Origin of the sequence: Pseudoalteromonas sp. MMG005, from assembly GCF_018101015.1 — a bacterium.
GTDB classification, from domain to species: Bacteria; Pseudomonadota; Gammaproteobacteria; order Enterobacterales; family Alteromonadaceae; genus Pseudoalteromonas; species Pseudoalteromonas aurantia.
The window spans coordinates 57,672-115,342 of sequence record NZ_JAGJEK010000017.1 but is presented as its reverse complement, the minus strand read 5'-3'; the positions used below and the strand labels follow the sequence as shown (position 1 = coordinate 115,342).

At 38.7% G+C, this 57,671-nt stretch carries 44 protein-coding genes (2 of these 44 cut by a window edge); 20 read left to right on the top strand and 24 right to left on the bottom strand.

Going from position 1 to position 57,671, the window contains the following annotated elements:
- Nucleotides 1–160: the 5' portion of a response regulator gene (locus J8M01_RS14680; protein WP_192509376.1), read on the bottom strand. The gene continues 209 nt to the left of window position 1, outside the view; 160 of the gene's 369 nt are visible here — the first part of the coding sequence; the start codon lies at nt 158–160; its stop codon lies off the left edge, out of view.
- 269 nt (nt 161–429) lie between these two features.
- On the opposite strand from J8M01_RS14680, the gene J8M01_RS14675 reads away from it, so the two are divergent.
- The gene (locus J8M01_RS14675) at nt 430–699 is read left to right on the top strand and encodes a Rho-binding antiterminator (RefSeq protein ID WP_211058492.1); all 270 of its coding nucleotides are present in this window, start codon (nt 430–432) and stop codon (nt 697–699) included.
- Here J8M01_RS14675 and J8M01_RS14670 read toward each other — a convergent pair.
- Together J8M01_RS14670 and J8M01_RS14665 are read right to left on the bottom strand one after the other, a co-directional pair.
- A complete protein-coding gene (locus J8M01_RS14670; RefSeq protein ID WP_192509374.1) occupies nt 688–1,149 on the bottom strand; it encodes a GNAT family N-acetyltransferase in 462 nt (153 codons plus the stop codon). The genes J8M01_RS14675 and J8M01_RS14670 overlap by 12 nt on opposite strands.
- Nucleotides 1,150–1,306: 157 nt before the next feature.
- Nucleotides 1,307–2,356, bottom strand: coding sequence for a hypothetical protein (locus tag J8M01_RS14665; RefSeq protein WP_192509373.1), 1,050 nt, complete (start codon nt 2,354–2,356; stop codon nt 1,307–1,309).
- Between the two features lie 475 nt (nt 2,357–2,831).
- Here J8M01_RS14665 and J8M01_RS14660 point away from each other — a divergent pair, with 475 nt between their 5' ends.
- Nucleotides 2,832–5,615, top strand: coding sequence for a methyl-accepting chemotaxis protein (locus J8M01_RS14660; protein WP_211058491.1), 2,784 nt, complete (start codon nt 2,832–2,834; stop codon nt 5,613–5,615).
- Nucleotides 5,616–5,801: 186 nt separating this feature from the next.
- Complete coding sequence (locus J8M01_RS14655; RefSeq protein ID WP_211058490.1) at nt 5,802–6,722, top strand: diguanylate cyclase; 921 nt, start codon at nt 5,802–5,804, stop codon at nt 6,720–6,722.
- Nucleotides 6,723–7,002: 280 nt separating this feature from the next.
- Here the strand turns inward: J8M01_RS14655 and J8M01_RS14650 are convergent, their stop codons facing one another.
- Complete coding sequence (locus tag J8M01_RS14650) at nt 7,003–9,159, bottom strand: M3 family metallopeptidase (protein ID WP_211058489.1); 2,157 nt, start codon at nt 9,157–9,159, stop codon at nt 7,003–7,005.
- Between the two features lie 177 nt (nt 9,160–9,336).
- On the opposite strand from J8M01_RS14650, the gene J8M01_RS14645 reads away from it, so the two are divergent.
- The gene (locus J8M01_RS14645; RefSeq protein WP_211058488.1) at nt 9,337–9,909 is read left to right on the top strand and encodes a DJ-1/PfpI family protein; all 573 of its coding nucleotides are present in this window, start codon (nt 9,337–9,339) and stop codon (nt 9,907–9,909) included.
- Nucleotides 9,910–9,945: 36 nt separating this feature from the next.
- On the opposite strand, the gene J8M01_RS14640 is transcribed toward J8M01_RS14645, so the two are convergent.
- Nucleotides 9,946–13,359 (bottom strand): ATP-binding protein, encoded by a 3,414-nt coding sequence (locus tag J8M01_RS14640; RefSeq protein WP_211058487.1) that lies wholly within the window; start codon nt 13,357–13,359, stop codon nt 9,946–9,948.
- A gap of 797 nt (nt 13,360–14,156) precedes the next feature.
- On the opposite strand from J8M01_RS14640, the gene J8M01_RS14635 reads away from it, so the two are divergent.
- A complete protein-coding gene (locus tag J8M01_RS14635) occupies nt 14,157–14,639 on the top strand; it encodes a YbaK/EbsC family protein (protein WP_211058486.1) in 483 nt (160 codons plus the stop codon).
- 3 nt (nt 14,640–14,642) lie between these two features.
- Here J8M01_RS14635 and J8M01_RS14630 read toward each other — a convergent pair whose 3' ends face one another.
- Entirely contained in the window at nt 14,643–15,581 is a 939-nt protein-coding gene (locus tag J8M01_RS14630) for a class I SAM-dependent methyltransferase (protein ID WP_211058485.1), read from the bottom strand.
- Nucleotides 15,582–15,822: 241 nt separating this feature from the next.
- On the bottom strand, nt 15,823–17,550 hold the full coding sequence (locus tag J8M01_RS14625; protein ID WP_211058484.1) for an amidohydrolase: 1,728 nt from the start codon (nt 17,548–17,550) through the stop codon (nt 15,823–15,825).
- Nucleotides 17,551–17,621: 71 nt separating this feature from the next.
- On the opposite strand from J8M01_RS14625, the gene J8M01_RS14620 reads away from it, so the two are divergent.
- Nucleotides 17,622–18,293, top strand: coding sequence for a response regulator transcription factor (locus J8M01_RS14620; protein WP_211049040.1), 672 nt, complete (start codon nt 17,622–17,624; stop codon nt 18,291–18,293).
- Complete coding sequence (locus J8M01_RS14615; RefSeq protein WP_211058483.1) at nt 18,283–19,464, top strand: HAMP domain-containing histidine kinase; 1,182 nt, start codon at nt 18,283–18,285, stop codon at nt 19,462–19,464. Before J8M01_RS14620 ends, J8M01_RS14615 begins: the two co-directional genes overlap by 11 nt.
- 103 nt (nt 19,465–19,567) lie before the next feature.
- Here the strand turns inward: J8M01_RS14615 and J8M01_RS14610 are convergent, their stop codons facing one another.
- Nucleotides 19,568–20,032 (bottom strand): OsmC family protein, encoded by a 465-nt coding sequence (locus tag J8M01_RS14610; protein ID WP_211058482.1) that lies wholly within the window; start codon nt 20,030–20,032, stop codon nt 19,568–19,570.
- Between the two features lie 204 nt (nt 20,033–20,236).
- Between J8M01_RS14610 and J8M01_RS14605 the strand changes: the two genes are divergently transcribed.
- Nucleotides 20,237–21,160, top strand: a complete 924-nt coding sequence (locus J8M01_RS14605; RefSeq protein ID WP_211058481.1) for a LysR family transcriptional regulator — start codon at nt 20,237–20,239, stop codon at nt 21,158–21,160.
- On the opposite strand, the gene nhaR is transcribed toward J8M01_RS14605, so the two are convergent.
- Complete coding sequence (nhaR, locus tag J8M01_RS14600; protein WP_192509360.1) at nt 21,157–22,056, bottom strand: transcriptional activator NhaR; 900 nt, start codon at nt 22,054–22,056, stop codon at nt 21,157–21,159. The two genes, J8M01_RS14605 and nhaR, sit on opposite strands and share 4 nt — an antisense overlap.
- Before the next feature lie 125 nt (nt 22,057–22,181).
- Here nhaR and J8M01_RS14595 point away from each other — a divergent pair, with 125 nt between their 5' ends.
- Both J8M01_RS14595 and J8M01_RS14590 read left to right on the top strand, forming a co-directional pair.
- Complete coding sequence (locus J8M01_RS14595) at nt 22,182–22,481, top strand: hypothetical protein (protein WP_225738519.1); 300 nt, start codon at nt 22,182–22,184, stop codon at nt 22,479–22,481.
- Between the two features lie 201 nt (nt 22,482–22,682).
- Nucleotides 22,683–23,135: a hypothetical protein gene (locus J8M01_RS14590; protein WP_211058480.1), complete on the top strand. Its 453-nt coding sequence runs from the start codon at nt 22,683–22,685 to the stop codon at nt 23,133–23,135.
- 33 nt (nt 23,136–23,168) lie between these two features.
- Here the strand turns inward: J8M01_RS14590 and J8M01_RS14585 are convergent, their stop codons facing one another.
- The gene (locus tag J8M01_RS14585; protein WP_211058479.1) at nt 23,169–24,062 is read right to left on the bottom strand and encodes a response regulator; all 894 of its coding nucleotides are present in this window, start codon (nt 24,060–24,062) and stop codon (nt 23,169–23,171) included.
- A gap of 104 nt (nt 24,063–24,166) precedes the next feature.
- Between J8M01_RS14585 and J8M01_RS14580 the strand changes: the two genes are divergently transcribed.
- The 6 genes from J8M01_RS14580 to arfB all read left to right on the top strand — a co-directional run bounded on the left by J8M01_RS14580 (nt 24,167) and on the right by arfB (nt 30,993).
- The gene (locus tag J8M01_RS14580; RefSeq protein ID WP_211058478.1) at nt 24,167–24,988 is read left to right on the top strand and encodes a chromosome partitioning protein ParA; all 822 of its coding nucleotides are present in this window, start codon (nt 24,167–24,169) and stop codon (nt 24,986–24,988) included.
- Between the two features lie 968 nt (nt 24,989–25,956).
- On the top strand, nt 25,957–27,237 hold the full coding sequence (locus J8M01_RS14575; protein ID WP_211058477.1) for an HlyD family efflux transporter periplasmic adaptor subunit: 1,281 nt from the start codon (nt 25,957–25,959) through the stop codon (nt 27,235–27,237).
- Nucleotides 27,238–27,253: 16 nt separating this feature from the next.
- The gene (locus tag J8M01_RS14570; RefSeq protein ID WP_211058476.1) at nt 27,254–27,943 is read left to right on the top strand and encodes an ABC transporter ATP-binding protein; all 690 of its coding nucleotides are present in this window, start codon (nt 27,254–27,256) and stop codon (nt 27,941–27,943) included.
- A 58-nt stretch (nt 27,944–28,001) separates the two neighbouring features.
- Nucleotides 28,002–29,267, top strand: coding sequence for an ABC transporter permease (locus J8M01_RS14565; RefSeq protein WP_247671144.1), 1,266 nt, complete (start codon nt 28,002–28,004; stop codon nt 29,265–29,267).
- Nucleotides 29,268–29,278: 11 nt separating this feature from the next.
- The gene (locus tag J8M01_RS14560) at nt 29,279–30,484 is read left to right on the top strand and encodes an FtsX-like permease family protein (protein WP_211058474.1); all 1,206 of its coding nucleotides are present in this window, start codon (nt 29,279–29,281) and stop codon (nt 30,482–30,484) included.
- Nucleotides 30,485–30,579: 95 nt separating this feature from the next.
- On the top strand, nt 30,580–30,993 hold the full coding sequence (gene arfB, locus J8M01_RS14555; protein WP_192509351.1) for an alternative ribosome rescue aminoacyl-tRNA hydrolase ArfB: 414 nt from the start codon (nt 30,580–30,582) through the stop codon (nt 30,991–30,993).
- Nucleotides 30,994–31,144: 151 nt separating this feature from the next.
- Here arfB and J8M01_RS14550 read toward each other — a convergent pair whose 3' ends face one another.
- From J8M01_RS14550 to J8M01_RS14535, 4 genes are read right to left on the bottom strand one after another with little or no spacing between them, the layout of a single operon-like run.
- Nucleotides 31,145–32,398: an ATP-binding protein gene (locus J8M01_RS14550; protein WP_211058473.1), complete on the bottom strand. Its 1,254-nt coding sequence runs from the start codon at nt 32,396–32,398 to the stop codon at nt 31,145–31,147.
- A 9-nt stretch (nt 32,399–32,407) separates the two neighbouring features.
- Nucleotides 32,408–33,097: a response regulator gene (locus J8M01_RS14545; RefSeq protein WP_192509349.1), complete on the bottom strand. Its 690-nt coding sequence runs from the start codon at nt 33,095–33,097 to the stop codon at nt 32,408–32,410.
- Nucleotides 33,097–33,492, bottom strand: a complete 396-nt coding sequence (locus J8M01_RS14540; RefSeq protein ID WP_211058472.1) for a DUF3019 domain-containing protein — start codon at nt 33,490–33,492, stop codon at nt 33,097–33,099. The genes J8M01_RS14545 and J8M01_RS14540 overlap by 1 nt, the downstream gene beginning before the upstream one ends.
- Entirely contained in the window at nt 33,482–34,390 is a 909-nt protein-coding gene (locus J8M01_RS14535) for a MipA/OmpV family protein (protein ID WP_211058471.1), read from the bottom strand. Before J8M01_RS14535 ends, J8M01_RS14540 begins: the two co-directional genes overlap by 11 nt.
- 157 nt (nt 34,391–34,547) lie before the next feature.
- Here J8M01_RS14535 and J8M01_RS14530 point away from each other — a divergent pair, with 157 nt between their 5' ends.
- Complete coding sequence (locus J8M01_RS14530) at nt 34,548–36,590, top strand: beta-propeller domain-containing protein (RefSeq protein WP_211058470.1); 2,043 nt, start codon at nt 34,548–34,550, stop codon at nt 36,588–36,590.
- Between the two features lie 46 nt (nt 36,591–36,636).
- Here the strand turns inward: J8M01_RS14530 and J8M01_RS14525 are convergent, their stop codons facing one another.
- The 5 genes from J8M01_RS14525 to J8M01_RS14505 form a co-directional block, all read right to left on the bottom strand.
- Nucleotides 36,637–39,927, bottom strand: coding sequence for an ATP-binding protein (locus tag J8M01_RS14525; RefSeq protein WP_211058469.1), 3,291 nt, complete (start codon nt 39,925–39,927; stop codon nt 36,637–36,639).
- A gap of 89 nt (nt 39,928–40,016) precedes the next feature.
- Nucleotides 40,017–40,478: a TlpA disulfide reductase family protein gene (locus J8M01_RS14520; protein WP_211058468.1), complete on the bottom strand. Its 462-nt coding sequence runs from the start codon at nt 40,476–40,478 to the stop codon at nt 40,017–40,019.
- A gap of 44 nt (nt 40,479–40,522) precedes the next feature.
- Complete coding sequence (locus tag J8M01_RS14515; RefSeq protein ID WP_211058467.1) at nt 40,523–41,404, bottom strand: hypothetical protein; 882 nt, start codon at nt 41,402–41,404, stop codon at nt 40,523–40,525.
- A 238-nt stretch (nt 41,405–41,642) separates the two neighbouring features.
- Nucleotides 41,643–43,664 carry a S9 family peptidase gene (locus J8M01_RS14510; RefSeq protein ID WP_211058466.1) on the bottom strand — a complete coding sequence of 674 codons (2,022 nt, stop codon included), beginning with the start codon at nt 43,662–43,664 and terminating at the stop codon, nt 41,643–41,645.
- Nucleotides 43,665–43,924: 260 nt separating this feature from the next.
- Entirely contained in the window at nt 43,925–46,099 is a 2,175-nt protein-coding gene (locus tag J8M01_RS14505) for a malate synthase G (protein ID WP_211058465.1), read from the bottom strand.
- A gap of 223 nt (nt 46,100–46,322) precedes the next feature.
- Here J8M01_RS14505 and J8M01_RS14500 point away from each other — a divergent pair, with 223 nt between their 5' ends.
- From J8M01_RS14500 to J8M01_RS14490, 3 genes are all read left to right on the top strand, one after another.
- The gene (locus J8M01_RS14500; RefSeq protein ID WP_192509340.1) at nt 46,323–47,927 is read left to right on the top strand and encodes an isocitrate lyase; all 1,605 of its coding nucleotides are present in this window, start codon (nt 46,323–46,325) and stop codon (nt 47,925–47,927) included.
- A gap of 442 nt (nt 47,928–48,369) precedes the next feature.
- On the top strand, nt 48,370–50,343 hold the full coding sequence (locus J8M01_RS24375; protein WP_211058464.1) for an ATP-binding protein: 1,974 nt from the start codon (nt 48,370–48,372) through the stop codon (nt 50,341–50,343).
- A gap of 124 nt (nt 50,344–50,467) precedes the next feature.
- Nucleotides 50,468–50,986, top strand: coding sequence for a hypothetical protein (locus J8M01_RS14490; protein WP_210994986.1), 519 nt, complete (start codon nt 50,468–50,470; stop codon nt 50,984–50,986).
- Between the two features lie 62 nt (nt 50,987–51,048).
- Here J8M01_RS14490 and rmuC read toward each other — a convergent pair whose 3' ends face one another.
- The 5 genes from rmuC to J8M01_RS14465 form a co-directional block, all read right to left on the bottom strand.
- Nucleotides 51,049–52,512 (bottom strand): DNA recombination protein RmuC, encoded by a 1,464-nt coding sequence (rmuC, locus tag J8M01_RS14485; RefSeq protein ID WP_192509337.1) that lies wholly within the window; start codon nt 52,510–52,512, stop codon nt 51,049–51,051.
- Nucleotides 52,513–52,568: 56 nt separating this feature from the next.
- Nucleotides 52,569–53,252 (bottom strand): response regulator, encoded by a 684-nt coding sequence (locus J8M01_RS14480; protein WP_210994985.1) that lies wholly within the window; start codon nt 53,250–53,252, stop codon nt 52,569–52,571.
- 13 nt (nt 53,253–53,265) lie between these two features.
- A complete protein-coding gene (locus J8M01_RS14475) occupies nt 53,266–53,469 on the bottom strand; it encodes a hypothetical protein (RefSeq protein ID WP_192509335.1) in 204 nt (67 codons plus the stop codon).
- Nucleotides 53,470–53,753: 284 nt separating this feature from the next.
- Complete coding sequence (locus J8M01_RS14470; protein ID WP_211058463.1) at nt 53,754–56,858, bottom strand: DEAD/DEAH box helicase; 3,105 nt, start codon at nt 56,856–56,858, stop codon at nt 53,754–53,756.
- 178 nt (nt 56,859–57,036) lie between these two features.
- Nucleotides 57,037–57,671: the 3' portion of a ParB N-terminal domain-containing protein gene (locus J8M01_RS14465; protein ID WP_211058462.1), read on the bottom strand. It continues 328 nt past the right edge of the window; 635 of the gene's 963 nt are visible here — the last part of the coding sequence; the start codon falls outside the window, past its right edge; the stop codon is at nt 57,037–57,039.

The following is a 57,671-nucleotide window of genomic DNA, read 5'->3' as shown; positions in this document are numbered from 1 at the left end:
TTAAATCAGAGATAACTAAATCATATGGCCGACTTTTTAGTAAGACCATTGCTTGATAACCATCAACCGCCTCATCAATATCTTTAAACCCAACGTGGCGTAACATATTTATCATCACATGTCGCATAGATGCCATATCATCAACTACGAGTATACGCATTGGGCCTCCTTACCTAGATTAAAAACAAACGATTATGAGCGAGCTAAAACTTAGTAGATAATGAGTGTAGCCTATATCTCCTATCTTGAAAGTAAGCGATAACATTGAATTCAAATATTAATCTCTGCGCTTTAAAAGCAATGCTAAGATAGCAAGTCAATGTATTAAAAAGTTGTGTATCAAATTTTAGTCAAAGCAGATATGAGACAATAATAGAAAGATGTAATGCGTGACATTTGCACGTTTTACGGATTAAATAGCGTAGTACGATGAATAACCACACAAGGGTAAACCAAGTAATGACATGTGATGATCATGATTTTATTGAAATAGCTTGCCTGTATAACTATTCAATCAAAATAACAACTCGCTCGGCGGATAACTACCAAGGTAGGGCCCTTGATACACAATATAATCAGCAACGACAACAGTGCATATGCATAGTATGTGATGAACAACCCATACTCATTGAATTAGACACTATCGCAGAAATACACGTATTGACGCCTAATCCCCACTTCAACTACCTACGAGTTTAATGGCAATTCCATAAACACACTTAACGAATTGTCACGATACAAACCAAACCTTTCACATCGAGAAAACCCGAGACTTTCATACAAGTTGATCGCTTCTGTTTGTTTACTACCGGTTTCTAATCGCATAAGGGGAATTTGTGCTTCGCCAGCATAATGTAAAAGTGTTTGCATTATACGACGAGATAACCCTTTACCACGGTAACTCGGCTTCACATATAACCGTTTAAGCTCTCCGTACAGGGTATTATCAAACTGCTTTACAATTGCACCACACGCAACGATGCCATCATCGTTCATTAAGCCAATGCCATGTACGTTCGGTTGTTTTAATTCTGGTAATTCAAGTGACTGTGCACTTGCCACGGGATATAAGGAATTCATTAATCGATCTATTTCTGAGAATAATTCAATAACATGGCTATCTTCAGGGTTTAAATCAACTAATTGCATATACTCACTCAACTCAGTGTTTAACGAAACATTCCAAATGTGAGGACAAACTATACCGACATAATAGTGAGTAACAAGTAAAATAAGTTTAAATTTGTAACCTTTTACTACGCATCGCTATCGACACTAAAATAGCAAATATAAAACAACAACTTACTTACAAAAAGTGGTTTTCTAAAGCTTTCTTCAAGTATTTTTGCATGTCATCTCGATGAAACTTACGGACGTTATAACTTTGCTCTAAATGTATAAACCGCTTCGACGAGGCCGTAGAGCTTGTCGAACATATATTGGCAGACCCATTGGTGTACCGCGCTTGTACATTCCAAGTTCCGCCCAAGCTTTTTGTATCATTACCATATACGCATGCTGCAATTTTACCATCCTCTTCAACAGCTCGGCGTAATGAGTGCAAAATACTTTGCTCATTCTCGGTTGTGTTGTAATTCACACTTTCACTCAAATTAAGCATGAGATCATTGTTTGTCATACACTGATTTTGCAACTTAGCAAGCGTTGTCTTCCCAAAGCCATGGTACTGAATAAAAACTGAGTTATCGTCAAAGTCACTCATGTATTTGTGTACCACGTTGAAATATGAGTCGGTTTGATGTGCCACATCGCTGGCTTCATAATGCCCATTTGTGCACGAACTTAATGCGTGACTACTGTCTCTACGCGTACCGGCAAGCATCAATAATTTAGTTTCAGTAAATAGAAATGCATCAATGGCTTGCGTACCTGTAAATGAGTCTCTTTTGGGGTGTGGCGCTTGTAAAATAGCGTTTAATCCATTTGGGTTATAAATGTACGTACCACCACCACGGAAATCTGCACTTGGTAATGTGGCACGCTCTTGCAATAAATAATATGTGGTTTGTGTATTGGTATCAAAAAACTGTGCTACGTCATATCCAATTGGCGCGACTAACTCTTGGGCTAGCGGGTAGTTTTGCGAAATAAAAGCTGCAAATCCGGCCTCAAACTGCTGTTGTTCATGAAGACTTGGTTGTACCCATTTATCATCCGATTTAGAGCCGTAATTTATGGCCTTTAAATGCTTAGCCAGCTCTCCCGACATTACTTTATGTGCATAACTTGGAAAGCTCAGTAACGTCACTAATAATAAAACCAGTGTCGTTAAAACAATACTCGGCAACGAACTTCGACCATACGGTGTGAATGAAAAAGACGGATACAAAGCCATTAAGACCTCCAACAGTATAATTAGCTATCAAAAGTGACATATAGCAATTTTCCTGCTCCATGAGGCTTGCCAAAACAATCCTTTGTATTAGTTTTTTATTTTTTAGTATGTCAAAAGTTGCACCATTTGTATCAAAATAAATCCCATTGTTCTAGTTAAAATAATAAAAATGACTTTTTAGTATTAGTTTTTATATACCTAAAATAAAAACAAACACACAACTTCGATAATAAATTCATAACCCTACACACAGGTCTGACCAAAGAGGCCATTATCTATAACCCTCTCTCATTTGTACCTAAAAACAAAGGCAGACTTAGAAAGTATTAAAACTTCTGAGGCGTTTTGTAGGTAAACACTGTTACCCTGTTGGCTGTAACCCAACTATTTAGAAATATACGAATTGCACAGTGGCAGAACCTTTATGTTGAACTATCTTTTTGTATAAATAACTCATTTATATACGTGGTTTTCCATGATATTTACTTCAAGGACTGATCGCTTAAATCAAATAGCGATACAATCAAAGTTAAGTTTAATCGAACATAGTCAATCCATTATTGAAGTCAACAATGCTGGAAATGTCATTCACCTTAGCCAGCATTTCTTATCCCTAACCGGCTATCTTGATACTGACTTAATCGGTTCGCCCATCAAGGCGGTATTGCAAGGTTTCGAGCACACAAGCTCGAATACATCACCCTGTGAATTTAAAGTAGCCACAAAAGCAGGCCGCACTCTTTGGTTTAGCGTCACCTCAACAGAGCCAACTGACAGCTCACTTGGGGATAAAATAATACTCATACTGTTTGATATTTCGTCATACAAAGAACAACAAATTGATAGCAATGGACAAATTACAGCCATAGATAAATCACAAGCTGTAATAGAGTTCGACTTAAACGGAAATATTTTAAAAGCAAACGATAACTTTCTGAGTACCATGGGGTATGAACGTCATCAAGTCATTGGCCAACATCATAGTATGTTTGCCGAGCAAGACTACGCAAAAAGCGAGCAATACCGTGACTTTTGGCGTAACTTAAAACAAGGACAATATTACTCAGGAGAATTTAAGCGACTAGCTAAAGGCAACAAAGAAATATGGATACACGCAACTTACAATCCGATTTTTGATAGCGAAAATAAACCTTTTAAGGTTGTAAAATACGCCTCAGATATAACCGCGAGCAAATTACAAGCGGCCGACTATGAAGGTCAACTTAATGCAATTAGTACATCTCAAGCGGTGATAGAATTTGCGATGGATGGCACAATCATTTCTGCTAATGAAAACTTTTTAGCTACAACGGGGTATACGCTTGATGAAATAGTGGGGCAACATCATAAAATATTTTTAGACCCGCAATATGCCCAAAGCGATGAATACCACACTTTTTGGGCGCAATTAAACGCAGGACAATTTAGCTCTGGAGAATTTAAAAGATTAGACAAGAATGCACGAGAAATATGGATACAAGCTTCCTATAACCCTATTTTTGACTTAAGTGGTAAACCTTTTAAAGTAGTTAAATATGCCGCAGATATTACAGAACAAAAACAATTAACCGCAAACTTTAAAGGTCAACTTGAAGCAATCAATAGATCTCAAGCAGTCATTGAATTTAACATGGATGGCACCATACTGACCGCGAACGACAACTTTTTGTCTGCTATGGGTTACACCCTCGATGAAATACAAGGCCAACATCATAGTATATTTGCCGAGCCAAGTTACGCCAATAGTCAAGAGTATCGTGATTTTTGGTCTTCATTGAAGCAAGGTAAATTTCATTCAGGCGAGTATAAACGCCTCGGAAAAGGTAAAAAAGAAATCTGGATCCAAGCAACATACAATCCAATTTTTAATTCTGATAACCAACCCATAAAAGTCGTAAAGTTCGCCACCGATATCACAGAACAAAAGACCAAAAGCGCAAACTATGAAGGGCAGCTCAGTGCAATAAATAAATCACAAGCTGTTATCGAGTTTAATTTGGACGGCACCATACTTCATGCCAATGACAACTTTTTGAAAACCACCCAATACCGCTTAGAAGAAATTCAAGGAAAGCATCATCGTATATTTGTCGACCCAGACTATGCTGTTAGCAATGAATACAGTTTATTTTGGCAAAAATTAAATCAGGGTCAATTCGATAGCGGAGAATACAAGCGACAGGCTAAAGATGGCACTGATATCTGGATCCAAGCATCGTACAACCCCATCTTGGATACCAACGGTAAACCTTTTAAAATTGTTAAATACGCAACCGATATCACGGCGAGAAAGTTAGCAATAAAGAGTATTAAAGATGCCATCATCTCTCTTTCTGAAGGCCACTTATCTCATCAAATACATGATGATTTAGGGAATGAATTCAATATATTAAAAGACGCGATGAATGGGCTTACACGCAACCTAAACAACATGATTCATGAGATCACCGCAGCATCAAACAATGTATTCCAAGGTGCACAAAACATCGCGACTGACAGCGAAGAGTTAAGTAAACGTATTGAGCGCCAAGCATCTAGTTTAGAAGAAACGGCATCCACCATGGAACAATTAACCGCAACCGTGCAACAAAATGCTAAAAGCACCCAAGATGTCTCTGCACGCACTGAGCTTACGATGGAGAAGGCGTCACAAGGTGGTGAAACCGTGTCAAACGCGGTATCTGCCATGTCTGATATTGAAGCATGTAGTAACAGAATATCCGATATTATCGGAGTAATTAATGAAATCGCTTTTCAAACAAACCTACTTGCACTCAATGCCTCTGTTGAAGCTGCTAGAGCAGGGGAGGCAGGTAGAGGCTTTGCAGTAGTTGCAAGTGAAGTGCGCAATTTAGCACAACGAAGTGCATCAGCAGCCAAAGAAATTAAAAATTTAATTGAAGATAGCAGCTTAGCGGTTTCCAAAGGCAGTGAGTTGGTAGTGACATCCGGTGAACGCTTCAAAGAATTGACCCTCGTCGTTCAGGAAGTTAATAGTATGATTATGGATATCGCTCGTGCAGGTAAAGAACAATCTGATGGTGTTGTAGCCGTTTCATCTACCGTAGCCCAACTTGATAGTTTAACTCAAAAGAACATGCAATTGGTTGAACAATCAACCCAAGCTGGACAAGAAATGCGAGAACAAGCACGATATCTTTTACAACAAATATCAACATTTAATACATCACAAAACCAGGAATTATTGCCTGCTCCTGCGCCACCAAAAATGTTCCAATTGGTCTCTGGTAATTCATAATGAACTGCCATACTTTTGAGCAACAGTGGGGCACTGATGAGGTGCTCAATTTAAGGAGTGTATAAGCGTATTTATTTATCTCGCACCGTATATTAACGTGATTTTATTTTTGTTTTAGTTTAAATTTGGATTAAGTAACGTTAGTAATACGGCTTATGCGCCACAAAAGAAGGGTTTTAAAAGACTATGTTTCAAGGCTTAAATGACATGGATGACTGCTGGGTACTTGTGGTCGATGACTCATCTTTAATGCGCCAACTACTGGTGAGTTGCTTAAGAAGCGTGTGTAAAGTAACAGCCGTTGAATCCGCGGAAGAGGCAATTCGTGTCTGCCAAGATTCTCAACCTGATTTGGTATTAATGGACTGGGTATTAGAAGGAATGTCAGGTATTGAAGCATGCCAAACAATGCAAGATATTTCAGAACTTTCTGAAATTCCAGTTATTTTTGTCACATCGAACACCAGCGAAGCCAACCAAGAACTTTGTTGGTCTTCTGGTGCTGTCGACTTTGTACCAAAACCAATAGTCCCAAAAACATTACAAAACCGAGTAAAAACACACTTAAAGTACAAGCTACAAACTGATTTATTAAAAAAATATTCTTTTGTCGACGGTTTAACAGGTATCTACAATCGCCGCTTCTTCGATATGGAAATAGTACGGTTACTTAAGCAAACAACCCGATTACAGCAGCCGTTTGCCGCAATGATGATTGATATTGATTTTTTTAAGAAATACAATGACGAATACGGCCACTTACAAGGAGATGATGTACTGAAACAAGTTGCCGTTACACTGAAAAACCAAATAAAAAGACCCATAGATACGGTTTTTAGGTACGGAGGGGAAGAGTTCATTGTGCTATTACCCAACACCTCTCAAAACGGCGCCAAAAGTATTGCCAACCAACTTGTCTCAGCAATTAAAAATCTGTCAATAATAAACATCGGTTCGCCTATGGAAGTAGTGACAGTGAGTGTGGGTATGACCTTTTTAGCTGAAAGTCAGCGATGTGATACCAAACAGTTACTAAGTCGCGCCGATGCTGCATTATATAACGCGAAAGAAACAGGTCGAAATAAGTTTTCAATCTTAAATGAATAGTTGTGTGAGTTAATTAGAACCAACAGTAGGAAGCAATTATGCATATTATATATCGGGTTATGATTCTATTTTTGCTGCTTATAGCGGCACTATCAAGCTATAGTGCTGGAATTAAAAGCGGTTTTTTTATTTTTATAATCTGCGGCTTTACTTTTGAAGCCATGTTCTGGTGGAAATTATTTCCAAAAAAACGTTCGTGACAATTCGTCCCCTCGCCAGATATAAGCACATAATTTAAGAGAACCCACTTTTGTGAGCTCTCTTCAAAACTTATTTAATCTTATTGCTTAACAGGGAAGCCTCGGTCACGCATTAGTGCGCTAACATCCGCATCTCGTCCACGAAACAAACGATAAGCTTGAGCTGGATCCATCGCATTTCTGACCGAAAATAGGTGTTTAACCAACTTTTCTGCCAGTGCTTCATCATAAAATCCACCTGGCGCATCAGCAAACGCCTCAGCAGCATCTGAAGTTAAAACCTCAGCCCACAAGTATCCATAATATGCTGCTGCATATCCTTCACTTGAAAAAATATGCCCAAAGTGAGTGCTGCGATGACGCATTACCAACTCCGCAGGCATACCCAACTTTGTCAGTTGCTCTTTTTCAAATTTAGCAGGGTCAATCTTTGTCGGATCCGTACTATGATATAACAAGTCCATTATTGCTGAACCCATATACTCAGTTGTTGAGAAGCCTTGATTAAAGGTTGCTGACTTCTTAATCTTAGCGACCAGCTCTTTGGGTATCGGTTTACCCGTTTCATGATGCACTAAGAATTGATTAATCACTTCATCAGTTGTTAACCAACGCTCAAGTAGCTGTGATTGAAACTCAGTGTAATCACGCACTCCAGAATGTGATTGAGGATAGACAACATCAGCAGATAAAAAATGTAATGCATGACCAAATTCATGGAAGTACGTTTGTGCATCAGACCAAGAAATTAATGTTGCCTTACCTTCTGGCCCTTTTACAAAGTTAGAGTTGTTCGTGCTCAACACATTAGTTTCACCATCCATCGTGGTATAACTTCTAAATGTATTTGCCCAAGCACCTGAACGCTTTCCTTTTCTCGCAAATGGATCTAAATACCATAATCCGACATGTTTACCTGACGCCTTATCTTTTACTTCCCAGACACGTACATCATCGTGATACACAGGCACCGAACCATCTACTACCTCTGAAAACTCAAAATTAAACAGTCGCCCAGCGACATAAAACATTGCCTCTCGGAGTTTATCGAGTTGTAAGTATTGCTTCACTTCATTTGAATCTAAAGCATACTTGTCTTTACGTACTTTTTCTGAGTAAAAGCGATAATCCCAAGGTTCAATTGTTATTTTTACCTCTTCTTTATCCGCTATCGCCTGCATATCTGCAACTTCTTCCTTTACGCGAGCAACAGCCGCAGGCCAAACTTGGTCCATTAATGCCTTAGCATTCTCTGGTGTTTTCGCCATTCTATCTTCTAAACGCCATTGTGCGTAGTTCTCGTACCCCAACAACTGTACTCGTTCATGGCGTAACGTTAAGATTTCTTTAATTATTGCATTATTATCATATTGATCGCCATTCCCACCTCGATTGTAATAATTTTTCCATACCTGCTCTCTAAGTGAGCGCTCTGTTGAGTAGGTTAAAAACGGATCCATAGATGAACGAGAGTTTGTTATTGCATATTGACCAACTTTGCCTCGCTCCGCAGCTGCCGCTGCCGCACCTACCACAAATGACTCCGGTAAACCTGATAATTGAGATGCATTTAAATAAACAACATAGCTTTCCTCATCAGCGAGGACATTACTAGAAAACTTCGTTTGCAAAGAGGCTAATTGCTGATTAATTTCTGCGTAACGTAATTTTGCATTACCTTGCAATGTAGCACCATTTCGAGCAAAGCTATTATAAGTTAGCCAAGTAATACGCTGCTGCTCAGGTGTTAATACTTTATACTCATCACTATTAAAAACCGCTTTAACACGATTAAATAACTTACTATTTTGTATTATTTTTGAGTCATACACCGAAAGCTTAGGCGCTATTTCTTTTTGCAATTCACGCGCTTCAGCCGATGACTTATTATTTCTCCAAATACCATAATACGTAAAAACGCGATCTAAGCTTTTCCCTGCTCGCTCTAATTCTGCAATGGTGTTATCAAATGTTGGTGATGCAAGGTTGTTTGCTATTTTATCTACATCAGCCAAATGTTCAGCCATCCCCATTTCTAATGCAGGCTTCAAATCTACAAGGTTCATCTTGTCGAACTGTGGAACGCCCTGAAATGGGCCTGAGAATTCTTGTAATAGAACATTTGAATAATTCGCTTTTTTCACCATATCAGTCCCTTGTGATTCTGACGTATTGTTACAGCCACTTAAGCCGATAACAACAGCAACACTTAGCGCCGTTATTGTTGATTTAATCATATTGTTCTCTTTCAATTTAGTTATGTCTACAACCTTCAATGGCCGTTAGTCTAATATCACTATCAAAACATGCAATCAATTCGCGGCAAAAGCCAATTTATCGCGTTCAATAAAAATGACTGTTGCAATTGTCCTCATATTGATGCAACTTAGTAAGAAACTGATCTTGGTATAAATATGGAAATCGGTATATTTATATATGACAATGTTGAAGTACTCGATTTTTGTGGGCCTTTTGAGGTGTTTTGCACTGCTAACCGCTTTACTGAACAACACATCAATGTCAGTTTAATCGCACCAACTCATTCCCCTGTAAAAGCAAGGGGAGGACTGAGTGTCAACCCCCATTACAGTATTCATGGTCACCCGAAATTCGAATTACTCATCGCTGCAGGAGGTATACACACAGGTATCATAAAAAACCCCACAGTCCTTCGATGGCTGGCCGAAACAGCGAGGCACACTCCCGCATGCGCATCAGTGTGTACAGGCGTATTTCTTTTTGCCCAAGCAGGTATTATTGATGGAAAAAAGGTTACCACGCACTGGAGTGATACGAGTGAACTCCAACATAGTTACCCAGAACTAGAAGTTATAAAAAACCAACGCTTTGTTATAGATCAAAATTTTACTAGCTCTGCGGGGATAGCTGCGGGGATAGATATGAGCTTATCAATTATTCAATCTAAGTTTGGTAAAGGCATAGCCCATAAAACTGCACGGCAGATGGGCTATGATTGGCTTCCGTAAACATAAATCATATCAACAGCGCGCAAAACAACTACTTCAGCTGGCTTTGACATGACGCATACTATCGATCCTTTTATTGACTCGTATTAACTCTTCTAGCATTTTGTTATACGTCGCCTCATAAATAGCAATCGTTGGTTGTGTACAAGCATCCTCTTCAAGCACTACCGCCAGCGAGAATAGCTTTTCTGCACCTACATCTCCTGATTGACCTCTAATCGCATGTGCTAAATGTTTAATTTCTTCGTGCGCTTCGTTCTTTATTGCCAGTGCTATTTCATCAAACTTGGTAGGGGCGTCAGCCAAAAATAACTCACAAACCATTAAATACAGTGATTTATCACCTTGCATGCGCTCTAATGCATCTTCAATGTTGAGGGTTTGCTCATCTTCAAGCACTTCCAAAAAGGTCGTGGAACTTTCTATTCCACGCTCAATATCATCAGAGATATATAGTATCAATGTACTGAACAAGTTATCGGGATTTACCGGCTTAGTGATGTAATTATTCATGCCGATAGACAAACAGCGCTCTCTTTCACCCGACATAGTACCTGCAGTCATCGCAATGATAGGTATATTTCGGTAATGCTCTGTGCCTTTTCCTGCGCGAACGGCACTCGTCGCTTCATAACCATCCATTAATGGCATGTTACAATCCATCAAAATTGCCATAATCTCCAAAGACTGGGCTGATGCCACATTGAGCTTATCTAATAAATCAATTCCAGAATTTGCCATCAATACATCGATACCTTGTGACACCAACATTCCTTTTGCTACCTCAAGATTAATTTGATTATCATCTACCACCATAACAACCTTTCCTTTCAGCGCTCGGTACTGTTCGGGCTCTTGCGGATGAGGCTGATTGTCTTCTATCAAATCAAACATGATATTCGCTTTATCTTTATTAATTAATACCAATACATCGAGATAACGTATTGGTTTGGCCACACTCGCACGAACATTAGCTGGCACAATACAATTCATCGCATCATAAAATACACAGCAACGTTTACTTGCCAACGGATGTTTAATATGTCGTTCCATAGCACTACTTGGTGCATCAATAAACCAATAATCAGCGTTATCTTGGTGCGTTACTTCGCCTGAAAAACGGGTCGTTAGCTTTTCTAAAAACTGAACGAATTCAGGAGATGGGCTTTCAATGTAAACACGAGTACCTGATAATACAGGCATAACATGAAGTGGTTTGGCACTTTCAATAGGGTAGGGCAACCGCAATATAAACTCACTCCCACAACCTTTCTCTGAAGAAAAAGAGATATCTCCTCCCATCAGTTTACACAGTTGTTTACAAATAGATAATCCAAGGCCAGTACCACCATATTGACTTGTGATTGTTGCAGATTCTTGAGAAAATGCTTGAAACAACTTATTATAATTGTCTTTCGAAATGCCAACGCCCGTATCACGCACATTTATTTCAAGCCAAACATATTCGCTATCTGTCACCGTTTTTGCAACTACATATACGCCACCTTTTTCCGTGAACTTAATTGCATTACTTAACAGATTATATAACACCTGCTTCAATCTACTCGCATCACCAAATAGTCCTAAATACTCAATATCTAGAGCATCTAATTGATAATCTAATTGCTTTTCTTGTGCTTTTACCCCTATAGATGAAGTGACATGTTCCAACAAAGAAATAGGATCAAACAATTCACTATCTAGCTCCAGTTTCCCAGCTTCAATTTTCGATAAATCCAAAATATCATTAATTAAACTCGTTAATGTTTGTGCACTGGTTTTCATCATATCTAAGTAACTCTTTTGTTGTTTAGATACGACATCTCTACACACCAAGTTTAATGTGCCCAGAATGCCATTGAGGGGGGTTCTCATTTCATGGCTAATACTTGAGATGAATGAGCTTTTTATGTTGGACGCTTCCTCAGCTCGTTTTTTCGCACTTTCAAGCTCTGCAGTTCGCTCTGTGACTTGCTGCTCTAGTAATGCATTATTATTCTTAATCTTGTCTTTGGCCTTATTCTGAGCGGTCACATCTGTAATGAATAAAGCAAACCCTTTTATCGTTGTATTGGCATTTCGAATGGGAGAAATAGTAAACTCAAGGTCAATAACCTGCGCTTCTTCACGCTCTAAAGTGACCTCTAAAGGGCGAATTACTTGACTTTTACTGACTTGATTTAATACATGGTGGAAAAAATCCTGTTCCACATACGGCTCTAAGATTTTATACCCAATACCAATATTGCGCGCCAATTCAGGAAAAAACCGCTCCGCGGTGCGATTAAAACTGGTTATTTGTAGCTTCGTATTAAAACCAATAATGCCACCAGAAGCCCCATCAATAATATCTGCAAATTCTGACTGAGTGTCGATAAGTTTTTGAGAGCTTTTAAAGTAGAACCATACAATTGTCAAAACAATCACAAAGATCAAACTCAGCACCACAAGTAAACCATAAGTACTCAATCTCTTTTCAAATAGTAATTCTGTGTACGTTGAAATAGGCATAGCCACCATAATTTTAATTAAACCATGCTGGTCACTCGATGATGTTCTTAAAACTCCCTCTTTTGAAATAAACTGCTGCTTTTCATCCTTCTTTAACGTGACAAGAGATAGGCCGCCATACAGCCAAGGCTCTTTTGAGTATAAGGATTGCCATGTTGTATTCGGACTCAGATCACGGCTAAAGCGCAATGCCTCGTCAAAATGATAAATGAAATGACCTGTTTGGGTTAACAGTAATAACTGTAACGCTGGTTCAACGTTGCTGTATAGATTTTGTAGTAACTCTTCGGCATTGAGGTTTAATACCAGTACAGCAAGTAATACGTTATCATCATTATAAACAGGTAACGCAAACCTTAACGTAGGCTCGATAGGATGTACTATTTTACCACGCTCTTTATTTAGATCTAATTGAGATACATACAAGCTTCTTTCATTTAATTTTAGCGTTTCAGTAAAGTAATCTTTGCTTGCTTTATTTTGTAATTTAGGTTCAAGTTGTACTTTAACAACACCACCGAAACGATCAACCCTGACCAGCTCATCACCATCGCTGCTATCAATTAACCTCAATTGCCGAATATCAGTATACGTGTGCATCATTGACTGAAAAATAGTACTTAAGCGCTCTTTCCAACGTGTTACAGTTATACCATCAACGGGGTCTACCCCTTCATTCAACAACGCTCGGGAAACGCCTTGTATCGGTGGGGTATCTAACAAAAAAAATAAAAAATCACTATTTATTTGGATATATTCAGATAAATGCTGTTTTTTATTTTTCAATAAAAATGTCAAAGACTCATCAACACTGTGTTGGGCCTCACGTTGAATTTTCTGTTCAAAAAAGAACAAAGATATGATCAGCGTACCAATTAGCACCAACAAGATGAATGGTACCGACATCCGCTTAAGTCGCATTGCGTAACGAGAGTACATATATTCCTTCAAACCTGCTAACAACATCCCTGATGATGCTGACTTACTGCACAACCTACTCAGTCAATACCATCTAATTCTAACTACACTTTAGGATATATAGATCAATTTACAACTATACAGATTGAACAATTCTAATATAAAGCCACACTTGCTCATTTTGGTTTCTATAGTTAGGACATACATTAAGATTTGATGCTAACTCTTACCGACAGTACTGCACATTCATCAAACCGGTTACTCATTTAAAAATTCACGTAATGTCTTACCCATCTATTAATAACAGCATTAGCGCTACACTCTTATACTAAGTCAACATTTTCTTATCGTGCATTTTTTGCAAAAGTGCCAAACACAGCAGCTTACGACCGTAAAACACACATTCATCACGTGTTATGTAAAAAATGATTCTGTCTAAATCACAGGTCAATTAACGGAGTATTGATGAATCCCCCCATACAGAGTCCTTAAGTGTGTAGGTCAAGCAACAACATTATGTCAATACACTTAACTTAAAGCCCTATATTTCAGCATCCTAGTGTATTATTATTTGTCAATAAAAACATGAAATATTCTCACGGTTGGATTTCATCTTAAATTTAAATTTATCTAAATAACACCATAAAATTTACGTTTCCAAAACAAAAACCAGTAATATTTGGCTAAATTTTACGAGTTAATTTTATTTTCTAGCATTGCAAAAGCTTGCAGAATGTAACGCAAGCTTGAATATCACATGCCCATTCGATATAAATACAATACGCAACCAGTAAGTCTCCCGCCCGAGAGAGGTTAAGATGTCAACTACGCTAAAAGGAAGTGCCCAACGAGTGCAAGACTACCTTGCACAATTTGATATCGCATTTGTCGTTAAACAACTCCCATATTCAACTAGAACTGCATTCGATGCATCGCAAGCCCTAGGCTGTGATATTGCTCAAATAGCCAAATCTCTCATATTCAAAAATAGAGATTCGGGGGAGCCAGTATTAGTCGTCACTTCTGGAAAGCACGCGGTTTGTAAAGACAAAGTATTTGCCGCAACAGGGATTGAATTAGACAAGGCTGATGCCAAATTTGTTAAAGAAAAAATTGGATATGCAATTGGCGGCGTCCCTCCTGTTGCATTAAATAAACAAGTCATCACAATATTAGACAATGAACTAAAAAACTATGATGTCATTTGGGCAGCCGCGGGGACGCCCAATGCAGTCTTTGAGCTTAAAGCCTGTAACTTTAACTTACTGACTCAAGGCGTATGGATAGAGCTTGCAAAATAAACATTAAATTTTGCCATATGAAAATAGTAAGCTCTTCAACCCTCCTTCAATATTATTATCAACGAACTCTGGCGGATTGTTTAATCGCGTAACAAATGTTACTTCTGGCGCCTGATCTAACATTTCATCTATCAAAAACTGTGATTCTAAATTTGGATCATTCACACATGCTAGTACATAAGCGTTGCTTTTCAGCAGTTCAGGCAAACGGCGTAATATTTTTTTATAGTCTTTAGTCAAAGCAAAGCTGCCTTTTTGAAATGTTGGCGGGTCAATTATGACTAAATCATAAGGTCCAGACTTTCTCAATTTCCCCCAAGATTTAAACAGATCATGACCTAAAAATTTCACTTTATCCGTGTCATGTTGATTGAGACGATGGTTATCTCTTCCTTTACTCAATGCTGCTTTTGCCATATCTAAATTGACAACCTGAGCTGCACCTCCTGCGATTGCCGCCACAGAAAAACCACACGTATAAGCAAAGAGGTTGAGCACATTTTTATCTCTGGCATTTTCCATTACCCATTTTCGACCGTTTCTCATATCTAAAAACAGTCCATTGTTTTGCTTTAACCCTAAATCAAGTGAAAACTTTAAACCATTCTCAATCACTACTTGAGTTGGGGTGAGCTCTCCAAATAGCACATCCATAGGGGCACCTTGTCGGCTACGGTGGTGCAATAAAACACTGCGAACTTGCTCTTGCCACATTGGTATTTGTGTCCATTTATCAACGCATTGAGTCAATTCCTTGATAAATTCAACTGAAGGTTCTTTAAATAAAGAAATTAATATTTGTCCATTTAACCAATCAACAGTGAGCTGTTCTAAGCCAGGGTAAAACCGACCTCGCCCATGAAACAGGCGACGTACTTCATCACCAAAATAACTCACCTCACGAATGTGCTGATCAAGTGTTGTTAGAGCTGCTGGGGTCATAATTATGTACACATAATTTCAAATATGCACATTGTACGTGCCTTGAAAAAAAGTAACAGCTCAGTCGAATAAGAAATCGCGCATAAATTAGGAGTCACGACTATGAGAGATTTATTGAGTAACAAAACGGTATAGCCTAGCAAGGTATTTATCATCAGTATTCAAACGACTTCCCAGAACTAAATCAGAATTGAAAAAGGGGCGTTCTCCCCCCTTATATTACATAAATATAGTTAATGAGTTAACGTTGATACACAACCTCACCGTCTAGTAACGTCATTTCAACTTTGGTATTTTTTATTTCAGATGCATTTTGCTCAAACAAGTTCCTGTCTAGCACAACAAGATCCGCTAATTTTCCTACCTCAATACTACCGACCACTTGCTCCTGACGCATCGCATAAGCACTATTTATTGTATATGCTTCAATTGCTTGGGCAAGTGTAATGTTTTGTGGAACCCTCGATATCGCATTACTCAAGCCAACAAATGGGTTAAAAGTACTCACATTCCAGTCACTACTGAGCGTGAGGGTAGCACCTGCACTCAGTAAATTTTTAATTGGCACAAGGCCTTGGGCACGCTCGCTACCTATTAATGGTATGGTATCAGGCCAATGGTTAGGATCTGTAAACTCACCCGCAACTTGCGCATCTGCGATCACATTCAGCTTTTCAAAACGTGTATAGTCTTCTGAGTTAACAACTTCCAAATGGGTTATACGATGTCGAGCATTGCCCTTTGATGCGCGCTCAATAGCATTCAGTGCTTCATGAATGCCTCTATCGCCAATTCCATGGATATTAAAATCAAAGCCTGTAGCCTCTAGCGCTTTAATATACTTTTCCAAACGACTTTGCGTAAAATAATTCAAACCTTTATTTTGATACAAATCGAGCCAATTTGTATCATATGGTTCATGCATCGCAGCAGTCGTATTAACCAAAATACCATCCATATAGAACTTAACTTGATTCACTTTGAGCAAACTCTGTGGGTCATTTTGGTACAAAGACTTAAGCGTTGAAATTTGGCGCTCATCATTCATTCCCGGATATGCCCATAACCCCAAACTGACACGTAATGTCAACTTATCGTCCTTTTCAACTTGCTGCCACGTTTCTAAGTGACCTCGCTGCCAATAAGTGCGCGCATCACTAATCGAAGTGATCCCCGCTTTATTTAACTCAGGCATAGTGTATTCAATTAGGCCAGAATGATCTTGCTGCTGTGCATTCGGTAGCGACTTCATCGCCAATTCCATAACCTGATTGCCGGCATTATCATATAAAATACCATCTAATTTTCCGGAAACATCCCGGCCATAAACTCCGCCAATAGGATCTTGGCTATTGACATTAATACCAGAAAGTTGCAATGCTTTGCCATTCACCCACATCGAATGAGAAGTTTGCTCCATAATGATGACGGGCCGATCTGCTACGGCTTCATTGATAACCGATAAAGGAGCGCGTTCCATTTCAAGTAAAGAAGTAATTTCATGGCCATACCCAATTAACCATTGAGCGTCTGGATTTTGCACTGACGCTGTGTAAATCGCATCAATGTATTCTCCTTCACTTGCATAGGCAGGAATTGTGAATTGCGTTGCTGCAGATGCAGACTCCAAAGGGTGCATATGCACATCATGAAAACCAGGCATCATCATCTTCCCTTTAAGATCTATAATGTGGGTACTTTTCCCTAAATACGCTTTTACACCTTGGTTATTACCAACAAAGATAATTTTGTTACCCTTGAGTGCCACAGCTTGTGCCCAAGGCTGCTCAGGGTTTACCGTATATACTTCTCCATTTGTGAACACTTTGGTTGCGACTACATGACTAGATAAGTCACCATCACTTTCAACTGTTGGTGCTGTCACAGAATTCGAATCGCTACCACAGCCGGAAATAGCACAAGATATTGCCAGTAAAGTCGTACTTAATATCATAGTTGGATTACTCATAGTTGACTCCTTAGGTTTCACGATACAATATCAGGATAGAGGTAACCATAAGGTAACAGCATAGGCTAACTATGATTATATTACTGGTAGAAGACGATTCTATCTTAGCAGCCCAAACCATCGATTTTTTAAATGCAGAGGGTATCGAAGTTGATTATGCAAGTTCACTAACACAAGCTAGAAGTATTTCAAAAGGTATGTATTATGAGGCCATTATTTTAGATATAAACCTTCCTGATGGCACTGGAATTGAATTTGCCAAAACACTAGAAAAAAACAGTGCCCCCATATTATTTCTATCTGCGCGTAATGCGCTCACTGACAAACTTGCTGCGTTTTCTGTGGGAGCCTTAGATTACATCACTAAGCCCTTCGCATTAGAGGAGCTCGCTGTACGTATAAAACTGCTTGCCCGAAAAAACACCCCGGCAAAAAATACCACGTTCCAACTCGACTCCCTGTTTGTTGATTTAGATGCCAAGATAGCAAAAAGAGCCGAACGAACATTAGTGTTATCTCCCCAGCAGTGGAGCCTATTGGCTCTGCTTATCACCCATAGCCCCAACCCTGTAAGTAAAGACAACCTCATTGCCACAATTTGGCCTGACCAAGATGTGAATAATAATATGTATAAATCACTTGTAACACGTTTACGTACAAATATAACAAAGCCGAACGAGAAAGTACTGTTACACACGTTGAAGAAACAAGGCTTAGCACTTAAAGAGCGCGATGATGAGTAACAACCAATCACTCGTTAATTATCTTATTGCGCGTTTCGGGTTATGTGCGCTAATAGTCATGTTTCTATGGGGCTGTATGGCGAAAGTAAGTTATGACTTTGCTCTGGATGAAACGGCAGCCCATTATCTGTTTTATGATGCAGAACAAGCCGTTATACAAAATCAGGTATTACCATACATAGATGACTTTAAGCTGATAACCTCCGATGAACAGGATTTACCAGCTTGGGCCCAATCGCTATGGAAAGCAAAGCTACTTCCTATTAACGACATATATTTTGGTAACTATCAAGAAGACGCTGTCTATATTTTGCCGTACCAGCATGATGCAGATACACCAATGATTTTCGTCATGCACTATTTTGATGAGTATGAATCGGCGCCGATTCTACCTTTTCTGATGTTACTAATGGGTGCTTTGACGACCATATTCCTTTATGTGATAGGTAAAGCAGCCTACCGCATCAAACAGCAAACTCGCCTGCTAGAACAGTTAATAACCCCAGAGCACAAAGCACTAGAATTTAAGTTTATTGAGTTACAAAATATCGCTGACGCACTCCTTATTTCGCGAAAAGCCGAACGTTATGCACAACAAAAAGACCGCTTACTTTCAGCCTATTTAAGTCATGAAGTGCGAACACCTTTAACACAAATTAGGCACAGTTTAGCCCGTCTACAACAACTAGATAATTTACCATTTGAGTCTTTATCAATTATCGAGCAATTAGAGTGCGCTCAAGCTAATTTAACTGAGACGAGTACCGCCATTTTAGCCTTGTGGCATCTTAACCCTCATGAAATTAAACCCATAAACCTCAATGCAACAATCAACACCGTTGCAGCTTTATATACCACTCATGGGCTCATACACAACCTAATAACCACCGAGGTGACATTCATTAATGCACATCAACCGCTTGTCAGTTTACTACTCACACAAGTTTATCGAAACGCTTTACAACACGGCAATGGTGAAGTGACCACGACTTTATCTCATACACGGATGGTATTTAGTAATCCCTGCATTGCATCAAAAATTGATACAAAGGGCTCTGGCTTAGGACTATTACTACTAAAGCAGATATGTCAAAAACTCAATTGGCACCATGAAATAGCACATGAACCTCCGTTATTTTCGTTAGAAGTAATATTTAGCAAGCCCATTTAGTCACCGAAGTATCACCATGAATGAATAACAATAAATATACTTTGCAATATAAGTTAGTACTTACATTATCGTGAAGCTTTGTTTTATAACCCAATAAATCATATCAAGCTAAGTTAATTGACACATCTGTTTGTACAGAGTTGGCGATAAAACATAGCTTGTGAGCTTGATGGTGAAGGCTTTCAATCAAGCTATGCTCAACCTCAACACCTGCGCCCCAAATTACTTTGGGGTTTAAGACGACTTTCGTCATTGCTTTTTTACCAAGATGGTTTAAACCAAGTGTTCCGAGTGCATCATCATAATACGACTCAATTATGAGTTTTCTTTGTGCAGCTAAATCAAGGAAAAACAACATATGACAGCTTGATAGCGCCGCTACAAAAGCTTCTTCAGGATCAATATGAGCTTCATTTGAGTAGGGTACTGGGACTATACTCGGTGATGATGATGCAGCTATACGTGTGCCACTTGAAAATAGCCAGTGGTGTACACGACTGTATTTTCTATCAACAAATAACTCTGTACTTTGTTTATTCCACTGTATAACGGCCTGATAGTTAGACATACTTTTTCCTCAAACTTTATCGTAATTCAACACCACATATTTTGCATAACTCGCGGTTCTAAAAAAAGCGAAAATCCATCACCCTCACATGAGTAATACTCACACAACAACTTAATTTTTAAATAGTAACTCCAGTAAAACCTTGAATTACTCTTAAATATACGGTCATAATCATCAATCCTATGATTTAAACTCATCAAAGATATGACAACCCAATTCTCTTTCTCAGCAATTCATACTTTTACGGTTGTCACACAAACTTTGAGCTTCTCACGCGCTGCAGAAATTTTACACATCACTCCCAGTGCAATAAGTCATCAAATGAAATTACTTGAATCGCAGCTTGGTGTATCACTGTTTACGCGCCAATCCAAAGGGATCATGCTCACTGAAGCAGGCAAAGCTCTGATGGAAAATGCCAACAAGGGTGTATCATTAATTCAAGAGGGCGTTTCAAAAAGTATTTCTACAACAAAGCTGCGCACGTTACATATTGCCGCCATCCCATCATTAGCACAAAACTGGTTATTGCCAAAACTACCTGATTTTTATGATTTGCACCCTGATATTAGCATCGTATTACATGCACAAGACCAACTCGTCAACTTTTCCACATCCCATATAGACGCCCACCTACATTTTGGTACTGGCTATACCCAAAACAACCATGCCCAATTTCTCGCTTCAGAATACGTTTATCCAGTCTGCCATCCAGATCTGTTAACGGTGGGATGCGATAATCATATATCAAGGCTCGTCTCTCAATATCCCTTATTACAATACAACGCAGCTCTTGAGGATGGGCTGAGTAACTTAACTTGGCAACACTGGTTATCAAAACATCACATTTGTGTTGACACAAAAATGATACACCGTCATTTTAGTCATGTAGGACTTTCACTCGAAGCTGCCAAGCACAAACAAGGGCTCGCGTTAGCATGGCATCATATGGTTTCAGACTTAATAAAATGGGGTATGCTGGTTCAGTGTGGCAATACAGTGTTAAAACTCGACTACAACTATTACTTAGTTAGTCCAGAAAAGCCACAGGAAGCATCAGACCTTCATCAATTCACATCATGGTTAAAACATAAATTTATTCACGCATCTCAGCCACACAATCTTTAAATATGAATGTGCTGCGCATATTTTACAAATTCAGAATAGATAGAGTCTTTAATTAACCTATCTGGCGTAAATGCATAATAGTGCTGGTAAACATTGTCAATGCTACCTATTAGACTCACATCATAATGACGTTCAATTTCTTTACTGACAAGCAACGGGGCTGCAAATAAGCCGAAGCCTTGTTGACCCAATGCCTTCATCAATGCACTATCATCGACATGACCTGCTATAGATATTTCGATACTCTGTTGCTCTAACCAGTATTTAATTGCACTCGTCATCGGACTTGACTTAGCAGGGAGAATGACTGGAACATCGGCAAGAGAGTTAGGGTAGCTTTCTTTTAGTGCATCAAGTGATGCTCTATTACCGAAAAAACCTAATTGGCTTTTACCGAGCTCATGACAAAATGCTTTAAATGGCAATGTGCTGTCTAATGGCTTATCAGCTAAGACTAAATCTAGCTTGTGGATCGACATCTGGGCAAGCAGCTCAGCTTGCTGACCATCAATACAATGTAAATTCGTGATCCGTTCATTATCTATAAACGGTGATAACCACTTTGATACCAAAGATTTAGGTAATGCATCAGAAATCCCAACTCTTAGCGTTCGCGATATATGATCCAAGTCTCCTTGTGTTGTTTCCAGCCACTCTTCAGCAATCGCAAACATATCATCAGCGTATTGTTGAGTAATTTGACCAAATTCGGTCAATCTCAGCCCTCTCCCTTCGCGTATGAATAATGGTTTCCCTAAGCGCTGCTCTAAACTGGTAATCTGTGCGCTGACGGTTTGCGGCGTCAAATGTAAGACCTTGCTTGCACTCGCAATACTGCCATGCTTGCTTACCTGCCAAAAATAATAGAGGTGGTTGTAATTTATGTTTGTTATCATTCGCTTTTACCGATGAATAAGTAAGAAATAATCAGCTTTAATCTTTTTATATACCTTAGTAGATTAACTACATGCCTGCAATAAAGGCGCGACTAATTACACTAAATTTATACTTGGATATAGCCATGAAGCTAAAATTGACAGTGAAAGATAAGGTAATGAATGCCGCTATGAGGATCAAGTTGTCAAAGCTCGTTTCAGGCCAACTCATTCGATATAAGGCAAATATTCGAAAAATAGATATACAAGTCAGTGATATACGACATGCTCGCCATGGCGCTTTAAAGCTATGTCATATCAGCCTAGTGATGCCAGGGTTGCCCGACATCTCAGTAAAAGCAAAGGGCAAAGATTTACTGCAAGCGTTAATGCGAGCGCTCCATAATAGCCAGTTAGTCCTTGCTCAAAAGTACAAATTGTCTTAACCAAAATCTCATTATAAGCTTTGCTCAATGATAAATAAAAAATTGATATATTTAGAATTTAAGTAATATTTTCATGAAACAGTAATACAGTAATTCCCAAGCACTTGCAGCGGCACGGATGCCGCCTATTTCTTCTAAAGAAAATTGACCCTGCGCCGATAACATTACTCAGTAGCTTATATTATTTTATGGATTTACAGGATGAAAATTCAGCAACCGGCATCTCAGTACCTACAATCACACTCTAATTCGCAGGTTCATCAAAGCGCATTATCTCAAACTGAGAACAAGAATGAATTAGGTGAAAAATCGACAACTTACCGCCTTTCTCAAAAAGACCGAGAGCAGTTGAGTAATACTGACGATTCTGAACAAGTCAAATCCAAAAAAGACGGCTTACCGCAACATATTCAAAAAATGCTTGAACAAATAGAGCGTATTAAAGAACAAATAAAAGAAGAAGAAGAGCGCTTAGTAAAATTGAAAAATCAAGCGGATCTAAACGAAGACACTAAAAAAGATATGATACTCCAACAAGCCAATTATATCGCGCAGCTACAAATGAACTTACTGACTTTAGTTGATAATGTAAAAGAAGCAATGAAGGATGCTGGGATCACCGATCCGGGCGTATTGATCAGTGCCATAGCATAACAAAATGTTTTAAAACTGCGTTCGATTAATATGCTAAAAGCCAACTAGCAAAATCTTGCCGAGCGCCATTCCATCCCGCTGACAGCTAAAATCGATTCTACTATCTGCTTGGGTTTGATATAAAAGCTCAAGCTTTCGAAACGGAGATGCTATAAACTTCACCGTTTTAATTCTTAAGCTCATTCTTGTTTTCTTATCTAGAAATGCAAAAGCAGTCGCGCTGAGGGCTTCTTTGCCCGCCTCCAATATCTCAGAAGACACCAAATTTTGGTGGATTGCTTGTTGTGCTTCTGCCTCAGATATCATGCGAATACCACTTGCCATAACGCACGTCGCATAAATATCTAACAACCCAATCGCTCTCACTTTTTGGCTTTCTCGATCTTCATAAACGGCCATAACGCAAGGCACTTTTGTTTCATCAAACACTTGTGACTGAATCGGTTTAATACATAAAGATTCATCAATGTGTTTATGAATCAAACGTTCTAGCTGGCTCAATTTCGGTAGAGCTAATTCACCATTAACCTCAATATCATCCAGTATAATTTCATTTTCTTCCGCACCTTGTACTAAAGGCAGCAGCTTTTCATGTAATTCATCATCGCTGAATGGTTTTGATAATACGAAGCTTGCACCGGCTTCAAGTGCTTGATCTATTTGAGACTGCTCATCGACTGTCGTTATCATCGCAACGGTAATATTTAGTTGCCGTTGTTTTATTGCTTGCAATAAAATTAGACCAGACATGTCAGGCATATGCCAATCCGTTAAAACAATATCAGGCTTCCAACTACCTATATATTGCAATGCCGATTTCGCACTATTTGCTTTTTGAATTAACAACTTACGATAACCGAACCTCTCCAAACCGCGCTTTACGATTTCCAGAGTTGCATGGCTATCATCAACAATTAAGATTTTCACTCTGCGCCACTTTTATAAAAACTTGTTTTTTATTATAGGCATATTTTTCATCCATCACTAAACTGAAAAGATATGATCAACAAAATTAACAATAAACCATCATTATGCCGAGTTTACAATTACCGATTACTGTTTACCAATATTTAGCCATTAATTTTGGATTATTGATCCTTGCTGCATGGTTTTATATCTTACTATTAATACTGAGAGAGTTCAGAAAGTTTGCTACAAGCGTGGTATCTAGCAAACCACAGCAGCAACAAGATGACCAAATGCTCATCATGTGCAGAGAGTCTGTTGATAACGCACTAGGCTATATAAATGACCACAGCAATACTATTGCAGAGTTAGCAAAAGTACAAATTGCATTAGAACAACAGCTCACCGATATTAGAGCCTCTACAAAAGACCATATAACACCTGAAGAAGATCAATCCATTAAAGATCTTAATAAGAAGTTATCAAGGTCGCATGCATTAATACGCAAGCTCAAAGGCGATCTTGATAAAAGTGTGAATAAGTTGAAAGTAACGCGGAAGAAACTCTACGATCAATACGATACGGTGGAGTCGTTACAAAAAGAAAAAGAACAGTTAGAAGAGAAATACCAAGCATTACAACTTGAAAATGAGCAAACAAACTCTTCACCTCAACATGTACAGAATATGATGCTCTCATTTGAGCGAGAAAAGGCTGATATGATTGATACGCTAAATAACTATAAACGTCAAATATCGGAGCAGAGCCAAGCATTAGAGCAGCTTTCATTGCAAGCTCACAATACCGAAGATGGCCCTGCATTAGCTCAATTACAGGGCGAATTGGCACAAACAAAGTCAGCACTAAAGCACTTAACCAAAGAGAAGAAATTTATTGAAAGTCGATATTTAGATATTGTAAAAACACACGAAAACAAAGATCCATAAGTTAAATCGCAATCAAGCCCTATGACTAAACGCCAAGTTGCGTATTTTTCTGTGATGCTTCAGTTTTAGGTACTCTATATTGTCGTTTCGTAAAAAATAAGAATGCCATACAAGACCTAACCAAAATGAGTATCTAACAATCAGTGTTCGACTAGTTACTTTAAGCATACCCTACGACCAAGCTAGCGATTGTTATGTAAAGAAAGGCGGCACTACAAAATCTAGCACTTTCTTATTGTTCGTAGTAATAATCTAGCTTGTTACAAACATACGAAAAAAGCAAACACTTGAATTAAAGTTAACCATTAACGTAAAAATAATTTACTAAATCCCATTAATAATAGAGTAAAAAAACCACATTATTGCACTAATAAAAATACCAACTAGCAAAAGGCAATGTATTATCAGTAATCCTTGCTCTTGCTTACCTAAATAACACAGAAAAATAGCGTATTATAAATGCAGAAGCGCACAGAATTATCACTAAAAGCTTTAATATCAAGACTATAAATTAGCAGCTAATACAATAAATAGGTATCGTCAGTGCAAATATTCGCCCACACCATGAAAACATTGCAGATGATTCCCAGTAATAGAAAGCAACCTCCAGATATAGTCGTAACGTTTTAGAACCCAAAAAGCACACCAGGAATTACAACATTGCAACACTTAATTTTAAAAAAAAACATTTATCAAAAGTAATTTATTAGATAAAAACATGGTCAGATTAAAAATAAAACAAATAAAAACAACAGTTTAAAAAAAACAAAAAACAATTCAAACTAACCAAAACCGAAGAATAACAGCCCCCCCCACAAAAATTAAATAAACATTTAATTAACTTAAGTGACTTTTGATAAAATAAAGTGTAGTTTATTTCGGAAATGCCTTTGATTAGAAGTTCAAAAGTAACTTTTATGTATCTAAACTATCGAATTACGACCATTGAAAGGAAGCCTTAACCCACAATGAGCTATATAGCTGATACAAGTGCGCAAGATACAAAAATTGCTACACCTCACTCCATCAAGAAAATAACAGTCATATTGAGTTATGTGGTACTGGTTTTGATATTGAGCTATATATTTATTTTACCCTCTTTACGTAATTGGAGTACAGGGCAAAGCGCTATCAAGAAAGAAAAGTTGCATCTAGCAACAGTAGAAAAAGGCCTATTTATTAAAGACTTATCTGTGCAAGGTAAAGTTATAGCAGCCAGAAGACCTGTACTATATAGTTCAGCACAAGGAACCGTGACGTACCTCGTTGAACCCGGAGATAGTGTAGTTGCCACGCAGACTATTGCAATCATTGAAAGTCCGCAGTTAAAAAGCGAATATAACCAAGAAGTTGCTAATCTAACAAGGTTAAAGAACCAACTTGAACGTGAAAAAATTCAAGTAAAAAGATCTAATTTAGAGCAAGAAAATCAAATCGGGCATGCAAATGTCTCTCTTAATGCAGCTAAAAGAGAGATGCGTCGCTCTGAAGACGCAATGAAAAATCAAGTCATCAGTGATATTGATTATCAAAAAGCAAAAGACGACTTACAAAATGCCAATAGAGAGTACAAACACGTTATTAAGGAAATTGAACTCATAAAAGAAAGCCAAAAGTTTGAAATCAAAACACGTGAACTGGAATTAAAGTCACAGCAAGTCAAAGTTACTGAATTAAAAAGGCAGGTTGATAGCCTTAAAATAAAATCTCCAGTAAGCGGTTTGGTAGGGAACCTCAACGCACAGCAAAAAAATGCAGTTGCGAAAAATCAATCACTCTTAAGTATTGTTGACTTATCGCGTTATCAGTTAGAAGTGCAAATTCCTGAAAGTTACGCCGATGATTTAGCTCTGGGTATGGAAGCTGAGATCACACTAAATCAACAAAGCTATAAAGGTGAACTTGTTGCGATTTCTCCTGAGATTTTAAAAGGCCGAGTTCAAGGAAAAATTCGCTTTAATGATGAGTCATTGACTGGATTACGACAAAACCAACGGCTAACCACTCGCGTTATTTTAGAGAAAAAGAACAACATACATTATTTACCTCGCGGCCAGTTCTTGAATACTTACAATGGACAATTTGCGTATGTAATAACCAATAACTCGGCCGTTAAAACACCTATAAAAATTGGCTCCAGGAGCCTCGCAAAAGTTGAAGTGATAACGGGGCTTAAAGTGGGAGACACCGTTGTGATATCTGATTCAGAAATATTTAAAGATGCTCCTAGTGTTCGCATTTTACAGTAACAAGGAACTATTAATAATGTTAGTAATGAAGAGCTTAGCTAAAACGTTTTACACGGATGACATTAAAACGCAAGCACTCCACCCATTTGATCTAACAATTCAGCAAGGTGAATTTGTCAGTATTATCGGACCATCTGGTTCAGGGAAAACAACTTTTTTGAATATTGCGGGTCTCCTAGAAGCGCACTCAAGCGGGCTATATACACTCGATGGAAAAGATGTTGCTGAACTTTCAGATAAACAGAAATCAGCCTATAGAAATGAAAAAATAGGGTTCGTATTTCAAAGTTTTAACCTTATTCCTGAACTCACGCTCTATGATAATGTCGACATGCCATTGCGGTATCGTCGGTTTAACCGGGAGCAAAGGCATCAACGAATTATGCAAGCGCTTGAGCAAATAGGCCTTGCAACTCGAAAAGATCATTACCCAACCCAGTTATCTGGAGGGCAACAGCAGCGTGTAGCTATCGCAAGAGCGATTGCTGGAACACCTGCGGTTATTTTCGCTGACGAACCCACTGGAAATTTAGACTCAAAAATGGCGCAAGGAATAATGTCACTGCTAAAGGATATTAATACATCAGGTACCAGTGTCATCATGGTCACGCACGATAATACTCAAGCGATACAAGCAAACCGCGTAATACAAATTAAAGACGGTCAACTATCTGAATACTCGCAATCTCAACAAGCTATTGCATAGGTAAATCATGTACCCATACTACTTTAAACTTGCATTAATCAGCCTAAGAAAAACCCCCATGTTAAGTTTACTCATGGTGATGATGATTGCCATTGGTATTGGTGCAACCATGACAACGTATACCGTCAGTTATATGATGTCAAAAGACCCAATCCCGAATAAGAGCGCACACTTATTTCAAGTTCAACTTGATAGTATGGATGAAATTTACGGTGATGGAAAAACCTTACCTACCATGATTTCATACCAAGATGCGCAAGCATTGCTTGACTCAGATATACCGAAATATCAAGTTGCGATTGCCGCTATCCAGCAGAGAGTTAGCCATGAAGCGAATAAACACCTGACACCAAAAAGCTTAAAAGTTCGCACGACAACCAGTGATTTTTTCAGTATGTTTGAGACGCCCTTTTTATATGGTTCAGGTTGGAGTAAACAAGATGGCAAAGATGCGGCACAAATTGCAGTTTTATCAAAAGAGACAAATAGCTGGCTTTTTAATGGGGAAAATTCGGTTGGTAAAACATTCAAATTGGGCGCCGACACATACCGAGTTGTGGGAGTTTTGGACTCATGGGATCCACTTCCAAAATACTATGCACTTCCTCATACGGCATTTACAAAACCTCACGACTTATTTATTCCTTTCAATACACAGATAAAAAATGAACTTTTCTCTCAAAAGTTAGTAAGTAATTACTGCTGGAAAAAACCAGATGATGAATCATTCTCCTCTTTATTAACATCTGAATGTATGTGGGTGATTTTTTGGGTCGAACTTCCCAGCAAAAAAATACATCAACAATACCAATCATTTATAGATAACCATGCTTTAGTTCAACAATCTTTGGGTCGTTTTCAAAATCGTATTTACAATAAGCTAGTGCCATTAAAACAATACTTAATCGACGAAGAAGTGGTAAGTGATGATAGTAAAATGGCCGTATGGCTAGCCGCATTGTTTCTTGTAGTGTGTTTGCTCAACTGCATGAGCTTGATGATAGCTAAATTCCACGCCAAAGCTGGGGAGGTTGGTTTACGCCGAGCCATTGGAGCAAGCCAGCAAGACATTATTAAGCAATTTTCTATCGAGCTATCAGTTGTCGGTACTGTTGGAGGGTTATTAGGGTTGTTATTTGCTAAGATTGGGCTCATTAGCGCAGCAAACACCTATTCTTACCTTCATTCCGATCTGATGAAAATGAATGCCCCCCTTATTATTGGTACTGTCGTATTGGCCGTTATTTCTAGTTTAACTTTCGGCTTATACCCAATCATTAGAGCTAGTCAAATGCAGCCATCCAGCCAACTTAAAAGTTTATAGGACGAAAGTATATGCGCGACCTAATACCCATACTCAAAACCTTTAAAAAGCAAAAAATGGCCCCTGCATTACTGGCATTTCAAATTGCGGTCACATTTATGGTGCTCGTCAATGCCATTTACATGATTGCGCAACGCAGCGAACTCATTGCACGTCCTATCGGGGCAAATATGGAGAGCACACTCACCATCATTACTAACCTGCCTACTCAGCAAGGCGATTTAACAGCCCAGTTAGAACATGATTTAACTATATTAAAAGGTATTCACGGTGTTATTAATGCGGCTCCAATTACCGGACTACCACTGGAAGGTTGGGGTATGTATACAGACTTTAAATTAGAACCAAATGGCGAGGATGTCGCATATGGTGGCTATTTTGGCTCCAATGATCAGCTGATTGATACCTTTGGCTTGACTTTAGTGGCAGGTGAAAACTTTTTGCCCTCTGATATTCAAAAAGTTGAAAATGATGGCGTATTCAAATCATCAAAGCTACTCATAACTCAAGCATTGGCTAAAAAGCTATACCCAGATGATTGGCTAGAGGTACTCGGCAAAAACTTGTATTACCATAATGAACCCCATGAAGTTGTTGGTATTGTGGACACACTCCAGAATGCTTGGAACTTTTGGAGTGCAATAGAATATACGGTTATTTCTGCGGTTCAAGAAGCCAACGATACTCAACGTTATGTTCTTCGTGTTGACCCCGCTCAAATAGAAAACGTGATAGCTGTGATACCGGAGAGGTTATTAACACACCCTCAAAAACAAATAGAAAGTATTGAATTATTAACTGACGTAAAAATGCGCAGTTACCGAGAGGATTTAGCTACAAATAAATTACTCACAGCGGTGTGTATCAGCCTTACAATTATTACTGTCTTTGGTATCTTAGGGCAAGCAAAGTTCAGTATCAGTCGTAGAACCAAACAAATAGGGACTCGTAGAGCACTCGGAGCCAGTAAGCATCAAGTCATCAGCTACTTTATGTTGGAAAATGCCATCATATCAATAATAGGGGTTTGCGTTGGCTTTTTGGCAGCCATAATACTAAATAACCAATTTGTAGAACTACTTTCACTCACACCAGTACCGATAAACTTTTTGCTCTTTGGCGCTATTGCTATTGTGTTATTAGGGCAAATAGCTGTTGCTTATCCTGTGAGTCAAGCAGCTAAAATTTCTCCCGCAATAACAACACGAGGCGCTTAATTTATCTATCACGTTAGGCGCTAGTAGGGCGGCAGTGCGCTCCATTAGGCAATTATGATAAACTGCGTCTGTGTATTTATTTTGAGAAGATTATTGTGTTAAAAATATCAAATGCTGTTGAACTCGCTGCATGGGAAATTGACATGACAGCAATTCGTGCACAAGGTGCAGGTGGCCAAAATGTAAATAAAGTATCGAGCGCCATTCACCTAAAATTTGATATTAAACGCTCCTCACTTCCTGAATTTTATAAATCTCGATTACTGTCACTTAAAGATAGCCGTATCACTAAAGAGGGTGTCATTGTCATTAAGGCACAGAGCCATAGAACGCAGGAAATGAATAAAGAAGAGGCCTTAACGCGCTTAAAAACTCTCATATTAGATGCTATAAAAATAGAAAAAACCAGACGAGCAACAAAGCCAACACGAAACTCTCAAAGAAAACGCGTTGACAGTAAAGTAAAACACGGACAAACAAAAAGCTTACGTAAAAAACTGAAGTATTAGCCTAATTAACCTCAGCTCTGGATGAGCGAATTTGCCCAATAAAGCTATTTTTCTCACTCTCGGCGTTGCTTTCATTTGTAATAGCTCGCTATTCCAAAACCCTTATCCAAACCTGAGGTTAAATACAATGGTGAAAATGCTGAGGTAAGTTTTACGCCAGATCTTTTGCTTTAAGGCGGGTAGCATCTTTGGGTAAACCAATTGCAAATAAAGCTCCCCCCAATTGAGAGCTGCGAATTTCACACTGCCCATGATGCCAATTTAGTATTTTCTGAACTATCGCAAGCCCCAGACCAACGCCTCCAGAGGCCTTATTTCGACTACTGTCAACACGGACAAAAGGTGAAAACACTTTATCCCGATCTTCAGGCTTGATCCCCTGACCATCATCTTCAATGATCAGTTCTATCTGTTGATTGTTTTCCAACAACGACACGTGGATCTCACGATCTCCATACTTGCATGCATTTAAGAGTAAGTTTTGTACAACACGGGCTAGATAATGTTGATTCGCGACAATCATCACATTAGGCATCAATGAAACGTGTAAATCTTTGCAATAAGTACGCTGTAGTTTATCTATTTGAGATTCGATTAAGATTGTTAGGTTAAACTGCTGGTACACTAAAGTTTCTGCTGCAATTTCAAGTCTGGCATAACCTAACATTTCATCAATCAATAACTCCATTTCTTGCACATCTTGAGACATAGCTTGTACTTCTTTAGGGTCTTTTGATGCTAGCATTGCCAAAGCAAATTTCAACCTTGCTAAAGGTGTACGTAATTCATGAGATACCGCGTTAACTAGCTGCTTCTGATCACTCATTAAATTCGCAACTTTATTCGCCATAGCATGGAATTGACTCGTTAAACTAGAAATTGCAGAAAATTTTGATGGGCTAATAGAAATATCCAAATGCCCTTGCGCAAGTTGCCCAGTCACACGTTTCAGCTGCATTAAGTCTAACCACAATGGCCTTAGCCATAAAATCAATAACAATGCTAATACTGCAAAAGAGAACAGCTTAAACAAATACTTCTTGGCTAATTGACTCTGTGCAGGCAGAAAAGGTCCCAACTGAGCTAATTGTTCACTATCATCAACAGAGAACGTCAACAGTGCATGCCCATCTTCAGTAAACGTGGTAACAATCCCTCCCGCTTCTAGGGTAGCGCTCTGCTCTGGTAACCAAGCAATATCTCCTACATGGAACGTCTTAACGGGATTAGGTAGCTGCTTAATATTGGAAATACTTGTTTGGAGAGTCTTTGCAACCTCTTTAGCATGGCGCAATTCATCGGGGGCCTGATGGCCCCAGCTTTGCCAAATTACTTCACTGCTTTGATTGATCAATACAATACTAATAAACACAACAAAATATAAACTGATCAATAACCTGATCATATCTCTAATCTACTCCCAGGCTGATTTAGAACATAAATAGCCTTTTCCCCATACAGTTATCAGTCTAAATGGTTGCTCAGGGCTATCCCCTAGCTTTTTCCTAAGACGAGAGATTCTCACGTCCACGCTCCGATCCAAACCATCATACTCGCGACCAACAACATGTTTGTATATATATTCCCGGCTTTGTGTTTCCCCTGCATTACTTGCCAAAGCCCATAACAAATCAAATTCATAGCTGGTCAACTCAACTTCTTGGTCAGCCAAATACACGGCTCGATCAGCTTTATCAATTCGTAATTGACCAAGCACTAAGCTATCAAGTGCTTCTTTTTTACTAAAGCTTCGGCGTAGCAAAGCATTGAGCCTTGCCAATAACACATACGGTTCAACAGGCTTAATAACATAGTCATCGGCACCAATTTCTAACCCTTTTACTTGGTCAAAATCACTGTCTTTAGCGGTTAGGAATAGCACAGGGCCATTGTAATGGGGGCGAACAGCTCGACAAATACTAAATCCATCTTGATTAGGTAACATGATATCTAATATAACAATATCAGGCTGTTTGGTAATAATGGCTTCAACAGCTTCAGCACCATCATTGACAATCGTTACCTCAAACTCGTTACTTTGTAAAAATTGAGCAGTCAAAGTTGCAAGACGTTCGTCATCTTCGACGAGCATAATATGGGCCATTAAAAGAAACTCCAATCAGTTTTTAATTTTCTACGGTACCGCTTACTTACGGTAGCATGTACATTAACAGTTTGCGTTGCCAACAACCTGCCGTGTAAATCGAATAGACTAAAATTCATACTTTGAGCTAATGTAATCTTCAGCTTTTCTTGCACTGCGCTTTGCTTTTTCCAACATCGTAATTTATTGGCTTCTTGGTACAAACAAGCATCTATTACTTGCGGGTTTTGCCATTGAAGGCTTATCGTCATTTGACAAGGCTCACCTAATTGGTGAACTATGCACGTAACGGGTTTAATATCAAAGGGGACTTGATTAACAAACTCACTCTGCGTAACACCTTGAAAAGATATAAATAGACTTAGGCTAAATAAACAAGCAGAACTAGAATGCATAGACCCCCCCAATAAAAAAGTAATTTACATCATCTTTTCTAATGAGCGGACTGTCCGTTATACCAGCACCTAAAAACTGTCGTTTAACGCTGGCCTTTAGTTGCCAATCATCTGTGAGTTTATATTGCAATGTCGCGCCCAAGAAGGGGTTTAGTACACTACGACCTTGATAATATAACTGTTCATCTATTTCATCACTACTTCTTAAACCATAATAGTAGTCAACTAATGCATTCTCTTTCCAGTGTACGCCTGCGATGAGTCGTACTTTTACTGGCAATTTACTTATTGTTCTGAATTCATAATGATAAGTTACTTTTGCATGATGTCCTCGGTACACCCCAGATACATCATGTAGCCACTGCATAGATAATTTACTGCTGTCATTAATATACCAATGCCCTAAAAGCCCGGAATCAATCGCCCACTTTCTATTAGCTATATCATCAACCGTAACTTCTCGTTGCTCAATGGGAGGGGTTACGTCATCTGGTATTTCTAAAGCGCCATCGGAGGAATCAACAATATTACCATCGGTGGCAACGTAAGAGCCTGGCGCAATAATATTGCGTAAATGAAACTGTTCAAAAAATGCTTGCTCTGCATTAGGCTCTACAATGAAGCTCAAATCGAATTTTGGTTTATCCAGTAATGTAAAACCAAGGGTCGTATTTTCTAAGAAAAACCGGTCTCGATAATAGCTAACATAAGGGATAACGAATAAAGGAATATTATCTCCACCCGCTAATGGGTTAGTCAGTTCACCAATGCCAATAGCCACTGAAAACTGCCACTGACTGGTGTTTACACAGTCACTGTCACTACTATTACATAGTGAACTCGACGCAAAAGTAGATGTGGACAACAGCCATGCTATTGCAGCAATAAAATATTTCAATTTGCAATTCCTTATATTACCGCTGCTAATTTAACATTGTATTCGTGATTTACCAGAAAGGGTTACATTAAATAACAAATCATTTGTGAAAGGTAACAGTTATTTCTAACGTATTTCGTAAAGTAAATGCTGAGTTCTTCATTCAAGGAAAAGTACTATGTATTATACACGTTTACTGGGAATTACTGCGCTCACCGTTTTAAGTGGTTGCGGTAATGACACTGATACAATATCCAGTGATCCCCAAAAAATCCAAAAGCTTCCTAACTTTACAGGATTCTCGGTTTCTACAACCCCGTTAAAAAAAGCCAATACAGCACAATTTACAACCCATATAAAAAATGGGGTTTTCATGCGTTACCATCAACATGATATTACGCCTCCAGTAAATGATAGCAGGGAGACATCGGATCCCAGCACAACATCAAGCGCATTTTCAGGTACAAACCAACAAGAGCAGAACGTCAATGAAGCGGACCGAGTAAAATATGATGGTAATTATTTGTACATTGCAGCAAATCAATATCATAATTTAACGCAACCAAATGAAAGTGAATTACCTCATTATATTCGTATCATGAAACGCAATAATAATGGCCTAATTCAAGCGGTAAAAGATCTACCAACCTCTTCCAATGAGTATGCACAGCAACAATTATTTTTAGAGCAAGATACGCTCGTATCCATCAGTGCGAATAGCGGCTGGTTTTCAATCTTTAGCACCGCAACAATTGAACCCCTCAGCGCTAATTCAACAGCACCAAACTTAAACCATACACAATTTGAATTAAATTTTGCGGATGTCACCACACCAGAACAAGCCGACATATCACACACATATAGTATTGATGGGCAACTCATTGAAAGTCGAGTCATTAACAACCAACTCTATTTAGTAAGCAATTTCAGACCTTCCTTTAGCGGTTTTGATCTGACGAACTCACAGCCTGAAACACAGTTAAAAAACTACCAAACGCTCAACGACACACCTATTACACACTTTATACCGACTATAACCCATAGCCAATCGGGTGACAGCCAGCCGCTGTTTAATGCTGACGAATGCTATTTATCCGATACCGCTTCCGACACCGATGGTTACGATTCAATAATGACCATTACGCGTATATCGTTAGCTGACCCGTCCCAGCAAGTTTCACTTTGCGTAAATACTGAAGTTGAAGGGATTTATGCTTCAGAGACAGCAATCTATACACATAGTACGCACTTCAATGCAGAGGGCCCAAAGTCTGTAATTCACAAATTTACGATTAATGAACAAGCATTTGAGTATTCAGCCACAGGTAAGCTATCAGGCCATTTCGGACAAAATATGCGTAACTTACGATTCAGTGAGTATAACAACCAGCTGCGCGTAATGACGAGCGAAGGTAATCAGCTTGATGGGTTTGAGCATAAACTTCGAATACTGCGTCAACAAGGCTCAGAACTTGTGTTGATCTCCGAACTACCAAATCAATCCCACCCAACGCCTATTGGAAAAGTAAATAGTGCAACAGGTATTGTCGACGAAGATATTTATGCAGTTCGCTTTGTTGATGAACAGGCCTATATAGTCACATTTCAACAAACAGATCCTTTATATGTTATTGATTTGAAGAATGCGGAAGCCCCTATGATTAAGGGCGCGCTAGAAATTCCAGGGTACTCTGCATACCTTCATCCTATCGGAGACAGTCTACTACTTGGCATCGGTCAAGAAGTAGCCGATATCACAATACCTGAGCTACCGAATATAACGCAAGGCGCGAAAGTAAGCTTATTTGACATCAGTGATACCTCTTCTCCCATCTTACTCGATAGTAAGGTATTCCCCGAAGCCTATACTCCTGCAGAACAAGATTACCATTCGCTTAGTTTCGTTAAAACAGCTGCATATCAATACCGGTTTACGATGCCACTTGAGCGATGGATTGAAACAGGTAATACACCTCAAAACTATGACTGGATAAAGCAAAACCAATTAACATTGTTTGAAATAAATAGCCAAACTAAAAAGTTAGCTTACATAGGCAGTAGCCATATAAAATATGAAGTAACTGGCCCGCAACAAATTCCATTAATATATGGTAATGAAGACCGGACAGTACTTCACAACGACGATATTTATTATATTCATGGTAACTATATTTGGCACAGTTTATGGCAAACTCCCTCTGCTAATAATGGCCCACTATAGTGATGTATGATTAGAGCCTGTATAACTTGTCGGTATTCGTGTTCCCCTACCTAGGTAGGGTAACACGAACAGTAAGCCCTCCCTGCTCGCTATGTTGCGCTTCTATTTCGCCACTATGGCGTTCAATCAAGTCTTTGCAGATAGTCAACCCTAACCCAGTTCCACCTTTGAATAACGTCTTATTACTTTCATTTTGGTATAAGCGCGTAAATATGCATGATAGCTCGTGTTCTGATACGCCAGGTGCACTGTCGCTCAAAGATAATATTAACTGCGTTTCGGTATAAGTAGCTTCAAATGTTATACGAATAGGCGGCGTGGTGTATCGTAGGCTATTAGAGAGTAGATTATTAAGCACTTGAGTTAACCTGTCTTGATCTGCGTTTATAAACAAGTTTTTGGGTAATTTTACGACATGACTGAACTCACACTCTCGTAGCTGAGATGACCGTGTACGTGCATCATCCGCCCAAGACGCCAGCCAAGGCACGGCATCTATCACTTTGACATTTAAGCTCAGTTCAGACAGCTCCGTCATCGCTAATTGATCTATGTCTGCAATAAGCGTACTAATATCGCCTATACGACGATGTAGCAACTCATAGGTCTGTTCCGTATTTTCAACAAGGTTGTACTCGAGTGCTTCTATTTGCATTTTCAGTACACTTAATGGTGTGCGGATTTCATGAGATACCTCCGCCAACAGTTGTTTTTTCCGCGCTAAAAGCGCTTCAGAAAACTCAGCTCTATCGCTTATTCTTTGTTGCTTTTGAATAAACTCAAATCGCAATTTTAATAAACTATAAATAGCGCCAATGACGAATAATAGGCCCAGAGAAAAAGCCCACCAAGTTTGCCACCAGGGTGGCTGAATTACAAAAGAAAAGTACTCATAATCAGCTGTCTTATCTTGCGTTGATATTCTAACTTGAAACTCATAATTACCCGGTGACAATTGTGTAAAGGTCATCTCGTCATCGTAAGAAGGGTCACTCCAATATTCATTACTACCGATTAGACGAGTTTGATACATAATCCTCTCAGGGTTACCCCATTCGCTATGGCTATATTGAAAACGGATTTGAAATGTCGTCGCAGGTAAATCAATTAGAGGGTGTGTTAAATGTTCTATATCCTTAAATTTAGGCCGAGGACTGCCACTTTGACTCGCACTAACGCGCAACAAATTAACTTGAGAATTCACATTTATTTTTACACTCTCAGGCTTAAAATAAGACACTCCTTTCCCAGATCCCCAATAGTAACTGCCTTTAAAAAACAGCGCTGTATTAAGAGTACTATCAACAGCAATGTAACCATTATCATACGTATACTGCTGGGGTTTTGATGAACTATTTGATCCAAACATTGCTTGTGGCTTAAACCTGTTTATGCCCCGCTCAGTGCCAGCCCAGAGCACATCACCTTGCACTAACAACGATAAAATAATGTTATTACTCAACCCATCACTCACACTCACGTGTCTGCTACGCCAACCATTGATGTCTTTTTTAAGTAAAAGAACCCCTCTGCGGGTACCCAGTGCGACAAAATCATCTAACACCTGAGTGATACTATAAGCCCAATTGCTAGGAAGCCCCTGTGCTTCTGTTATGTGAAACAAAGTACCGCGCTCTAAATAATAAATCCCTTGCCCATTTGTGACAAACCACAGCCGCTTGCTGGTATCTTCAAAGACACTAACCACATATGCCATATCTGGTAGAACCAATTTATCAAAGGCACCTTCACAAGCACGAATAACCCCACTTTGAGCCGCTAAATACATACAACCGTCTTGGCTCGCTATAATTCGGTGCACAATGTCAGCGTCCAACCCCATTTGACGGTCCACCCGCTGATAACCGTTACTTCCAATAACAATAAGTCCTGCACGAGTACCGACCCAAACACTTTCATTTTCACTTATGCTAATCGCATGCACATACTGATCTGAAAAATCATAAATAGAATTAAACCATTGATTATTATCTAAAACTTGAAGTCCAGTTCCATATTGCCCAATCCATAATCGCTCATTGATATTCTCGAGGGCGCTGACTCTTTCATTTAATAACCCATTGCGTTTTGTTAGCAATTGAAAACTATGTTCTTTAAGGCGGTTCACTCCACCGCCATACGTTGCAATCCACACATTCCCTTGACTACCCAACATAATATCTCGAATATGGTGATCGTTTAATCCATTAGCGCTATTAAGAGTATGCGCTGAGTTACCCGTAATCCGAATAACACCTTTGCTGTCATCACCAATCCATAGTGCTGCAGCATTTTGATCGTATGCTAGTGTTTGAATATTCGGCATTAGCAAACCCGATAAAAAAACAATTTGCTTGGAACTCCAATCAACTTGGCAAACACCGGTTCCTTTTACTCCCAACCACACGGTATTTTGAGCGCTCGCCATTGCTAAGATCGGCCCTTGGCATGATGGCTCAGGCAACTCGACTTTATACAGCTTACTTTCTCGATACTGAAACAACCCAATATCAGTCGCGAGCCAAATACTCTGCTCAGGTCCTTTTAATAATTGATTTATTTTTAAAGAGTTACCGATTTTCAAACGAGAAAGAGAGCCATGTTTAGCTAGGTATAGCCCCTCATCTGATGCCAAATAAGTGGTATCATCATCAAACAAAATATCATTCACTTTAGGGGTATAAAGTGCACCATCAATCTGTAACGCGGATACCACATTGCCATCAAAAACGTTCACTCCTCGATCTGTTGCTAGCCACAACTCACCATTAACGTGTTTTGCGATATCCCATACCCGATTATTATTCAGACCATCTTGATCCGTTAAACAGCGTAAGTAGTTACCTGTATACTGACATGCTCCTTCTCCATTCGTACCAAGCCAAACCATATCGTCAACATCTTGTTGCACACTATATACGGCGCCAGTAGGCAAGCCTTGCCGTATTGAAAAGTGTCGAATATCCGACTGCACATTCAACGCATATTGCGCAGGCTTGACGGACTTCCAAGATGACTTTACGGGTGACATAAACGGCTTAAATTGAGACTTAAAAGAGACCCACTCAGAAGATACTATTTCAGGAGATTCAATACGTTGATGAGCCGTAGGTGTAAAGGCAAAAGAAAGGTCTAAATTGAGCAATTCATTTTTTTTTAAACGAGGCTTACCACTGGGTAACTCCACCTGAAACAAAGGCTGCCAATTTGCTTCTCCTAAGTTAGTCGGTAGAATATGGTCGGTTTTTGCTGGTAACTGATGTTGTGAAAAACAACGCAATGAAACAAGAAAAAAGCAAATAAACACAACAAAATAACGATACAAATAGTTTTCCAAAAAATAAAATGAGCTATGTGCTGTTATAGCTTAATGCATCTGATACGGCAAACTTTTATCACTATACTCTTACCTAAACTCGGATGCATTTAGCGACTTTTTACCAAGTGAATTAGTATTGCTTCATAATCTTTTTTCTTTTCATCATTAAACCCCGATAGCTGCACTATTTTTTTACCCGTTCTATCAAAAATAATACTACTAGGCATACCTTTGAGCTTATTTGCTTTACCTATGCTCATCGAGGGATTAAAAATAACAGGAAAATTAGCCGGAGTTTCCAATAGAAACTTTTTCGCATCCTCTACATCGGTATCCATATTAACAGCAATAATTTGCACATCTTGTGAAAACCGGTTCTGTATACTGCCCATCCACGGAAAAGCATAACGACACGGTACACACCATGAAGCCCAGAAATCCACGTATACAACTTTTCCACTATGTTGACTTAAAAGCTCTTCCAGCTGTTGCTCTGCCGACACTGCCAAAGCTGAGTTACCAATGAAACTAAAGCAAACAAAAACACATAGAATCGCTCTATTTTGCATTATTTTATACCCCTAAGCATTGCCAATTACGCATATCATATAATTTAAGGCTGAATTTGATAACGCTTAAGTTGTTCGATATATTGTTTTGTCACATCATGCTCTTGTTTCGGTAAAAAGTGTAAGTGCGCATTAGTGAATTCATCTTGATTGTACATCTGTAACATTATTGTATTCACTTTCTTAATGAACGTACGGCTCGCTGTCGTATCATTGCACATAATGTGTCCCAAGATGAATCCTGGAGAGTTAGCCATTCGATATGACTGGTACTGTGATTTATCCGTTTTAGCATGCCGATACACCTCTGCAGGGTATGCCAATAAAAAATCTACGCGACGCAAGTGAAACATTCTATACACCGTATCGTAATGATTACTGCCTTCTCGAATCACTTTATTCGCGCTGCTTACTTGCGCCAATTGCTTATCTAAAAATGGACCATAAGAAAATGCCCCAGCAAGCACAATTAATTTATGTCTATGTGCATGAAATAGTTTAGGCAAAGAGATTACATTTCCTTGCTCATCAAGCAATGAAGGCGCCAATGGCTCTGCATCTATTTGTAAATATAGCCGTCGGCTTAGATACAGATTAATTGGCAGGCTAAATAAAAATGCAGCTTCTCTTTCTTGCGTTTTTACTTTATTAACAACGCAAATAGGCTCAGGCTGCTGACTCATAATCCTCAAGGCACGCTTATAACTCGATGGCACAAATTCAATATCCACCCCATCAATCATGTTAAATAGCATATTGTTTGTCGCGCCGGCAATATTGGAAGGTGCAACTTGTCCAGTAAACACCAAGAGATCTTTTTCATCATCGATATAGATACGTAATGACTCAGCAATACTTATATTGCTAAACGCAATAAAAGAAAATAGCACAGCTCTATATCTGACCCATTGTCTAAATGATTGCATAATGCTCCAAATGAACAGGTGGTAGGCTCATCACCTTGGAAAACAAAAATTACGAGCTCACTTCATTGTATACTACCTGTTTAAAAAAGTGATCAAAGGCAATATTAATAGGGACGCGTAAGTGTGGATTAAAATATTAATATACGCGTTATATTCTGAATTTTTAACCTTAATATTTTGTCCTGCGCAGATGGCTTACTCGCAACGAACAAGCAAACCATCTACGCAAAATAGGTGGTTACTTTCCTGTATGCTTATCAAACCACCACTGAATATAAGCAACTTTATTCATTAAATTCGATGGACGCGCCGTTATGCCATGTGATGCATCTGGAATACGCACCATCGCCGTTTCAACACCCTGCAACTTAAGCGCTTGATAATACTGCTCAGTTTCAGATATTGGTGTGCGATAATCAGCTTCACCAGTTAATAACATGGTCGGAGTCGTCACATTACCTACATAGCTAATTGGTGAGTATTTCATGTAGTGCTCCATATGATCCCACGGTTTACCGGGAAACCAATAGTCCGCAAAAAATGGATAGTAGTCAGCCGTTAATACAAAGCTAAACCAATTAATTACCGGCTTAGCAACAACCGCAGCTGCAAAGCGATTCGTATGACCAACAATCCACGCGGTTAATACACCACCACCCGAACCACCCGTAACATATAAACGCTTATCATCAATAAAGCCCTTATCAATCAACGAGTCGACTCCAGTCATTAAATCATCAAAGTCATTACTTGGATAATTATGATGAATTTTTTGCGCGAATTCTTTTCCATATGAATCACTTCCTCTTGGATTCATATATAAAACGACATTACCTTTCGCTGCAAACAGCTGAGCTTCAGCGCTAAAATGAGGCCCATAATTTGCAACTGGTCCACCATGTATTTCCAGTACTAAAGGATACTTCTTTGATTTATCAAAACCTGGAGGGTATACAACCCACCCCTGAATATCCAACTGATCATATTTAGATTTAACCCAAATTTCTTCAACTTTGCCTAGCGTTTTACTTGCAAGCGCATCACTATTTAAGTCTGTCAATTGCGTTGTTTTGTCACGCTTAACTAACGCAACGTCAGCTGGTTTATTTGGATCTGCAAGTGTAAAGGCAATATCACCTCGAGCACTAACATCATAACTGCCGCCAGAATAAGGTCGACCAAATGCGACACTCCCAACTTCATCAGTAAGCACTTTCGCTTTTCCTTTTAGGGGCTGGTGCGCTACCGTTGTTTTCCCTTCAGAGTCATAGCTATAATAAAGCCCTCTGCTTTTGTTATCCCATTGAATGTCTTTTACATTTCGGTCAAGTGCTGCGGTGATAACGTTTGTCTCACCAGTTTTAAAATTAAGCACATAAATATCTGAATTTTCATAATTCATTAGCTTATCATCATAACCTATATAGGCTAAAAGCCGACCATTAGGTGAAACTTGTGGAAAGCTGTCGGGTCCAACTCGCTCAGTTACAGAAGAGATTACTCTAGTATGCATATTTAGTGCATACACCTCGCTATTATTCGGTTTTAAAGCATGATTTTTATGCCGATTAGCACTAAAATAGAGTACCTCACCGTCTTTATCAAAACTGACAGTACCCCTATGATTAAAATTACCTGACGTTAACTGCTGAGCGTTACCACCATTTGCATCTATTTTAAATAAGTGAGAAAAGCCTGGCTTAGAATAACCTGCACCATCCGAACGATAATAGACATCATCTATAAAAACGGGGGGTTTAGCCCAGTTAGCGCCTTTAGGCTTGCCTGGTAGGTTAATAGGTGAACGAGCCTTTGCTGGTACAAACTGAGAAAAGACAAGATGCTTGCTATCTGGTGTCCAAGTGATCCCACTTGGAGATTGTGTTAAGTTACTCACTTTGGCTACTGCGCCAGAGTTTAACCATTTCATATAAATTTGACTGCTACCATCTCTGGTGGAAATAAAGGCAAGCCGCTTTCCATCCGGAGACAATTGTGGAGCATAATCGATATGAATACCCGAGGTCACAGGTTCTAACTGATTAGCGTCAACATCGATTGACCAAATATTTCCCACCTTTTTGTCAGTCTTTATATCCATGCGATTTCTAACAAAATAAACGACTTTACCGTCTTCACTAAACTCAACCTGATTTGCGTACTCTAGGTCAAACACATCATCAAGCTCCAGTGGTGAAGCTTCACAAAAGGCTGAACTTACAAAAAAACTGAGCCCAATCGTTATCAGTGATAACTTCATACAAACTCCTTTAAGGGACATTAATTTGTGATCATAAAAGCTCATATGGTAAGACGAGTCAACTGTTTATGCTTAAGCTCTCTGGATATTCAGTTATGTTATTTACAAAATGAAAATATCGCGATTTCAAAATGACCTATCCGTTTCATTTCTTTGTAACTTGTTCGAGCCTTTAGAGGGCATAACTATTATTGAATACTGAGATGATTGTGAGTGTAAAGGGGGCTTACACTCATCAAAAGGGCTTCTAAAATCGTATTTTATTGGAAAGCTTTATGTTTCAAACGATAAGAGTGCAATAAAGGTTCCGTGTAGCCATTAGGCTGATTCTTACCTTCAAAAACGAGAGATAAAGCGGCCTGATAAGCCAAATTATCATTTAACTTAACTTCATTGTCAGCCATGCAAATATAACTCGCATCATGATGATTTTGTCCATCAACAACCTTAGCCATTTTTGCAAACGTGCTTTTTACTTGTTGCGGTGAACATATTCCATGCACCAACCAGTTTGCAATATGTTGGCTTGAAATGCGCAAAGTAGCCCTATCCTCCATTAAACCAATATGATTTATATCTGGCACCTTAGAGCAGCCAATACCCTGATCAATCCAACGTACCACATAACCAAGGATCCCTTGTACATTATTATCTAATTCGGCCTGAATGTCCTCTTTCGTTAACACTAACTCACCTAACAATGGAGGGGTCAATAAGTCAGTCAAAGCAGCCTCTTCATATTGACCTATTGCTGCCTGTACTTGAAAAACATCGATAGTATGATAATGCATGGCATGTAACGTTGCAGCCGTAGGGGAGGGGACCCAAGCCGTATTAGCGCCAGACTCTGGATGAGCTAACTTTTGCTTCATCATCAATGCCATTAAATCTGGCATTGGCCACATCCCTTTTCCTATTTGTGCTTTGCCGCTAAACCCACAGGCTAACCCGACTTCAACATTCCCCTTTTCGTACGCTGAAATCCACGGTTGCGACTTGATACGAGACTTAGGGAGCATAGGCCCCGCCAACATCGAAGTATGTATTTCATCGCCTGTTCTATCCAAAAAACCTGTGTTAATGAATACAACTCGAGACTTAGCCTGCTCAATACATGCTTTCAAATTAACCGATGTTCGCCGTTCTTCATCCATTATCCCCATTTTTATGGTGTTGTTAGGTAAGTATAATAAACCTTCAACCGCCGAGAATAGTCTAGAAGTAAAAGCAACCTCTTCTGGTCCGTGCATTTTTGGCTTAACTATATTGATACTTTTAGAGATTGAGTTCCGATATTCTGAATTGCCTTTTAAATCATGTAATGCACACAGTGACGTTATGACCGCATCTAAAATGCCTTCAAAAACTTGTTCACCATTTTGGTCTAAAATAGCAGGGGTTGTCATTAAATGACCGACATTGCGAACAAACATCATACTCCGACCTTTTAATTTAAGTATCTTCCCTGAAGCCATTACAAAATGCTTATCTTTATTTAAAACGCGTGTAATTACAGTATCTTCTTTTTTAAATTCTTCTTTCAATGTGCCCGTCATTAAGCCTAACCAATTTGTGTAAACACCGACTTTATCTTGTGCATCAACGGCAGCTACGGAATCTTCACAGTCCATAATGGTCGTCAAGGCTGACTCTAAAATAAGATCGCTGATCCCTGCTTTATCGGATTGACCTATTGGGTGATGCGGATCTATTTGGATCTCAACATGCAGGCCATTGTGCTTTAATAATAATGAGGAAGGGTTTTGCGCTTCACCTTGATAACCTACAAATTGCTGGGGATCTAATAGGCTAACTTGTTTACTATCATTAAGCGTGACCACCAATTGCCCATTTAGCACCGCATAATGTGTACTTTCAATATGCGAGCCATTTCTCAAAGGAAAAGTGTTATCAAGGAATTGGCGAGCGTAGGCCATCACTTTAAAACCGCGTACAGGGTTGTATTCCTGTGTTTTTTCGGCACCTTCTTCTTGTGGTAATACATCGGTTCCATAAAGAGCATCATAAAGAGAACCCCACCTTGCGTTCGCTGCATTTAGCGCAAACCGAGCATTACTCACGGGTACTACAAGCTGTGGACCTGCGATTGATGCTATCTCTGGGTCAACAGAGTCAGTATCAATGCTAACTCGTTCTGGAGAAGGCACCAAATAGCCTATATCCATTAAAAATGTCCGATATTTATCACCATTCCATACGGGGTGACTCTTATGATATTCATCAATTTGGGACTGTAGCTTATCGCGTTTAAACAATAACTGCTTATTGATTGGTGAGAGAATCTCAATAAGCTTTGCAAAGCCACTCCAAAAGGTTTCTTGTTCGATATCAGTGCCGGGCAATGCTTGCATATTTACAAAATCGAAAAGTTGTCGGTCGATGGTTAAACCTGATTGTTGAGTCGTCATGCTCATATCTAAATCCTAACTATGCTGAACGGGTCCTCAATAACCATATCTCAAATACACTCAAATTAAACTGCAAATGACATTCATGAAATGTATGTTGGTAATAACAACTATAAATTTAAAAAATTTTAAATTCAGGCCTAATGTTTAATTAAGCGCGGGGTCAGACCACTCAACGCACTCTCACAATCAAATATCGTAAAATTAACCGTTCGAAGGACAACTAGTCATGACAAACTATCAATCTAAAATAGACCACTACACAACTTTATGTCAGAACAAGAACACTTCATGGCAGTCAATTAACCCTGAGTTTGCAAGTCGAATGAATTTACAAAACAGATTCAAAACAGGATTAGACATAGCAAAATATACAGCAAACATTATGCGTGAAGATATGGCGGCTTATGACGCAGACAATAGCCAATACACGCAATCATTGGGCTGCTGGCATGGTTTCACTGCTCAGCAAATGATGATGGCAGTAAAAAGGCATCAAAAAACCACAAAACGCTCATATGTATACTTAAGTGGCTGGATGGTAGCAGCACTTCGCTCTGAATTTGGCCCATTACCAGATCAAAGTATGCATGAAAAAACGTCGGTACCAGCATTAATCGAAGAGATTTACACCTTTTTAAAACAGGCAGATGCTAGAGAACTTGACCACCTCTATAAAGCTCTGGATGAAGCAAAATCTCGAGGACAAGCGACACAAGAAATTACGGCCAAAATTAATAACTTTGAAACCCACGTGGTTCCGATCATAGCCGATATTGATGCAGGGTTTGGTAACGAAGAAGCCACTTACTTACTCGCAAAAAAAATGATCGAAGCCGGGGCATGCGCCATTCAAATAGAAAATCAAGTTTCAGATGCGAAACAATGTGGGCATCAAGCCGGTAAAGTAACCGTTCCACATGAAGACTTTCTTGCGAAGATCAATGCCGTTCGATATGCCTTCTTAGAACTTGGAGTGGAAGACGGTGTCATTGTAGCGAGAACCGATTCACTTGGTGCAAGCTTAACTCAGAAAATCCCTGTGTCTCAGTCTCCAGGAGACCTAGCAAGTCAATATACCGCTTTTCTTGATACCACAGAGATACATAACGTAAACGACCTCACAGATGGGGAAATGGCCATTAAGCTCAATGGCAAACTGTGTAAACCCGTCAGATTAGATAATGGACTATACCAATTTAAAGAAGGCACAGAAAAAGCTCGGGTGATTTTAGATTGTGTTACCAGTTTACAGTCAGGTGCGGATCTACTTTGGATAGAAACAGAGCAGCCCAACGTAAATCAAATCGCTGAGCTCGTTAATAGCATTAAAGAGCAAGTGCCAAATGCGAAGCTTGTTTATAATAACTCCCCTTCGTTTAATTGGACGTTGAAGTTTCGAGAACAAGTCTACTCTCAATGGGAAACACAAGGAAAAGACTTAAGTCGTTACCCAAATCCAAACGTTAATGCTAAAGCTCTCATGGCTCCTGAACTAGATAATACAGAATTAGCACGAGAAGCAGATAAATTAGTACAAAACTTCCAGCAAGATGGTGCCAGAGAAGCCGGAATATTTCATCACTTAATTACTTTACCCACGTACCATACAGCTGCACTAAGTACCGATATTTTAGCTGAAGGTTATTTTGGTGAACTTGGGATGCTGGCTTATGTCAGGGATGTTCAGCGTCAAGAAATTAGGAGGGAGCAAGCATCAGTTAAACATCAAGACCTTGCTGGCTCAAATATAGGTGACACACATAAAGAGTACTTTTCTGGTGAAAATGCCTTAAAAGCAGGTGGAACTGCAAATACGATGAACCAGTTCTAACTATATAAATCAACCTTTGAGGGGCCTATGGCCCTTCTTCATATATCCAGCTTTGGATCATATTTTTACTATCTTCTATAAAAATGACGAACAAACCGGAAAATACACTGCCAGAACTAAAAATAACGTCATTTTGCGACACTATCAGATGTGTTCCATGCCATGGAACAAAATTTTACTAACATAAACAACTCCCCAGGCTACAATTTTACTAACTCCCATATCGGATAAATTACAATTTTACTAACTCCTATTTATCATCAAAAAAGTCAATAGTTGCATAAATTGCAACCTGTAAAGGCCCTTTACACTCTTCATAATTCAACCACATTATTGATTAACAATACGCACAGCTCCATATACAAACCAAATTATAATGCACTACTTCGCAAGTTTTATATTCATTACCATACTAATTACCTCTTATAACACAGAGGCATCAGTGTCACTTTCAACCATTGAGAATTTAATTTCACAGGGACAATTAGAGCAAGCTTATTCTACATTAAAAACCGTTGAGGCAAGTGGTAAGCAAAATCAAAATAAAATACAACTGACATTCGCGAATATTTTAAGAAAGCAGCATAAGTATGTCGAAGCAATAGCCGTACTCAATAAAATAGAGTTATCACCTTCAGCACCTTTGCTCTTTCAATATGAAGTGACTAAAGAGCGCGGGATCAACTACCGAAGAAACCATCAGTTAGATATGGCTGAAAGCACCTATCTAGATGCACTCAAATTGGCAAAACTAACCCAAGATACAACCTTAATAGGCCAATCTTATAATAATTTAGGCACGCTATACGACACAAAAAATAACGTAGCCACATCAATGGAGTATCACCTGAAAGCACAGGCGGTATTAAAAGATTCTATTAACTGGGAAGTGAAAGCATCAAACTTTTACAATCTAGGAGACCTTTCAGTACGTATTCATAACCTAGAACAAGCTGAATTCTTTTTCACCAAAGCGCTTATTAATGACAAAAAAAGTAAACAAGTAATGAATATCGCAGATACTGCGATCCGGCTGGCTGAAGTGACGTTGAAAAATAAAAAATATCCACAAGCCTTATCGCAATTTTTAGATGTCATAAAGATTTTAACGCCACTAGGGGCTAATTCAAGCCTATCCAGAGCTTATAATTCCCTCCACTTGATTTACATAGAGCTTGGCAATCATCATATGGCACTAAGTAGCATTCAAAAGAGTTTAAATTATTCATTAAAAACACAATCGCCAATACAACAATCTTATTCCTATTTGCATATCATCGAATATCATCTCAAGTTAAAAAATATAGCACTCAGCGCGCTATACATTGCCAAAGCTGAACCCCTAATTATGACGATGAATAATCATATCTTTGAGGCAAAGCTATACCTATACAAAGCAAAGTACGAAAAACTAAAACAACGGCACAAAGAAGCCTACACTTACTTAAATAAAGCATTTTCCATCCATAGATTAGCTGACATTGAAGTTAATCAAGGTGCCACAGAGCAATACAAACAACAAGTCAATGCACTTGTGCAATATCAAAAATTAGCGCAAACAGAGCAAAAGTCAGCATTAATGAAAGTTGAGCTAGAGAACCAGATCTTACTAAAGCGCTCGTGGCTCTTAGCTTGCATTATGGTACTCCTCCTTAGCGCTATCGTTGTTTACCTGTACATCATCAAACACCGAAACGCTCAGTATAAGGCTAAGCTATATCAAACTAACCTCAAACAAAAAGATCAAATGCTAGCTGATATATCACACGAACTTCGAACTCCACTTAGTGTTCTAAAGCTACATGTTGAAGCACTTGAACATAACCTGTTAGATAATAAAGTATTAGCGTACAGTAAAATTAATAATAAAATATCTCAACTAAATAATCTTATTTCAGATGTATATCAACTGTCACAAGCACAAAACCAAGCACTACAGCTTAACTGGCAACAATACCAGCTGAGCACACTTATTGCCTACTACCTTTCAGACTCAAAGGCATTAGCTGAACAACATAATCTACGCTTTATTGCTGATATTGAGATTGCTGATGACACCTATATAACGACCGATAAGCAAAAGCTAGATCAAATTATTACTAACTTAATCAAAAATGCATGTTTATATACAGATACCCCAGGGCATATCAGATTAAAAGTCCGAATATGTACTGAACATGTCTTTATTCAGATCGATGATACTACTCCAGGAGTGTCAGATGCGCAGCTTAATAAACTTTTTGAGCGCTTATATCGTATAGACAAATCTCGCAGTCGAGCATTAGGAGGGTCTGGATTAGGGTTGTCAATCTGTGAAAGTTTGACACAAGCTCTGCAAGGTGAAATATGTTTACATCACGGTAAATCCGGAGGTCTATGTGTTCGCATGAAATTACCTATAACACCCACAATGTAGGTTCTTCACTACGATACTGTTCATACCAGTTTCACCGTTAGAAGCCCTAAATAAGGCATTTCACTTCATTTTTCTTCCACATTGTATTGTTTTAATACCTACATAGAATATTGGAGAGAAATTTATGACACAACGAACAATTAAGCATGGTGATTGGGTAAAAATCGTCGAGTCACGCACGGAGCAAAAAAAACAATCACTGCGCAAAGGGTCGCGTAAAAAAGTAGTATTGAGTAAAAAAGCCCCATTCCCTATTATATCAATGTTATTGGCTGGTTTTATTATCCTAGCAAGCGCTTGGATGTATTTTTTTGAAGAAAATACAACGCACAGCTCACTTTTAAATGTAGACGCTCAAAACAAGATATCCCGCTATTTTTCAAAACAATTTATGATGGGCAGCTGGCAATTTAAACAAGCAAAATTTGATACTGGTGAAGTCAATATATTCATCAGCATCCCACAAAAACTTGCGATGAATAAGAATGAGCTGGAAGGTTATATTAAACACTCTTTATGTCCACCTGAAAATAGCCGAGTTTGGTTAGACATTGATAAAAACAACTTATTCATCAACCTTTATGTTGATTCACCAAGAAAAGGAAGTTTTGCGCAGTGCAGTAACCCAAACCGCCAAACTTAACCCTCCCTTTTTTAGCCCCCTGTACACAGCTTCTGTAAAGGGGGTTTACACCAAAAAACAACTTACTCAAGCTCTAAATTGGCTTTCTCTAATAACTCTACTGGCAACTCTTTACTCACCGATACTCCCAACTCTTTAAAGTCAGACGCTTGCTTAATCAAATTTCCTTTACCATGATAGAGTTGTGAAAAAGCCCGATCATAACTTTCTCTGGCCTTATCTAACTGGCGACCAACACCTTCCATACTGTGCAAAAAGCTATTTAACTTGCCATAAAATTTTTCAGCTCGAAGCGCTAACTCTCTACTGTGCTTACTTTGTTCCTCAAATCTCCACAGCTGCTTTACTATATTCATACTCGTCAACAGCGTAGTGGGTGTCGCTACGAGCACATTCTGCTCAAGTGCTTGCTGATACATATTCGGTGTGTGCTTAATAGCTTCAACAAACGCTGATTCAATCGGAATGAACATAATCACCACATCTGGTGAGTTGAGCCCTGGCAACCTCTCGTAGGATTTATCTCCGAGCTCTTTGATACGCGATAGAACAGCTTGTGAGTGTTCAATTAAGGCTGTATTCGCGTCTATTTCGCTCGTTGCATTAACATATCGTGTATACGCATTCAGCGAGGTTTTCGCATCTATAACTAGGTGTCTTTTTTGTGGTAAATACACTACCACATCAGGTCGATATTTACCGTCATCTGTGGAGAATGAAACCTCTCTTTTATAATCATACCCGGCCCTTAATCCTGCGCTATCTAACACATTTTCAAGCATAAGCTCGCCCCAGTTACCCTGAACTTTTTTCTGGCCTTGCAAAGCATTTGTTAACTGGCTGGCTTGCTCGGTAATATTTCGATTATTCTCTTGTAAGTGAAGCAATTCGGTTTTTAATGAGGCTCTTTGCTTTAACTCCTCGCTATGAATCGCTTCCATTTTGTCTCTAAAACCCTTTAGTTCACCTTGAACTGGCTTTAAAATTTGGTCGATTGTCTCTTGGCTTTGTTGACTAAAGCGTGCCGTTTTCTCTTCAAAGATCTGATTGGCAATATTTTCAAACTCCAGCTTTAACTGCTCTTTTGAATTTTTTAGTTGCGCTATTTGTGCATCAAATGCTTGCTGTTTCTGCTCAAACATAGCTTTAATATCCGTAAGCTCGATTTCAAGTTTGTGAGCGTGAGCTTGAGCATGAGACAAATTATGCTCACTTTTCTGCCATAATTCCTGAAATTGATGAACTTGGGTTTGCTTTTCAGTGAGTCTTGCTTGGTATTGCTGACAATGACCATGAAGCTGTACTTTTTCTGCTTGAAGTTGCTGATGCTCAGTTTGCAAAGTTTGAAGCTGAGATTGCACTTGTTCTTTAGCACTCAAACAATGAATGTATTGTTGTTCAAGCACTGTACATTGCGTTTTAAGTAAGTGGCGACCTCGATAATAGAAGGGGAGGGGACATAAAATCGCCGATAAGAATAACGTGCCATGCAACCAAGATAATTGAGAAAAGAGTGCATCTAACATAATGTTCTCAGGTAATATTTTTAGTTAATAATACCTGAGAGCCTAACTGATATCACTTAATTAGTGTCATTGATTTGTTGTTCGTCATAACGATAGCCTGCGCCATAAACAGACCCGACCAATTTTGGAGAACAATCCAACAACTTGATCTTTTTTCGAATGTTTTTAATATGACTATCAATCACTCTATCTGAAATATCGAAGTTATCTGGTTGAATGTAATCTAAAATTTGCTGCCTTGAAAAAACGCGGCTAGGTGCATTATACAATAGCGCAAACACATCAAACTCAACTTTCGTTAGCGCGAGGATTCTACCTTTTAACGTTACAGTGAGTTGCTGCTCATCAACATTCACTAATTTCTCAGTTTCAACAGCGGGTGCGCATCTTCGCAAAATAGCTTTCACTCTCATTACCAATTCTGCTGCACTGAAAGGCTTGCACACATAATCATCTGCACCAAATTCAAGTCCCTTTAGCCGATCAGACTCTGCTACTTTAGCTGTCATCATAATAATCGGCACCATGGAAAAGGCACGAATTTTCTTCATACATTCAACGCCGTCTTGATTTGGCAGCATGATGTCCATCAAGATTGCATTAGGGCTGTTTTTCTCAACCCAAGAAACCACATCTGCACCGTCAGCAATGTGTGACGTTTTAAACCCCGATGCTTTAAAAAATAGCATAACTTGCTCTGCTATATCATAGTCATCTTCAACGATTAGGATGTGCTGCATAATTTCTCTTTGCTTAATTATTACTTAATTGATTTGCTTTTAATTGGTTTTTCACATCATTTTTTAACGAATCAGACAGTGTTTCGTCAAACAATAACATTGTTAAAATACTATTTAGGTCGTCACTGGTTGCGACCTCTACCAGTAGATCATAGTCACATTGTGATACAGGTTCAATAAAGTTTAGATGCGATGGTGTTTCTTCATGACACAACATATATATTCACCTTCTAGATTAACTAAGTAATACTAGTTCAATGAACCAGTTACCTTATTTCAATGTATCTATTTAAACGAAACAATGTGGATCAAATGTGGAATTTCAAACCCAATATAAAATTTACGGACAGAAACAAAAAAGCCAGCAAAATCTGCTGGCTTTATTACAAATAAGTAATCAAGGGGGAAATCAACGTTAAGCTCACTGCTGCCAATAAGCATAATAATAGACAGCATACTTTGAAGTTAGTTCAGAATTATTTCACTCATTTCAAAATTATTTTATGATTTCAACATTTCTAACATCTGAGTTTCATCAAATTGGCTTAAATTTAAGCTCTTATCTTCAAATAAAGCATCAACCAACGCCTGCTTCTGCTGCTGCATACTATGCACTTTTTGCTCAATAGAATTAGCCATAATAAGTTTATAAACAAAGACCGGTTTATCTTGTCCAATACGATAGGCTCGGTCCGTCGCTTGATTTTCTACTGCAGGGTTCCACCATGGGTCAAAATGGATCACGGTGTCAGCTTGTGTCAAGTTTAGTCCCGTGCCACCCGCTTTTAAACTAATCAAAAATACATCACATAGCCCTTCTGTAAACGTACTTATTACACGTTCACGGTTTCGTGTTTGGCCCGTTAAAGTTGAAAATCCGATTTCACTTTCAGTCAATTGCTTTGCAATTAATTCCAGTACTGATGTAAATTGGCTGAAAATAATTATTTTTCTTCCTTGCGATAGCATGACGGGCAGGTGTTCACAAAGCCACTGAAACTTAGCACTTTCACTATTAACTTGCTTATCCACAAGCTGTGGGTGACAACAAATCTGACGCAACTTTAAAAGCGCATCTAAAAATACAAGTTTACTTTTTTGCGCTCCTTGCTCTTTAAACAATGTCAATAACTTATCTTCAATTTTGGTCTGGACACTGTGATATAAATTCGCTTGTTCTGAAGTAAATTCAAGCTCTTTGATTAATTCCGTTTTATCTGGTAACTCTTTAACAACATCCACTTTTGTGCGCCTTAAAATAAAAGGGGCAATTAAAGCTTTCAACTCGTTAGCACGAGCAATATCTTGTTCTTTTTCAATAGGAATTTGAAAGTAGTGCTTGAATTGTTGTTTAGTTCCCAAAACATCTGGCATCACAAAATCCAGTAATGACTTTAACTCCAATAAATTATTTTCAACAGGCGTACCACTAAGACACAATTTAAATTCCGCTTGTAATTGCTTAACACATTTAGATACTTGTGCTGATTCGTTTTTAATATACTGAGCTTCATCCAGTACAATAGAATCAAATTTAAGGCCTTTGTAATAATGCAAATCACGCTTTAACAATGGATAAGTTGTTAATATAAACCGAGCTGTATGTACACGTTCTAACGTTTTTTCTCTATCGGAGCCGTGCACTGTAGTTAATGTTAAGTGCGGTGCAAACCGCTTAAATTCATTCTGCCAATTGCTTACCAGACTCGTAGGACAAACAATTAAGCTAGGCTGAGTCATTAATGTATTATGTTGACTAATAAAATAAGCAATCACTTGCAGTGTTTTACCAAGACCCATATCGTCAGCCAAAATACCGCCAAGCTGATGTTTATTCAGAAACTTTAACCAACGTACTCCTTGTTCTTGATAATCTCGTAGTACAAACGTTTGGCTATCAGTAGATGGGATATTAAACTGAATGCTTTGGGGTGAATCAAGTTCAGCTAAATAGTCAGTCAATTTCGCATCTGAGCTTACCACTGTGGTATTCTCTAACTCGTAGAGCTTTCTGGCGTACGATAAAGGAAACTTGAACTGTTGACTTGAACTGTAATAACTAAATCGAGCTTTCAAACCAAGCAATTCATTAAAAGTAAGTGTAGGTATTGCATAGAACTGATCTGCAATTTGAATATACTGATGCAAATCAGCTAAATTATTGACATCAAGTGGCTCAGTCACATCCCAATCAAGTAAGATAGACTTACCATCAAACATCAATTTACCTAAAATATGGTGCTGCTTATCTCGCTTTAGTAACAATGTAATTTTAGGCGTTTGCACTGTTAACTCATGTGTTAGCTCATCAACAAGCCAATTTTGCGATTGCAGTTTAGGTCGCACCTCGTGATTAAACCAATGTACTCCATTTGCATCATTTACAGGTAATAAAAACAATCCATTTTCAATTAAAAGACCCAAGCCTAATAGTACTTTTTCACATCGCTTAATGTATTTTGCATATTCCGTTTTAGAAAGCTCATCAGTTTTATCAATCGACAATGAAAAGCCTTTACTTGGTGTGAGCTTTACAATATTAAGCCTTGTACGTAAATGTACTGAATGAGTAGGCGCTACGACCCCTTTTGGACTGCCAATTACATCAGTTGCAAATGTCTCTGAAAATCGCTTCATGACTTGCTGCAACTGATCGTTTGCAACACTAGGCATACTTTGTAAATGAGCGATTTCTGCGGCACTGAGTTCGGAGTTTATCCTACCAAGCACCAACTTATCTGTATCTACATACATTGGCGGATCAGTTCTAAGTAGTAACCAGTTATCAATGGAAGATAATTGAGCACATAATTGCGCATTAGATTGGCTCATATCCCAAACAAACTGCAACCGTTGCTGATGACCCAATGTCAAAGGTTGGCGTTGAGTTTGTAGGTAAAATCGTTTTGTTTTTACCAGTTGCTCAATCGCTGTAAACCCCCAGCGTCCAAATAATTCGAAATGACCCGGTGGGTTTTGCGAACGGATCCAGTTAAATAACCTAAAGTCTGATTCGAGTAAATCTTGAAGAGGGATATGGCTATTTAGTTGTTGTTCCGATAATGGTCGGCCTAGTGGATACAGACCATCAGGCCGCAATGGTGATAATTTTGGGCTTAACAGCACTTCTTTGTTATGAGGCTCTAAAACAAATAACAAAACGTTGTTGGCGCCTTGGATGCTATCTTGTTGTAATTGAATAAGCTCATTAAACCAGTCGTTAACTAAATAAGCTTCTCCAAACCCGCCTGAGTGCTCTATTTTTAATTTAAGCAACACTGCAGCAATATGACGACACTTGGGATTGTTAGAGCACGTACATTGGGCCTCTACACGAGCTGAATTATTAACTTGAGAAATCTTAATATACTGAGAAAAAGTATTCCCAAAATTGCCTAATACTTGAGAATCTATACGAGAAAAGTCATCCGAGTGATCTAAGTAACTAATTTGCGAATTATTTAAATATTCCTTCGCTTTGACTAATAAAGCGCTATTGAAGTACTGCTTCAAAAACCGTTCAGACAAAGGAAATTGTGTTGCTTGTTCCTGTTTAATTTCTTCGAACAATGCAAATAATTGTTCTTTAGATAACTGCGTTGACATCAGTTCAGCATGTAAAATGAAATATTTCGCCAGTATATGAAATTATAGGAACTACCAAAAGGGTTATCTCGTAATAAAGTCGCGATTTTTAACTGGTTGGAGTAGCGAATTAATTCTCATTGCTTGTATTTCAACCAGTTAAAATTTTTCTATTATTTTGCTAACTTAATTATGTGGATTAATTGTAATTAGCTAATAGCTTTTGCAATTGATCAATTCTTTTCTGAGTCAATACCTTACTATCAATTTTAATTGTTACGTCGCCACTTTTAAGGTTCCTTTGAACTTTAATGAATTTGTTGTCTAACAAAGCTTCTGAGCGGGCCGGTTTGTTTTCAAATGTTGTTAAATAATGGGTTATCAACATTGCTCGCTTTTCATCACTGACCGTATCATTCAAAAATTCTTGATCATGAATATTTAAATGATTAATTTCGAATGCATTTTTATTAAGCTTAATAGCTTCAATTAATTTCTTTGCAGCTTCTCTACCCAAATGATTGGCTGTTGGATACAAGCTAAGGACTTCCTTTGGAATATATTCAAATGCTTTTAAAGCATCAGCGACAGCTGTATGAGATACGCCTTCAAGTGAGCCGATCTCGCGATATGACCCCTTTAAGCCTTGCTCCATAAGATAAACTTTGGTGGCATGATAAGCTTGTCCTAATTCCCATAGACTCGGTGCAATGTATTGATCTGATGAAATAGCTAATGCTTTAGCATCTTGATCATTAAAATCAGAAGAAGTGAGTATAACGTAATCAGCCTCAGCGAGCATACAGGCCTTTCTTCTCCTTGAACCTGATAAGA

What these genes read in the sequence shown, in the direction of transcription:
- J8M01_RS14655 (WP_211058490.1), top strand. Translation starts at nt 5,802, where the DNA reads ATGTTTCAAGGCTTAAATGACATGGATGACTGCTGGGTACTTGTGGTC.
- J8M01_RS14675 (WP_211058492.1), top strand. Translation starts at nt 430, where the DNA reads ATGAATAACCACACAAGGGTAAACCAAGTAATGACATGTGATGATCAT.
- J8M01_RS14610 (WP_211058482.1), bottom strand. Translation starts at nt 20,032, where the DNA reads ATGTCTAACTATCAGGCCGTTATACAGTGGAATAAACAAAGTACAGAG.
- J8M01_RS14475 (WP_192509335.1), bottom strand. Translation starts at nt 53,469, where the DNA reads ATGTTGTGTCATGAAGAAACACCATCGCATCTAAACTTTATTGAACCT.
- J8M01_RS14520 (WP_211058468.1), bottom strand. Translation starts at nt 40,478, where the DNA reads ATGCAAAATAGAGCGATTCTATGTGTTTTTGTTTGCTTTAGTTTCATT.
- J8M01_RS14665 (WP_192509373.1), bottom strand. Translation starts at nt 2,356, where the DNA reads ATGGCTTTGTATCCGTCTTTTTCATTCACACCGTATGGTCGAAGTTCG.
- J8M01_RS14670 (WP_192509374.1), bottom strand. Translation starts at nt 1,149, where the DNA reads ATGCAATTAGTTGATTTAAACCCTGAAGATAGCCATGTTATTGAATTA.
- J8M01_RS14545 (WP_192509349.1), bottom strand. Translation starts at nt 33,097, where the DNA reads ATGGCCCATATTATGCTCGTCGAAGATGACGAACGTCTTGCAACTTTG.
- J8M01_RS14480 (WP_210994985.1), bottom strand. Translation starts at nt 53,252, where the DNA reads ATGCAGCACATCCTAATCGTTGAAGATGACTATGATATAGCAGAGCAA.
- J8M01_RS14660 (WP_211058491.1), top strand. Translation starts at nt 2,832, where the DNA reads ATGATATTTACTTCAAGGACTGATCGCTTAAATCAAATAGCGATACAA.
- J8M01_RS14630 (WP_211058485.1), bottom strand. Translation starts at nt 15,581, where the DNA reads ATGACCCCAGCAGCTCTAACAACACTTGATCAGCACATTCGTGAGGTG.
- J8M01_RS14510 (WP_211058466.1), bottom strand. Translation starts at nt 43,664, where the DNA reads ATGAAGTTATCACTGATAACGATTGGGCTCAGTTTTTTTGTAAGTTCA.
- J8M01_RS14625 (WP_211058484.1), bottom strand. Translation starts at nt 17,550, where the DNA reads ATGAGTAATCCAACTATGATATTAAGTACGACTTTACTGGCAATATCT.
- J8M01_RS14590 (WP_211058480.1), top strand. Translation starts at nt 22,683, where the DNA reads ATGAAAATTCAGCAACCGGCATCTCAGTACCTACAATCACACTCTAAT.
- J8M01_RS14580 (WP_211058478.1), top strand. Translation starts at nt 24,167, where the DNA reads ATGCCGAGTTTACAATTACCGATTACTGTTTACCAATATTTAGCCATT.
- J8M01_RS14605 (WP_211058481.1), top strand. Translation starts at nt 20,237, where the DNA reads ATGACAACCCAATTCTCTTTCTCAGCAATTCATACTTTTACGGTTGTC.
- J8M01_RS14565 (WP_247671144.1), top strand. Translation starts at nt 28,002, where the DNA reads ATGTTAAGTTTACTCATGGTGATGATGATTGCCATTGGTATTGGTGCA.
- J8M01_RS14615 (WP_211058483.1), top strand. Translation starts at nt 18,283, where the DNA reads ATGATGAGTAACAACCAATCACTCGTTAATTATCTTATTGCGCGTTTC.
- J8M01_RS14500 (WP_192509340.1), top strand. Translation starts at nt 46,323, where the DNA reads ATGACAAACTATCAATCTAAAATAGACCACTACACAACTTTATGTCAG.
- J8M01_RS14640 (WP_211058487.1), bottom strand. Translation starts at nt 13,359, where the DNA reads ATGTACTCTCGTTACGCAATGCGACTTAAGCGGATGTCGGTACCATTC.
- J8M01_RS14490 (WP_210994986.1), top strand. Translation starts at nt 50,468, where the DNA reads ATGACACAACGAACAATTAAGCATGGTGATTGGGTAAAAATCGTCGAG.
- rmuC (WP_192509337.1), bottom strand. Translation starts at nt 52,512, where the DNA reads ATGTTAGATGCACTCTTTTCTCAATTATCTTGGTTGCATGGCACGTTA.
- J8M01_RS14570 (WP_211058476.1), top strand. Translation starts at nt 27,254, where the DNA reads ATGTTAGTAATGAAGAGCTTAGCTAAAACGTTTTACACGGATGACATT.
- J8M01_RS14595 (WP_225738519.1), top strand. Translation starts at nt 22,182, where the DNA reads ATGAAGCTAAAATTGACAGTGAAAGATAAGGTAATGAATGCCGCTATG.
- J8M01_RS14470 (WP_211058463.1), bottom strand. Translation starts at nt 56,858, where the DNA reads ATGTCAACGCAGTTATCTAAAGAACAATTATTTGCATTGTTCGAAGAA.
- J8M01_RS14620 (WP_211049040.1), top strand. Translation starts at nt 17,622, where the DNA reads ATGATTATATTACTGGTAGAAGACGATTCTATCTTAGCAGCCCAAACC.
- J8M01_RS14560 (WP_211058474.1), top strand. Translation starts at nt 29,279, where the DNA reads ATGCGCGACCTAATACCCATACTCAAAACCTTTAAAAAGCAAAAAATG.
- J8M01_RS14635 (WP_211058486.1), top strand. Translation starts at nt 14,157, where the DNA reads ATGTCAACTACGCTAAAAGGAAGTGCCCAACGAGTGCAAGACTACCTT.
- nhaR (WP_192509360.1), bottom strand. Translation starts at nt 22,056, where the DNA reads ATGATAACAAACATAAATTACAACCACCTCTATTATTTTTGGCAGGTA.
- J8M01_RS14550 (WP_211058473.1), bottom strand. Translation starts at nt 32,398, where the DNA reads ATGATCAGGTTATTGATCAGTTTATATTTTGTTGTGTTTATTAGTATT.
- J8M01_RS14505 (WP_211058465.1), bottom strand. Translation starts at nt 46,099, where the DNA reads ATGAGCATGACGACTCAACAATCAGGTTTAACCATCGACCGACAACTT.
- J8M01_RS14530 (WP_211058470.1), top strand. Translation starts at nt 34,548, where the DNA reads ATGTATTATACACGTTTACTGGGAATTACTGCGCTCACCGTTTTAAGT.
- J8M01_RS14515 (WP_211058467.1), bottom strand. Translation starts at nt 41,404, where the DNA reads ATGCAATCATTTAGACAATGGGTCAGATATAGAGCTGTGCTATTTTCT.
- J8M01_RS14650 (WP_211058489.1), bottom strand. Translation starts at nt 9,159, where the DNA reads ATGATTAAATCAACAATAACGGCGCTAAGTGTTGCTGTTGTTATCGGC.
- J8M01_RS14645 (WP_211058488.1), top strand. Translation starts at nt 9,337, where the DNA reads ATGGAAATCGGTATATTTATATATGACAATGTTGAAGTACTCGATTTT.
- J8M01_RS14575 (WP_211058477.1), top strand. Translation starts at nt 25,957, where the DNA reads ATGAGCTATATAGCTGATACAAGTGCGCAAGATACAAAAATTGCTACA.
- J8M01_RS14540 (WP_211058472.1), bottom strand. Translation starts at nt 33,492, where the DNA reads ATGCATTCTAGTTCTGCTTGTTTATTTAGCCTAAGTCTATTTATATCT.